Here is a 57671-nt window from a genome sequence, read left to right on the forward strand (position 1 = left end):
CCGCCTACGCCGACCTGCCCGACTGGCACGACAGCGTCCTCTCCGTCGGCGCGCTGCGCGGCGACGGCGAGTTCGGCGCCTGCTTCTCCAACCACGGCGGCTGGGTGAAGGTCTACGCCCCCGGCGAGCGCCTCACCAGCGCGCTGACCGGCTGGGGCACCCCCGTGCCGTACGTCTACCAGCACTCCACCTACGACGCCTGCCGCTACGGCTTCGGCTACGGCTGCACCTGCCAGTTCCCCCGCCACACCGGCGTGCTCAGCGAGGACAGCGCCGAGAGCAAGCCGGACCAGGTGATGTTCCAGGGGCTCGCGCAGTGGAGCGGCACCTCGTTCGCCACCCCCGTGGTCGCCGGGCTGGTCGCCGCCTACATGACGGCGCACAAGGAGCGCGACCCGCGCGCCGCCGCACGCCGACTGCTCGCGACGAACACCGAGTTCGCGGAGGTACGCGGGGCGCATGTACCGGCGCTGATGCCCCCCACCTGGCGCCCCGTCCCGGTCGAAGCGCCGGTCGCCGCGGTATGAGTACCGGAGCAGTCCCCGCCACGGCGTACGATGACGTGCCGTACACGAGGGGTGGGGCCGTGGACCGTGCAGATGTCGGCGCGCTCGTCCAGTCCGCCGTCGACGGCGACGCGGCGGCGTGGAAGGCGCTGGTGGAAGGGCTGAGCCCACTGGTCTGGTCCGTGGTGCGCGCCCACCGGCTCTCCGACGCCGACGCGCACGAGGTCTACCAGACGGTCTGGTTCCGCTTCGCCCAGCACCTCGGGCGGATCCGCGAACCGCACAAGGCCGGATCCTGGCTGGCGACCACCGCGCGCAACGAGTCGCTGAAGGTGATCCGCGGCTGGCAGCGGCTGACGCCGACCGACGACCCGCAACTCCTGGACCGGGTCAGCGAGGACCGCACACCGGAGCAGTCCCTGCTCGACTCCGAGGAGGCCGCCGCGCAGAGCGAGCGGGTCCGGCGGCTGTGGCAGGAGTTCGAGGCGCTGGGGGAGCGGTGCCGGCAGCTGCTGCGGGTGCTGATGGCCTCGCCGCCGCCCAGCTATCAGGAGGTGTCCGCCGCTCTGGGCATCGCCGTCGGCAGCATCGGGCCGCTGCGCCAGCGCTGTCTGCGCCGGCTCCGCGCCCGACTCGACGCACGGGGAGCATCGTGAACGACATGACCAACGGCGCGGACGGCGCCGGCGAGGACTTCGACCACTTCGGCAGCGGCGCGGACCGCGGCCTCGACCGCGGTCTCGACGAGGAAACCGCCCTGGACGACGCCGAGTTCGGTGCCGGACTGCTGGAGGAGGAGCTGCGGCAGGCCGCGACCATCCTCGACCCGGTCCCGCCGGAGCTGCGACGGCTGGCCGTGGACGCGTACGCCCTGCACGACCTCGACGCCCGCCTCGCTGAGCTGACCTTCGACTCCCTGGTGGACGCCATCCCGGTGCGCGGCGCGACCGACGTACCGCGGATGCTGACCTTCCGCACCGGCGAGCTGAGCGTGGACGTCGAGGTGACCGCCCACGGGCTGATCGGGCAGGTGCTGCCGCCGCAGCCCGCCCGGATCGAGGTCCTCGGCGGCCCGCACCCCGCCGTCCCGGACACCCTCACCGCCGACGCCATGGGCCGCTTCACCAGCGACCTGCCGCCCACCGGCCCGTTCGCGCTGCGCCTGCGGACCGGCGGGGAGGTGGTCGTGACGGAGTGGCTGCGGGCCTGACCGGCCGTGGCCCGGGGCCTCAGCGCGCCACGGCGTCGACCAGCGCGGCGAGCGCGCCCGCCAGGCGCTCCAGCCCCGGCCCGGCCGGACCGCCCGGCTCGGTCATGTAGGTGTCCCGGCGGATCTCCACCATCAGCGCGGACACCCGCGGGTCCGTCCCGTAGAACTCCAGCGGCACATACGTCCCGCTGAACGGGCTGTCGAGCCCCACTCCCTCCCCGCCGAAGGCGGCGCGGGCGGCGGCGAGCAGCTCCGGCGGCGTGTGCGAGGCGTCGGTGCCCAGGCACACGGGCGGACGCGGGCCGTCCCCGTGCAGCTCGTACGGCAGCGGCTCGCTCGGGTACGAGTGCACGTCGATGATCACCGCCCGCCCGGTCGCGGCCAGCCGCGCGGCCACGGCGTCCGTCATGGCCCGCGCGTACGGCCGGAAGTACCGTTCGATCAACGGCTCGGGGTCGGTGTCCGCGGGGCGCAGGACCTCGCGGTGCGTGGTCCGGGTGTACACCGCCCCCATGCCCACGGCGAGCATCTCCTCCCGCTCGTCCGGAAACCGCTCCGGATCCACGACCAGCCGCGACAGCCGGTTCACGAACCTCCAGGGCGTGAGCTGCGCGAGCCCGGCCGCCTCGGCGGCGATCCGCTCGGTGTGGGCGTCGACGATGTGGTCCAGCTCCCGCTCCAGCGCCCCGTCGTCCAGCGCGATGCCGGCCCGTACGTCCGCCGGTATCTCCCGCGAGGAGTGCGGCACATGGAGGATCACCGGCGAGTCGTCGTCACCGGGCAGCAGGTCGAAGGACGGACGGGACACGGGCGGCTCCGGAAGGCTCGGGACGCGGGGCGTGGACTCGGGGACGTGGACGCGGGGACGGGTGAGACGGGTCCGCCCCGGTCGGGCAGGGTGCCGACCGGGGCGGTCGCGGAGAACCCCTTGCGGGGCGAGCGTCAGCTCAGGGAGGCCAGGGCCTCGTTCCAGGTGGCGGAGGGGCGCATGACCGCGGCGGCCTTGGCCGGGTCCGGCTGGTAGTAGCCGCCGATCTCGACCGGCTTGCCCTGGACGGCGATCAGCTCGTCGACGATCTTCTGCTCGTTCGCGGCGAGCGTCTCGGCGAGCGGGGCGAAGGCCTTCGCCAGGTCCGCGTCGTCGGTCTGCCTGGCCAGCTCCTGCGCCCAGTACAGGGACAGGTAGAAGTGGCTGCCGCGGTTGTCGATGCCGCCGACGCGACGGGTCGGGGACTTGTCCTCGTTGAGGAAGGTCGCCGTGGCGCGGTCGAGGGTGTCGGCGAGGACCTTGGCCTTGGTGTTGCCGGTGGCCGTCGCGTACTGCTCCAGCGACGGGACCAGGGCGAAGAACTCGCCCAGGGAGTCCCAGCGCAGGTAGTTCTCCTTGACCAGCTGCTGGACGTGCTTCGGCGCGGAGCCGCCGGCGCCCGTCTCGAACAGGCCGCCGCCCGCCATCAGCGGGACGACCGACAGCATCTTGGCGCTGGTGCCCAGCTCCAGGATCGGGAAGAGGTCGGTCAGGTAGTCACGCAGGACGTTGCCGGTGACGGAGATCGTGTTCTCGCCGCGGCGGATGCGCTCCACCGACAGCTTGGTCGCCTCCACCGGGGACAGGATCTTGATGTCCAGGCCCTCGGTGTCGTGCTCCGGCAGGTACTGCTTGACCTTGGCGATCAGGTTGGCGTCGTGGGCGCGGGTCTCGTCCAGCCAGAACACGGCCGGGTCGCCGGTGGCGCGGGCGCGGGTGACGGCGAGCTTGACCCAGTCGCGGATCGCCGCGTCCTTGGTCTGGCAGGCGCGGAAGATGTCGCCCTGGGAGACCGGCTGCTCGATCAGGACGTCGCCGCCCTGGTCGACCAGGCGGACGGTGCCCGCGGCCGGGATCTCGAAGGTCTTGTCGTGGGAGCCGTACTCCTCGGCCTTCTGCGCCATCAGGCCGACGTTCGGCACCGAGCCCATGGTGGCCGGGTCGTAGGCGCCGTTGGCCTTGCAGTCCTCGATGACGGTCTTGTAGACGCCCGCGTACGAGGAGTCCGGGATGACCGCGATGGTGTCGGCCTCCTGGCCGTCCGGGCCCCACATGTGGCCGGAGGTGCGGATCATGGCCGGCATGGAGGCGTCGACGATGACGTCCGACGGCACGTGCAGGTTGGTGATGCCCTTGTCGGAGTCGACCATCGCCAGGGCCGGGCCCTCGGCCAGCTCGGCGTCGAAGGAGGCCTTGATCTCGGCGCCCTCGGGCAGGGACTCCAGGCCCTTGAAGATGCCGCCGAGGCCGTCGTTCGGGGAGAGGCCCGCGGCGGCCAGCGTCGCGCCGTAGCGCTCGAAGGTCTTCGGGAAGAAGGCGCGGACCACGTGGCCGAAGATGATCGGGTCGGAGACCTTCATCATCGTGGCCTTCAGGTGCACGGAGAACAGCACGCCCTCGGCCTTGGCGCGGGCGACCTGGGAGGCCAGGAACTCGCGCAGGTGGGCGACGCGCATCACGGAGGCGTCGACGACCTCACCGGCGACGACCGGTACGGACTCGCGCAGCACGGTGGTGGTGCCGTCCTCGGCGACCAGCTCGATCCGCAGCGTGCCGTCCTCGGCGATGACGACCGACTTCTCGGTGGAGCGGAAGTCGTTCTGGCCCATGGTCGCCACGTCGGTCTTGGACTCGGAGGTCCAGGCGCCCATGCGGTGCGGGTGGGTCTTGGCGTAGTTCTTCACCGAGGCCGGGGCACGGCGGTCGGAGTTGCCCTCGCGCAGGACCGGGTTCACGGCGGAGCCCTTGACCTTGTCGTAGCGGGCCTTGATCTCCCGCTCCTCGTCGGTCTTCGGGTCGTCCGGGTAGTCCGGCAGCGCGTAGCCCTGGCCCTGGAGCTCGGCGACGGCGGCCTTGAGCTGCGGGATGGACGCCGAGATGTTCGGCAGCTTGATGATGTTGGCCGCGGGCGTCTTGGCCAGCTCACCCAGCTCGGCGAGGGCGTCCGGGATGCGCTGGTCCTCGGTCAGGTACTCCGGGAACACGGCGATGATGCGGCCGGCCAGCGAGATGTCCCGCGTCTCCACGGCGACACCCGCCTGCGAGGCGTACGCCTTGACCACCGGCAGGAAGGAATACGTCGCCAGGGCCGGGGCCTCGTCAGTGTGCGTATAGATGATGGTCGAGTCAGTCACCGGGTGCTCCGCTCCACGTCTGCAACATTGCTCGACATCAAGATATCTCGTGATCGTGTGCGGATCGACAGGGGTACGGATCCGATCGCATGGACATGACCGCAGGGGGCAGATGTCGCTCTGCCCGGTCCCAGCCGATCGCGCCCGTGGGGGGCGCCCGTACCCGAAGGACGGACACATGCGACGCACCCGGCTCAGAGCCGTGCTCGGTGCCTTACTCCTGACCCTGCTGGCCCTGCTCGGCGCCGCCCCCGGCGCCACGGCGGCCCCGGCCACCACGACGACCCCGGCGACCACTCTGCCGATCGAGTACCACACCGACACGGCCGTGGACCCGGTGCACCACCGGCTCTACATCGCCGACCGCGTCAGCGGATCGGTCGTCGTCACCGACTTCGACGGCCGGATCGTGCGCACGCTCCCCGGCCTGCCCGGCGCCGCCGACCTGGTGCTGTCCCCGGACGCCCGCACCCTGTACGTGGCGCTCAGCCTCGGCGACGCCATCGTCGCCCTCGACACCGCCACGTACCGGACGAAGGCCCGCTACGCCACCGGCACCGGAGCCCCCACCGGCCCGGTCCGGCTCGCGCTGGTGGACGGCACCCTCTGGTTCAGCTACGGCGAGCAGTGGGAGAGCAACCTCGGCTCGCTCACCCTGGGCCGCCGTCCGGTGGTACGCCTGGCCCACCTGCCGTGGGGCACCTGGGCGGGCCCGCCGATGCTGCTGTCCTCGCCCACGGCGCCCGGCCTGGTGATCGCCGCCGAGCAGTACTCGAGCGCGGGTACCGTCACCGTCTACGACGTGACCTCCGGGGCACCGGTGGTGCGGACCACGCAGGACAACCCGGGCGGGATCTACGACGTCCGCGACCTGGCCCTGTCGCCCGACGGCCGCACGCTCCTCGCGGTGAGCGGGGCGCCGTACCACCACGTGGCCCTGCGCCTCGCCGACCTGTCGGTGGAGCACACCTATCCGACCGGCGCGTACCCGAACGCCGCCGCGGTGGCGCCCGACGGCACCGTCGCCGCGGGCGTCGACCGGTCCTACGGCGAGGACGTCCTGCTCTTCGCGCCCGGCGCCGGCACCCCCTCCCAGGTCATCGACGTGAACCCGGGCAGCGGTGTCTCACTGCGGGGCCACGGGCTGGTCTGGTCCCCGGACGGCACCCGGCTGTTCGCCCTCACCGGCGAGTACCAGGCCCCGCTGGCCCTGCATGTGATCACCCCGTAGCCGCGCGGCCCGGCGGCGGTTCAGTCGAGGCGGGCGGCGGACACCCCGCCCGCCTCCTGCGCGCCGTCGCGCTGCTGCGGGATGGCCACCTGGTTCTGCCGCAGGGTCACGGTGCGGGCCGGGGCCGGGATGCTGATGCCCTCCGCGCGGTAGCGGCGGTGCAGGCGCTTGATGAACTCGTGCTTGATCCGGTACTGGTCGCTGAACTCGCCGACGCCGAGGATCACCGTGAAACCGATCCGCGAGTCGCCGAAGGTGTGGAAGCGGACGGCGGGCTCGTGGTCCGGGACGGCGCCGGTGACGTCGGTCATCACCTCGGTGACCACCTCGCAGGTCACCCGCTCCACGTGCTCCAGGTCGCTGTCGTAACCGACCCCGGCCTGGACCATGATGGTCAGCTCCTGCTCGGGCCGGTTGTAGTTGGTCATGTTCGTCCCCGCGAGCTGGCCGTTGGGGATGATGACCAGGTTGTTGGAGAGGTTGCGGATGGTGGTCTGCCGCCAGTTGATGTCGGTGACGTAGCCCTCCTCGCCGCTGCTCAGCCGGATGTAGTCGCCCGGCTGCACGGTCTTCGAGGCGAGGATGTGGATGCCCGCGAAGAGGTTGGCGAGGGTGTCCTGAAGAGCCAGCGCGACGGCCAGACCGCCCACGCCGAGCGCGGTGAGCAGCGGGGCTATGGAGATGCCCAGGGTCTGGAGCACCACCAGGAAGCCGATCGCCAGCACCATCACGCGGGTGATGTTGACGAAGATCGTGGCCGACGCGGCGACGCCGGAGCGGGACTGGGCCACCGACCGGACCAGGCCGGCCACGACCCGGGCCGCCGCCAGCGTCACCACGAAGATCAGCAGAACGGTCAGGGTCTGGTTGGTGTGGTGCTGCACGGTCCGGGTCAGCGGCAGCACCGCCGCCGCGGCCGCCGCGCCGCCGACGACCGCAGCCCACGGCACCACCGTGCGCAGCGCGTCCACGATGACGTCGTCCCCGCCCCAGCGGGTGCGGTCGGCCTGCCTGCCCAGCCAGCGCAGCATCAGCCGCAGCGCGAACGCCGCCAGCAGCCCCGCCGCCAGCGCGATACCGGCGAGCACGAAGTCGTCCAGGGTCAGCGCGCGGGTCATCGGTCACCTCCGGAGGGACGATCCGCGGCAAACGGGGCCGCCGACGGCCGGATGTGAAGTCTCGTCACGTTGTCACCTGCTCGAATTCCGGGATGTGCGAGCGCTCATCCTGCCGTATCCGGCACGCGCGTTCGCACCCGGTACGCCGCGGTTCAGCCGCCTCCCCGCCCGTCCCCGGGCGGGAACTGACGGGGTTTCCGCCGCCACGGGGTGCGCTGGGGCGGCTGGGGCCGGGCGCGGGGGTGAGCTGGGGCAGGTGTGCTCCGACGGACGCGGCGTCGGCCGGGTCGGCGGGGCCCGGCCGCCGCGGGGGTGGCCGGGAGTTGTCGCCGTGTCACCGGTCGGGGGCTGCCGGTCCCGCGCGCGGCGGGGCTCAGTCGCCCGCAGGGTGGCCTTCGGACCCGCGGACGGGGCTCAGTCGCCGGCCGGGTGGCCGCCTGCCCCGTGGGCGGGGCTGGGTCGCCTGCCGGGTGACCTTCGGACCTGCGGGCGGGCGGGGCGCAGACGCGCGGTCGGGTGGCCGCCGGCCTGTGCGCGGGCGAGGGTCTCAGGCACTCGGCCCCGTGGCCGCCGGCCTGTGCGCGGGCGGGTGCTCAGGCACTTGGCCTCGGTGGCTGCCAACCTGCGGGCGGGCACGGCTCAGAACGCTCGCAGGGAGGCCACCGGCCCCCTGGGCGGGAGTCACCCGCCCGCCGGGTGACCTCCGGACCCGCGGGTGGGCGGGGCGACAGACGCCCGGCCGGGTGGTCGCCGGCCCCTGCGGGCGGGGTGCAGGCACTCGGCCCGGTGGGCCGCCGGTCCTTGGGCGGGCGTGGCTCGGAGCGTCCGCCGGGTGGCCATCGGCTCCGTGGGCGGGGGCCAGAACGCCCGTCGGGTGGCCCATCGGCCCGGGGGCGGGGGCCGCTCAGACGATGCCCTCGGCCAGTTCCGCCTGTTCGTGGTCGGTGCCGTACGCGGCGGTCGTGGGGGTGCCGTAGGAGCGGCGGGCGACGAACCACCACACCGTGGCGAGGACGAGGACGACGGCGAGCGCGACGGACGCGTAGTTCATCGTGTCGACCGTCACCGGCGAGGACTGCGGCAGACAGAACAGCACCGTCACACAGGCCACCCACACCACCGCGATCCAGCCGATCGGCCTGCTCCACCGGCCCAGGTTCCAGGGGCCCGGCGTGAAGCGGTTCCCGGCGCGCAGCCGCAGGAGGACGGGGATGGCGTACGCGGGGGTGATGCCGATGACGTTGATGGCGGTGACCGCGCCGTACGCCGTCGCCGAGTACAGGGACGGCAGGGCCAGGACACAGGCCACCGCCACCGACAGCCAGACGGCGGCGACCGGGGTCTGGGTGCGGGCACTGACCTTGCGCCACAGCTGCGAGCCGGGCAGCGCCCGGTCCCGGCTGAACGCGAACACCATCCGGCTCGCCGCGGCGACCTCGGCGTTGCCGCAGAACAGCTGGGCCACGATCACCACCAGCAGCAGCGCGCTCGCGCCGTCCGTGCCGAGCCCGTCGAGCAGGATCTGCGCGGGCGGCACCCCGGTCTCGCTGGCGCGCGTCGCGTCGTAGTCCTGGATGGCGAAGGTCAGCCCGGCGAGCAGCACGAAACCGGCGATCCACGACACCCAGATGGCCCGCACGATGCCGCGTGCCGCCGCCACCGAGGCGCCCGCCGTCTCCTCGGACAGGTGCGCGGAGGCGTCGTAGCCGGAGAACGTGTACTGGGCGAGCAGCAGGCCGATCGCCGCGACGTAGAGCGGGTTGTCCCAGCCGGTGTCGTTGACGAACTCGGTGAAGACGAACGACGGCGACTGGTGGTGCTCGGGGACGATCGCCAGCGCGCCGACGATGAGCGCGACACCGGCGAGGTGCCACCACACGCTGATCGAGTTGAGCACGCTGACCAGCCGCACCCCGAACAGGTTCAGCACGGCGTGCAGCAGCAGGATCGCCATGAAGATGAGCATCGTCTTCTCGGGCGTCGGCTCGAACCCGAACCGGAGGTTCAGGAACGCCCCGGTGAACAGGGCGGCGCCGTAGTCGATACCGGCGATCGCGCCGAGCAGGCCGAGCAGATTCAGCCAGCCCGTGTACCAGCCCCAGCGCCGGCCGCCGAGCCGGTCGGCCATGTAGTACAGCGCGCCGGAGGTGGGGTACGCGCTGGTGACCTCCGCCAGCGCGAGCCCCACGCACAGCACGAACAGGCCGACGCCCGCCCAGCCCCACAGCATCACCGCGGGACCGCCCGCGCCCATGCCGAAGCCGTACAGGGTCATGCAGCCGGACAGGATCGAGATCACCGAGAAGCTGATCGCGAAGTTGCCGAAGCCGCCCATCCGGCGGGCGAGCACCGGCCGGTAGCCCAGCTCGCGCAGGCGTTGCTCCTCGTCCTGCTGCGGGGCGCCGTGGGGGGTGCGGGGCATGCGGAACCTCCTGGGAGACGAACGGGGACGTGTCAGGGACGGCGGCGCGCCCCCGACCTGCTGCGGGCGCGGGCCAGCAGGAACACCTCCACGGCCTGGGCGTGGTCGCCCGGCGTGGCCGTGCGGTGCGACCAGGGCAGCGGTGTCCAGTACGGGCCGAGCGCGTCGAACACCCGGTCCGCCTCGGCGAACTGGAGCGAGCCCCACAGGGCGTGGGCGAGATGGTTGAGGTCGAGCGGGCCGCGCTCCTCGGGCGTGCTGTGCTCGAACCAGCCGTGGTACGCCCGCCGGGCCTCACGGCAGGCGTCCTCGGCGACCCAGTGCAGATCGAGCGCCGCCTCACGCCCGCCGCCGCGCCGGTAGCGCTCCACCCGGACGTACAGCGGCAGCAGATGCAGCGGTGAGCCCGGCGGTGCCGCGTCGGCCGCCCAGTGCGCGAAACCGGCCGCCTCCGCCAGCCGCCCGGACGCCGAGCGGCCGTAGAGGAACTGGAGCATGCGGTGGTGGGCCTCGCGGTTGTACGGGTCGCGCTTGTCGGCCTCGGCGAGCAGGCCCCAGGGCCCCGGCGGCAGCATCGGCTCCGGGGGCGCCACCCGGTGCTCCGTCCAGCGCTGGTCCTCGTCGAGCCGGGCCAGCGCCAGCAGGCACACCCAGGGGACCGGGTCGTGGGGCGCGGCGCGGGTGAGCGCGTCGCTCGCGAGCCAGGCCTCGTGCCACAGCTCCCGGGTTCTCTCGTGGCGTTCTCGGTGCGCGCGCAGGGCGCGCTCGACGGCCACCCGGGCGTGCATCAGGGCGGCCGGCCCGCTGTGCGGCTCCTCGGCGAGCCAGGCCCGCACCACGTCGGTGCCGGCCGCGGCGGCGGCGAGCACCTGGGTGCGCTGCGTCCACTGCCACCATGAGGCGGTCTCGGCGAGGAGGGTGCGCATCGACATCCAGCGCCCGGCGCGTACCTCCTGGAGGGCGGCGCGCAGCGCGGTGTCGGGTCCGGCGGGATCGTAGGCGGGGCGTGCTCCGTCTTTGGCCATCACCCTCCCGCCCCGGTCAACGGGCGGGTCAGGACGGCGAGGTGGTGTGACAACAGCCCTCCCCCGAGCGGCGGTTGAGGAGATCGTGTTCGGTCGGCCGTCACTATAGAGGCGCCTGATCCGAATGAGACGTCTGTTTCGCCATCCGGGAAAACGCCGCTGTGCCGTGGGGCAGTTGACAGCGGGTCAGCGGCGCTTGACGCCGCGTGGTCGGCGACGGCAGGCTGTCGAACCGTGATCACCACGGCCCGGGAGGCGCGATGACAGGACCGGTACTCACCGTCGACCAGGGCACCTCCGGCACCAAGGCCCTGGTGATCTGCCCCGAACGCGGGGTCCTCGGCACCGGATTCACCGCCGTGCGCCCCCGTTTCCTGTCCGGCGGGCTGGTCGAGGTCGACCCCGCCGAGCTGTACGACTCGGTGGTCGACGCCGGACGCCAGGCGCTCGCCGAGGCCGGGGAGCCGGTGACCGCCCTCGGCCTGGCCAACCAGGGCGAGACGGTCCTGGCCTGGGACCCGGCCACCGGCCGGCCGCTGACCGACGCCCTCGTCTGGCAGGACCGCCGCGCCGAGACCGTCTGCGCGGAACTCGCCGACCACGCCGATGAGTTACGGGAACTGACCGGTCTGCCGCTGGATCCGTACTTCGCGGCACCGAAGATGGCCTGGATACGACGAAACCTGACCACCGAGGGTGTGGTCACCACCAGCGACGCATGGCTGGTCCACCGGCTCACCGGCACCTACGTGACCGACGCCGCCACCGCCGGCCGCACCCAGCTCCTCGACCTGGACCGCGCGGAGTGGTCCCCGCGGGCGCTGGAGCTGTACAAGCTCTCCGGTGAACGGCTCCCGGACGTCGTCGACACCGCCGGCCACTTCGGCACGACCACCGCCTTCGGCGGCCCGGAGATCCCCCTCACCGGCCTCGTCGTCGACCAGCAGGCCGCCCTGCTCGCCCAGCGCGTCACCGCCCCCGGCGGCGCCAAGTGCACCTACGGCACCGGCGCCTTCCTCCTCGCCCACACCGGCGACCGGCCGCGCCGCGGCACCTCCGGACTGGTCAGCTGTGTCGCCTGGCGGCTCGCCGGACACACCAGCTACTGCCTCGACGGCCAGGTCTACACCGCCGCCTCCGCCGTCCGCTGGCTCACCGACCTCGGCGTCATCCAGGGCGCCACCGACCTCGACACCGTCGGCGCCGCCGTGCCCGACAGCGGCGGTGTCACCTTCGTCCCCGCCCTCGCCGGACTCGCCGCCCCCTGGTGGCGCGGCGACCTGCGCGGCTCGCTCACCGGACTCGGCCTCGACACCGGCCCCGGCCACCTGGTGCGCGCCCTGTGCGAAGGCCTGGCCGCCCAGGTCGCCGAACTCGCCGACGCCGCCGCCGACGACCTCGGCACCCCGCTCGACACCCTGCGCGTCGACGGCGGCCTCACCCGCTCCGCCCTCCTCATGCAGACCCAGGCCGACCTCCTGCAACGCCCCGTCGAAGTCTCCGCCCTGCCCGACGCCACCGCCCTCGGCGCGGGCGCCCTGGCCCGGCTCGGCGCCACCCCGGGGCTCGGCCTCGCGGACGCCCTGCCGGACTGGAAGCCGTCCGCCGTCTACGAGCCGCGTGTCTCACCGGAGGAGGCCGCGGAGCGCCGGGCCGGCTTCCGCGCGGCGGTCGCCACGCTGCTGCGGGAGGAGCCGGCGTGACGGTCACCTTCGAAGGACCGCTGCCCGGTGAGCCGTACGACGTGGCCGTGATCGGCGCCGGGGTGGTCGGCGCGGCGATCGCCCGCGCGCTCGCCCGCCACCCCCGGCTCCGGGTCGCGCTGGTGGAGGCGCAGGACGACGTCGGGCAGGGCACCTCCAAGGCCAACACCGCCATCCTGCACACCGGCTTCGACGCCGTGCCCGGCTCCCTGGAGGCCCGGCTGGTCCGCGAGGGCGCCCGGCTGCTCGCCGACTACGCCGCCGAGTCCGGCATCCCCGTCGAACGCGTCGGCGCCCTGCTCGTCGCCTGGGACGAGGACCAGCTCGCCGCCCTGCCCCGGCTCGCCGAGAAGGCCGCCCGCAACGACTGCCACGACACCCGGCTCCTCGACGCCGCCGAACTCTACGCGCGCGAGCCGCACCTCGGCCCCGGCGCGCTCGGCGCCCTGCACATCCCCGGCGAGAGCGTCATCTGCCCCTGGACGACCCCTCTCGCCTACGCCACCCAGGCCGTCCGCCACGGCGTCCACCTGCACCTGAACTGCCGGGTCGAGCAGGTGAGCCGACGGGACGGCCGCCACGAGCTGGGCACCAACCGGGGCACCCTGCGCGCCCACCGCCTCGTCAACGCCGCCGGGCTGCACGCCGACACCCTCGACCGCCTGCTCGGCCACGACGACTTCACCGTCACCCCGCGCCGCGGCCAGCTCCTCGTCTACGACAAGTTCGCCCGCCCCCTCGTCCGGCACATCCTGCTGCCCGTGCCCACCGCGCTCGGCAAGGGGGTCCTGGTCGCCCCCACCGTCCACGGCAACGTCCTGCTCGGCCCCACCGCCGAGGACCTGGACGACAAACACGCCACCGGCTCCACCGCCGACGGGCTCCACGCCCTGCGCGCGCAGGGCCGCCGGATCCTGCCCGCCCTGCTCGACGAGGAGGTCACCGCCGTCTACGCCGGGCTGCGCGCCGCCACCGAGCACGACGACTACCAGGTCCGCGCCCACCCCGGGCAGGGGTACGTCACCGTCGGCGGCATCCGCTCCACCGGACTGACCGCCTCCCTCGCCCTCGCCGAACACGTCCTCGGCCTGCTCACCGAGACCGGGCTCGACCCGGGCCCCGCCCGCGAGCTGGAACCGGTGCGCATGCCCAACCTCGGCGAGGCCTTCCCCCGCCCCTACCAGCGGCCCGACCTCATCGCCGCCGACGCCCGCTACGGCACCCTCGTCTGCCACTGCGAACGCGTCTCCCTCGGCGAGATCCAGGACGCCCTCGCCGGTACGATCCCGCCGCGCTCCCTCGACGGACTGCGCCGCCGCACCCGCGCGCGGGCCGGCCGCTGCCAGGGCTTCCATTGCGGGGCCGCCGTACGCGCGCTGTTCGAGGAGGCCCGCCCATGACGGCCGTACGACAGGTCGACGTGGCCGTACGAGAGGTCGACGTGCTCGTCGTCGGCGCCGGACCCGCCGGGCTCACGGCCGCCGCCACGCTGGCCGCGCGCGGCGTGGGCCGCGTGGAGGTGCTGGAGCGGGAGCCGACGGCCGGGGGAGTGCCCCGGACCTGCGCGCACGGCGGCTTCGGCACCTGGCGCCGCCCGCTGACCGGCCCGCGCTACGCCCGCGACCTGGTGGAGACCGCCGTCCGCGCGGGAGCGGTCCTGCGCACCGGCGTCACCGCCCTCGACTGGGCGGGCCCGCTGGACCTGGCCACGGTCGGCCCGCGGGGGCCGGAGACGATCCGCGCGCGGGCCGTCGTCCTGGCCACCGGCGCCCGCGAACGCCCCCGCGCGGCCCGCCTCGTGCCCGGCACCCGCCCGGCCGGCGTCTACACCACCGGCGAACTCCAGCAGGCCGTACACCTCCACGGGCAGCCGATCGGCACCCGCGCGGTGATCGTCGGCGCGGAGGACGTCTCCTACGCCGCCGCCGACACCGTGCGCCGCGCCGGCGCCGAGGTCGTCGCCCTGGTCACCGACCTGCCCGGCCACCGCACCACACCCGCGCGGGCCCTCGACAGCCGCCTGCGCCGGGGCGTCCCCCTCCTCACCGGTACCACCGTCACCGAACTCCTCGGCCACGGCCGCCTCACCGGCGTCCGCGTCCGCCACCACGACGGCCGTACGGCGGTCCTGCCCTGCGACACCGTCGTGTTCACCGGCGACTTCGTGCCCGACCACGAACTCGCCCGGCGCGGCGCCCTCACCCTCGACCCCCGCACCCGCGGACCCGCCGTCGACGGCGCCCTGCGCACCTCCCGCCCCGGCGTGTTCGCCGCGGGCAATGTGCTGCACGCGGTGGAACGGGCGGCCACGGCGGCCCGGGAGGGGGCGTACCTGGCCGACCCGGTGGGGGAAGCGCTCGCCGCAGCCGCCTGGCCCGCCGGGGTGTCGCTCACCGTGGACCCTCCACTGCGCTGGATCACCCCCAGCCGCGTCACTCCGGCCGACGCCCTGCCGTACACCCTGCGCACGGCGGCACGCCTCACCCGCCCGCTCCTCGAGGTCACCCAGGACGGCCGCGTCCTGCACCGGGAGCGGGTGCGCGGCGCCGCCGCCGGGCGGTCCCTGACGCTGACGGCCCACTGGACCCACCGGGCCGACCCGAAGGGCGGCCCGGTGAGGGTGACGGTCGTCTGACACCCCCGCGTCCAGGGGGCCGTGTGGTCAGGAGCCGCGCTTCGCCGGGAAGGCGTGGGCGCGGGCGGCCACGACGACGAGCACGACCGGGACCAGGAGGATCATGACGCTCCACGGGAAGGACGTGGGGCCGAGGGCGTCGAGGAGGACTCCGCCGGCCACGCCGCCGACGGCCATGAAGCTGTTCCAGATCGTCACCAGCAGGGCTTGGCCGCGGTCGCCGCCGGCGTCGGTGACGGCCGTCTGAAGCAGGGTGGAGAGGCCGCCCCAGCCGAGGCCCCACAGGACCATGGCGCCGTAGACCGCGAACGGGCTGCCGGCGAGCAGGACCAGCAGGACGGAGGCCACGAGGAACAGCACGGCGCTGGCGATGGTGAGCCGGCGCAGCTCGCGGTCGATCAGGGCGCCGGTGACGAAGATGCTGACCATGGAGGCGATGCCGAACACCAGCAGCACGGTGTCGCGGTCGCCGCCCATGTCGTACTCGTCGAGGAAGGTGGCGATGTACGTGTAGAAGGTGTTGTGGGCCAGGACGTACGCGGCCACCACGAACAGGATCGCGGCGACGCCGGGGAGGCGGAAGGCCCGCAGGATCGGCTCCCGGTGACCGGGCTTTCGGCCGGGGTGGTCCGGGACCGACGCGAGGATCCACACCACCAGCAGCAGCGAGACCAGGGCGATCAGACCGAACGTCAGCCGCCAGCCGAACAGCGAACCGAGGAGGGTGCCCGCCGGGATGCCCAGGGACAGGGCGAGCGGAATACCGAACATGGCGATCGCGATCGCCCGGCCCGCGAGGTGAGGCGGCGCCAGCCGGCGGGCGTAGATGACGAGCTCGCCCCACACGGCGGCCGCGGCGACACCTGCGATCAGCCGGAACGTCATGGTGAGGGCGTAGTCGGAGGAGACGGCGGTCACCAGGTTGGCGATGACGAACGTCAGCACGGACACCACCATCAGCCGCTTGCGCTGCCAGGTCGCGGTGGCGGCGGCCAGCGGAACGGCGGCCACACCGGTGGCGATCGCGTAGACGGTCAGGGTCTGCCCCGCGGCGGACTCACTGACCGAGAGGTCACGGGCCATCTCGGGCAGCACACCCGCGGGGAGCGCCTCGGTCAGGACCATCATGAAGGCCGCGGTGGCGAGTGCGAGCAGAGGGGAAAGAGGGAGCTTGCGGTCCTCCGCTGCCGGAACTCGCTCCTCCGGCAGGTGAGTTGAGGTCATGGGCGTTGACATGCCTGTATCCTCAAAGGCTCACATTGATGTGAAGGTCAAGGCGCCGAGTTGTGAGGTGGGTCATATGCGCATCGGGGAGCTGGCGGACCGTACCGGAACCCCTCGCAGGCTGTTGCGCTACTACGAGGAACAGGGGCTGATCGTCCCCAGCCGCTCGCCGAACGGCTACCGCGACTACCACGAGGGCTACGTGGACCGGGTGCTGCAGATCCGGGGCCTGCTCGACGCCGGACTGCCGACCCGGGTCATCAAGCAGCTGCTGCCCTGTCTGAACAGCGAGACCCCGGCGATCCACATACCCGACCCCACACCGGAGACGATCGCCACGCTGGAGCATGAACTCGAGCGGATCACCCAGCGGATCCAGTGCCTGGCCCGCAGCCGCGACGCCATCGCCGACTACCTCGAGACCACCCGCCGCTCCCGGCGACCGGCCGTCGTGGCGGTCGCCGGATCCCGCGCGACTCCGCGCGAGGAGACGGCAGGCGTCTGACCCCTGCGGCAGCCGACGCGCCGGTCGGCCACCGGCGGAGTCCCGGCTCTCGTGGCCGGATTCCAGCCGCCGTCGCCGGGGCGCCGGTCGGCCGAACAGAAGGCGGCCCGTCCTCCTCAGATCACCTTCAACCGCACCAGCGCCCCCAGCGTCACCGCCCCCGGCAGCAGTGGCAGCCAGACCGTGAGGAGGCGGAAGGCCAGTACCACCGCCGTGGCCACCGCGGGCGGGCCGCCCGCCGCCACCAGGGCGACGATCAGTGCGGCCTCCACCGATCCGACTCCGCCCGGTGTCGGGATCAGTGCCACGGCGACGGTCGCCGCCAGGTACGCGACGGCCATGTGCCACGGCGGTACGCCGAGGCCCAGCGCCCGTCCCACCGCCACCAGCACGGTCGCCTGCAGCGCGGGAAAGGCCAGTGCGCCACCCCACAGGGCCAGCGCACGCGTCGGGCGGCTGTGGACCGAGCGGGCCTCGCCCAGCGCGGTGCGCAGGAAGGAGACCACGGCCGTTCGCAGCCGCTGGACGCACAGCAGGGCGACCGCCGCCCCGACGGCCGCCGCGCCGATCACGAGCAGCAGCGGGCCGACGGCCCCCGCGGGCAGGAGGGGGCCGAGTCGCAGCGCGCCCGGGAAGGCGATCAGCAAGGCGGCCAGCAGGCCCACCCGGCCGACGCTCTCCGCGAGGAGGTAGAGCGCCAGCGCGGCGGAGGAGCGGGCGAGCGGCAGCCCGCACACCGTCATGAACCGGAGGTTGACCGCGCTCGCGCCCAGCCCGCTGGGCAGCAGATGGTTCGCCGCGCCCGCCGCGAACTGGGTGGCGAGCAGCCGGCGCGCGGGCAGCCGTTCGACGACCGCGCCCTGCCGCGTGACGGCCGCCGCCACCCAGGTCAGACAGGTCGAGCCCGCGGCGGCCAGCAGCCAGGGCGGGCGGGCCGTCGCCAGATGCCCGAACCCCTCGGCGAGCACGTCCCGGTGGCGCACCGCGGCCACGGCGACCAGGGCGAGCGGGAGCAGGCACAGGACCGTGCGGAGCGGGACGCGGCGGAGCGGGACGCGCCGGGGGAGCCGTATCGCAGTCACACCCGCAGAGGGTCGCCGGGCCGCCTCAACCACGGGTTGCGCACGCGGGGACACCGGCTTACGGACACCCGACCGGCAGACCTTGACCTCAACATTGGTCGAGGTTCTACGGTCGACGGCATGAGCATGGAGACCACGGCCTGGACGCAGCTGCACGGCGTCCTCAACGCCCAAGAGGAACGCCGCCCCCTCGCCCGCGCCACCCTGCGCCGCATCGGCGCCTTCGCCCGCCCGCACCGCCGCCGGATCGCGCTGTTCGTGCTGCTCGGCGTGGCCACCGCCCTGCTCGCCGTGGCCACCCCTCTCCTCGCCGGGCGGGTCGTCGACGCGATCGTGTCCGGCGACGACCGGGGCACCGTCGTACGGCTCGCCCTGCTCATCGCGGTCATCGCCGTCGTCGAGGCCGGTCTCGGCATCCTCGCCCGGCGGCTGTCGGCGACGCTCGGCGAGGGACTGATCCTCGACCTGCGCACGGCCGTCTTCGACCATGTGCAGCGCATGCCGGTCGCGTTCTTCACCCGCACGCGCACCGGAGCGCTCGTCAGCCGGCTCAACAACGACGTCATCGGCGCCCAGCGGGCGTTCAGCAACACCCTGTCCGGCGTGGTCAGCAACCTCGTCACCCTCGTGCTCACCCTCGCCGTGATGCTCACCCTGTCCTGGCAGGTCACCCTGCTCGCGCTGGTGCTGCTGCCGGTGTTCGTGATCCCGGCGCGCCGGATGGGCCGCCGGATGGCCCGGATGCAGCGGGAGGCCGCCACGCTCAACGCGGCGATGGGCACGCGGATGACCGAGCGGTTCTCCGCGCCCGGCGCCACCCTGGTCAAGCTGTTCGGCCGGCCCGAGGAGGAGTCCCGCGAGTTCGCCGAACGGGCCCGCCGGGTCGCCGACATCGGCATCCGCACCGCGACGGCCCAGTCCGCGTTCATCACCGCCCTCACCCTGGTCTCCGCCCTCGCCCTCGCACTCGTCTACGGCCTCGGCGGCGCCCTCGCCCTGCGCGGCACCCTGGAACCCGGCGCCGTCGTCTCCCTCGCGCTCCTGCTCACCCGGCTCTACGCCCCGCTGACCGCGCTCGCGGGTGCCCGGGTGGAGGTGATGAGCGCCCTCGTCAGCTTCGAGCGGGTGTTCGAGGTGCTGGATCTGAAGCCCCTCATCCAGGACCGGCCCGACGCCCGGACGGTGCCCGACGGCCCGGTCGCGGTCGAGTTCGACGACGTCCGCTTCGGCTACCCGGCCGCCGACAAGGTCTCCCTCGCCTCCCTCGAGGAGGTGGCCTCCCTCGACCCCCGGGGCGGCGCCGAGGTCCTGCACGGCGTCTCCTTCCGCGCCGAACCCGGTCAGACCATCGCCCTCGTCGGCTCCTCCGGCGCCGGCAAGTCGACCATCGCCAACCTGCTGCCACGGCTCTACGACGTCGACGCGGGCGCCGTACGCGTCGGCGGCGTCGACGTACGCGACCTGACGGCCGCCTCCCTGCGCGGCACCGTCGGCATGGTCACCCAGGACGGTCACCTCTTCCACGACACGGTCCGCGCCAACCTCCTCCTCGCCCGCCCCGACGCCACCGACGACGACCTGTGGGACGCCCTGCGCCGCGCGCGCCTCGACACCCTCGTCCGCGCCCTGCCCGACGGCCTGGACACCGTCGTAGGCGAACGCGGCTACCGCCTCTCAGGCGGCGAACGCCAGCGGATGACCATCGCCCGGCTGCTGCTGGCCCGCCAGCGGATCGTCGTCCTCGACGAGGCCACCGCCCACCTCGACAACACCTCCGAGGCGGCCGTCCAGGAAGCGCTGAACGAGGCGCTGCGCGACCGCACCGCCCTCGTGATCGCCCACCGGCTGTCCACGGTCCGCGCCGCCGACCGGATCCTCGTCCTGGAGGACGGCCGGATCGTCGAGCACGGCACCCACGAGGAGCTGCTCGCGGCGGACGGCCGGTACGCCGAGCTGTACCGCACCCAGTTCGAGGAGCGCGGCGCCGTCGGGGCGGCCACGGTGTGAGCGGGACCCCGGCGCCGCGGCGCGTCATTCGCCCGGAACACGTGCCGATGCCGGTCCGCGGGCGTAACGTCCCCCTATGGGCGGCACCACCGACGAACCGGCCAAGCAGCACGAACTCGTTACCGCGTTCGCGGAGACGGTCCGCCACATCGGCGCGTCCATCGGCGCGCTTTATCTCCTCCAGCCCGACGAGGAGGTGCTCTCCCTGGAACTGCTCTCCGGGGCGTCGGCCGAGCTGGCCGCCCCCTGGTCGCGGGTCGCGCTCGCCGCACCCGCGCCCGTCGCCGACGCGGTCCGGCGCGACCGCCTGGTGTGGCTGGGCAGCCAGGAGGAGATGACCCGCTCCTACCCGCGCACCGCGATGGCGCTGCCCTACCCCCTCGCCCTCGCCGCCGCCCCGGTCACCGGCGTCCGCCCCTGGGGGTCCCTGCTGCTGATGTGGCCCGCCAACCGGCCCGCGTACATGACCGGACGGGAACGCCGGTACATCCAGTCCAGCTGCCGCCGGCTGGCCCGGCTGCTGGACGAGGGCGCCGCGCGGGGGCTCTCCGCGGGCGACGGCGGACCCCACGTCGTCGTCCCCGCCACCGTGGGCCGCGACTCCGCCGGCCCGCCGATGGCCGCCGCCGACTTCATCGAACGACTGCCCGGCGGCAGCTGCGCCCTCGACCTGGAGGGACGCTTCACCTACCTCAGCTCCGGCGCCTGCGAGCTGCTGGGCCGCAGCGCCGACGAACTGCTCGGCACCCGGCCCTGGCAGTCCCTGCGCTGGCTCGACGACCCCACCTACGAGGACCGCTACCGGGCCGCGGTCCTCAGCCGCGAACCCGTCTCGTTCACCGCCTGCCGCCCGCCCGACACCTGGCTCGAACTGCACCTCTACCCCGACGCCAGCGGCATCAGCATCCGGATCGTGCGCAGCGGCGCGCAGCCCCCGCCGGTCCCCGCGCCCCGCGGCTCCGGCCGTACCGTCACCCCGACCCGCGCCGGCCGGCTCTACCAGCTGATGCACCTGGCCGCCGCCCTCACCGAGGTCGTCGGCGTCCAGGACGTCATCGACCTCATCGCCGACCAGATCATGCCCGCCTTCGGCGCGCAGGGCCTGGTGCTGTCCGCCGCCGACGCCGGCCGGCTGCGCATCACCGGCTACCGCGGCTACACCCCGGAGGCCGTCCGGCAGCTCGACGCCCTGCCCCTCGACACCCGTCTCACCCCCGCCGGGCGAGCCGTCGGCACCGGCATCCCCGCCTTCTTCACCAACCAGGAGGAGATGCGGCGCACCTACCCGAACGCCCCGATGATCAGCGGCAAGAACGCCTGGGCCTTCCTGCCGCTGGTGATCTCCGGCCGGCCCGTCGGCTGCTGGGTCCTGTCGTACGACGAACCGCACCGGTTCACGGCCGAGGAACGCGCCGTCATGACCTCGCTGGCCGGGCTCGTCGCCCACGCCCTCGACCGGGCCCGGCTCTACGACACCAAGCACGAACTCGCCCACGGCCTCCAGCAGGCGCTGCTCCCGCGCACCCTGCCCACGGTGGACGGGCTGCGGGTCGCCGCCCGCTACCTCCCCACCACCCACGGCATGGACATCGGCGGCGACTTCTACGACCTGATCCGCCTCGGCGACAGCACCGCGGCCGCCGTCATCGGGGACGTCCAGGGCCACAACGTCGCCGCCGCCGCCCTCATGGGCCAGGTCCGCACCGCCGTCCACGCCCACGCGGCCGTCGGCACCGCCCCCGACCGGGTCCTGGCCGGGACCAACCGGCTCCTCACCGACCTCGCCCCCGACCTGTTCACCAGCTGCCTCTACGCCCACCTCGACTTCGCCGCCGGCCGCGCCACGCTCGCCAGTGCCGGCCACCCGCCGCCGCTGCTGCGCCTGCCCGACCGCACCACCGGCCCCGTCGACATCACACCCGGACCCCTGCTCGGCATCGATCCCGACACCGTCTACCCGGTGACAGAGATCCCGTTCACCCCCGGCCTGACGCTGCTCTTCTACACCGACGGCCTCATCGAGACCCCCGGCACCGACATCGACGAGGCCATCGCCCGCCTCGGCCGCCACTTCGCCGAGGCCGACGACCGGGACCTGGACGCCCTCATCGACGAACTGCTGCGCCGGGAGGGCACCACCGGCCAGCGCGCCGACGACATCGCCATCCTGGTACTCCGGCACGAGACCGGCTGACCGGTCACGCCCGGGCAGGCGGCGGATCCGAAGGGCGACCCGACCGGCCACCCGCTCACGGACGTGGATTCACCCGCCGCCACCGCGGGCGCGCGTCACCGCCCCGTCGCCCCGCGACGGACGCGCAGCGCGGACAGACCCGCTGTACCCGGTCCGCCGCCCCGCCGGACTCCGGGAAGACGTCCTGCCAGGTGACGTGCGAGAAGCGGGCCAGCCGGGACCGGCTGAGGGACAGCCCGCACACCGTCTCGTTGCGGCCGGGCTCCCAGGCGTGGACCTCCCCGGCGGGCAGCCGGCGGCGGCCCACCTCCTCGTCCGTCCACTCACCGGAGGCGGCGACGGCGTACGACGCGGCGCGTGCCATGACGACGTGGCCCCCTGGTCAGCCGGCCGGGTTGTCGACCCGCAGCCGCACCTGCTCCTCCAGCCGCCGCAGACTGCCGTCCAGGGCGTCGCGCACGGCCTGCTCGCCCGGGTCGTGGCTGTCGTCGAAGAACGACAGGTGCACGGTCACCTCGCTGGCCCCGCTGCCGATCCCGGCGACCTGGAGCCAGCCCGCGTAGCTGCCCCGGTCCCGGGTGCCCCACTCCAGCCGCATCTGCTCCGGCCGCGCACGCAGCAGGGCGGAGGTGTCCTCGTCGGTACGGTCCTCGTGCACCGTCACGGCGGGCAGCTCCTCCGCCCGCACATGCAGCTCCGACGGCAGCCACGTGTCCAGCTGCCCCAGGTTGGCGGCCTGGTCGAACACCTGCTCCGGCTGCGCGGGCATCGTGCGGGAACGTTCGTACTCGGTCATCGGCGGCACCGTCCTCGGATCGGGGTGGTACAGCCCACCGCGTGCCCGGGTTGCCGGGAATCAATCGCGCGGCCGGGGATGGGCGTGGGGCCGCGGGGGCCGAAGGTGCGGAACCGGGGCGGCGGACGCAGCATGGAGGGGACGCAGCCTGGAGGAAGGGCAGCACCCATGTCGCCACGCCCGCGCGGGACGTGACGAACCGTTGAGCCCGCTCGGCAGGGGTGCCGATGGAGCCGTATCTGATACCGGTCGTGTTCCTGGCGGTGGCCGCCGCGTTCACCCTCTCCGCCTCCGCGGGATTCGGGGGCAGCCTGATTCTCGTCCCCACCCTGGCGCTCGTCCTCGGCACCAAGTCCGGGGTGGCGCTCGCGGCGCTGCTGCTCGCCTGCAACAACCTGGTCAAGGTGTTCGCGTACCGGAAGACACTCCCGTACCGGAAGGCGCTGGTCGTCGTCGCCCTGGTCGCCGCGGGCACGTATCTGGGCGCGAGACTGCTCGTGACCGCGCCGGAGCGGACGGTGACCGTGGCCGTCATCGTCGGCTTCGCCGCCGCGTTCCTCGTCGAGTCGCTGGACCTCGCCCGCTGGCGCCGGGTGAGTTCCCCGGTGCTCGCGTTCGCCGCCGGCGCCACCTCGGGCTTCAGCGGCACCTCCGGCCCCCTCAAGGGGCTCGCGGTCCGCGGGCTCGGCCTGGACCGCCTCCACCTCGTCGGCGCCCTCTCCCTCGCCTCACTCGTCGGCGACGCCACCAAGACCGCGGTCTGGACGGACGCCGCACTCCTCACGGGCGGCGACTACCTCGTCGCCCTGGTGTGCGTCCCCCTCATGTTCGCCGCCACATTCCTGGGCCGGAACATCAACCTCGGCATCGGCGAGCGCGGTTACACCGGACTCTTCTGGACCGTGATGGCGGGCTACACGGGACGCCTGGTGGCGGGTCTGTGACGGCGCCGTCGGAGATCGGTGGGGCACCGCCGCGTGTCCCCCCTCACCGCGGGTCCGCGCCCTCCAGCGGGACCGTGGCGGTGACGTCCTTCCCCGTCGCCCGAGGTGTAGCCTCCAGCCCGAGGCTGAGGGTCCGCACCAGGTGCAGTCCGTGTCCGCCGATCCGGGTGGGGTCGCGGGGCCGGAGCCGGGGCAGCCGGGGCGAGGTGTCCCGCACGGTGATCCGCAGCGACCGGCCGTCGGGGGCGACGTCCAGCATGAGGGTGCAGGGGCCGGGGGCGTGCCGGACGGCGTTGGTGACGAGCTCGCTCACGACCAGGCAGGCGTCCTGGACCGACCGGCCGCACGGTGGCCGGTCGAGCCGTTCCAGCAGGTCGATCACGGCACGGCGTGCCTCGGCGATGTCGGGGACCGTGGGATGCCAGGTGCGGGTCAGGCCGGAGCGGAGACGATGGTCCGCCGTCTGGATGTCCCTCGCCTGGTGCTTGAGCGAGTTCTCCATGCAGGGTTCCTCGTGTACGGGTGGTGGCTCGTTCTCTGCGCGGATCGCTGTGCCGTCCTTTCCGCATACCCAGGTCTGCGCGAGGCAGGGGTGCGGCGCCAAGGAATCGCACAAGAGGACGGCTCGAGGATGCCGTAGATCACCCTGTCGATCCAGGCGGCATGTCCCGGGAAGTTGGGGGTAGGCGCCGACAGGACTGCCGGAATGACGGGATGGGCGGACGATGACGACGTCGGTGACGACAGACACGGGTGCGACGACGCTTCCGGAGCTGGACAACCCTGCCCAGGTGGCGCCGGAGGACGCCAGGAACCTCACACGGCTGTTCCTGCGACGGCTGGCCGAGCTGGAGGAAGGCACTCCCGAGTACCAGTACGCGCGCAACACCCTCATCGAGATGAACCTCTCGCTGGTGCGGTTCGCGGCCGGTCGGTTCCGCGGCCGGGCGAAGGACGACATGGAGGACGTCGTCCAGGTCGGCGTCATCGGACTCATCAAGGCCATCGACCGGTTCGAGGTGTCCCGCGAGGTGGAGTTCACCACCTTCGCGATCCCCTACATCGTGGGGGAGATCAAGCGGTTCTTCCGCGACACCACCTGGGCCGTGCACGTGCCCCGCCGCCTCCAGGAGGCCCGGGTGCAACTCGCCCGCGCCACCGAGGAACTCACCGGACGGCTGGGCCGCACCCCCACGGTCCGCGAACTCGCCCAGCTGATGAGCCTGCCCGAGGAGGAGGTCGTCGAGGCGATGCTGGCCTCCAACGGTCACACCTCCGCCTCGCTGGACGCGGCGATAGGGCAGGGCGAGGACGGGGAAGCCGCCCTGGCCGACTTCGTCGGCAGTGAGGACGCGGCCTTCGACCTCGTCGAAGACCTCCACGCACTGGCTCCGCGCATCACCCGACTGGAAGAACGTGAACGTCTCCTGCTGCACCTGCGTTTCGTCGAGGAACGGACGCAGGCGGAGATCGGCGAGCGCCTCGGCGTCTCCCAGATGCATGTCTCACGCCTGCTCAGCAGGCTGCTCGCACGCCTCCGGGCGGACCTGCTGCCGGCGCCGTGAAGACGACGCCCGCCAGGCCCGGACGGCTCGCCTTGCCCGGACGGCCCGCCAGGCCCGGACGGCTCACCGGACCCGGGCGGACGGCCCGGCAAGGACGGCCGGCCTGGTCAGTACGGTCGGCACGGCCAGTACGGTCGCGATGGTCGGCCCGGTCGGGGGGACGGCCCGCCGGCTCCGGCGCGCCGCCGCCGCGCACGGGCGTACGCCGGGAACCCCGCCGTCGGCCCTGTCCGGGCCCGCGACCTCATCGCCTGGGCCCCGGGTGCGTGGGGGCGGGGACACCTCGGGCATCCTGCGGGTGACTGGTGAAGATCCGTACGCCGTCCCGCCCACGGTCGACCGCCGTGGCCCGGTGACGCGCGGACGGCGGACGGCGGATACGGGGCGGGGAAGGTCGAAACGATGGTGACGTCGCAGGCTCGCACTGCCGAGCTGATGAGAGCGGCCCGGGTGGGAGCCGAGGCGGACTGGGAACGGCCGGAGCCGTCCGTCCTCCTCGTGGAGGACGACCCGGCTGACGCGTTGCTCGTCGAGGAACTGGTCGCCGACAGCGCCCTGAAGATACGGCTCCGCTGGGTCCGGTCCCTGACCGAGGCCACCGAGGTGCTCGCCACCGAGACGCCCGACTGCGTCCTGCTCGACCTGCACCTGTCGGACGCCCGCGGCCTGGAGGCCGTCTCCCTGGTCCGGGCCCACGCCGAGCAGGTGGCGGTCGTCGTCCTCACCGGACTCGCCGAGGAGGAGACCGGCCTCGCCGCCGTCGCGGCCGGCGCACAGGACTACCTGGTCAAGGGCCGGGTCGAGCCCGAACTGTTCGGGCGGGCGGTGCGGTACGCCATCCAGCGCAAGCAGGCGGAGCAGGCGGCCGTCGCCCTCCAGGCCAGCCAGATGCAGGCCCAGGAGAACGCCCGCCTGGAACGAGGACTGCTGCCCCGCCCGCTGCTGCGCGGCGAGGGCATCGACGTCGTGGCCCGCTACCGCCCCGGCCGGGCGGCGGCGTTGCTGGGCGGCGACTTCTACGACATCGTCCAGGACGCGGACGGTACCGTCCACGCCCTGGTCGGTGACGTCTCCGGCCACGGACCGGACGAGGCGGCCCTGGGCGTGGCCCTGCGGATCGCCTGGCGCACCCTGGTGCTCAGCGGTATCGCCGGCTCCGAGCAGATGAGCCGGCTGGAGGAACTGCTGGTCGCCGAGCGCGCCCGCGAGGAGGTCTTCGCCACCCTCGTGAGCCTCGCCGCCGTACCGGGCGAGCAACGCGCCCATGTGGTCCGGGCCGGCCACCACGGTCTGCTCCGGCGCGGCCGGGACGACGTGGAGTGGATCGAGGTCCCCGGCGGGCCGGCGCTGGGCATGCTCCCGGGGGGTGCGCGCTGGCCGATCGCGGAACTCCCGGTCCCGAAAGGGGACTCGGTGGTCCTCTTCACCGACGGACTGTTCGAAGGACACGTCAGCAGCGGCCCGCAGCGCCTGGGGGAGGAGGGCCTGCTGGCCCTCGCCCGCACCGCGGCCGGCCTGCCGCCCGAGGCCTTCGTGGACCGTCTGATCGGCAAGGCCGAGGAACTCGCCGAGGAACAGGGCGGCCTCGCCGACGACGTGGCCGTTGTCCATCTGAGCTGGAACTGAACGAGTGGGACGAGTGGGACGAGTGTCGACCTGGAACGCGGTGACGGAGCGGAGAGCCGATGTGTGGAGCGGCCGCAGGCTGACGGTGCAGGGCTGGTTCTACCTGGTGCTCGCCCTCATGGCGCTGCTGGTCGTGGTCGGCACCGTGATCGGCACCAGCCTGCTGGACCGCACCGCCGACGTGTCGGACCGCCTGCTCCAGCGTGTCCAGCCGGCCCAGACCGAGGCCTACCGGCTCCAGGCCGCCCTGGTCGACCAGGAGAGCGGCATCCGCGGCTACGCGATCACCGGCGACAAACAGTTCCTCGTGCCCTACACCGAGGGCAAGCGGGACGAGGCGAACGCCGCCGCCCGGCTGCGCGCGCTCCTCGGCGACCGTCCCGAACTCCTCGCCGACCTGCGCGCCGTGGAGCGGCAGGCGGCCGACTGGCGGCGCGACTACGCCGAACCCCTCGCCGCCTCGGTCAGGCCCGGCGAGCCCGAGCCGATCGACCCGGAGGCGGCCGAACACGGCAAGCAGGAGTTCGACGAGGTGCGCGGCCGGCTGGCCGAGCAGAGCGCCCGGCTGGCCGAGACGGTCCGTGACGGCCGGGCCCGCCTCGCCCACGAGCGGGCGGTGCGCGACTCGGTGCTCGCCGGCATGGTGGCCGTCTTCCTGCTGACCGGAGTGGCGCTCGCCGTCCTGGTGCGGCTCCTGGTGACCCGCCCCCTGGAGGCGCTGCGCACCGCGTCGCGACGCGTGGCGGGCGGCGAGTTCTCGTACGTCATCACCGGCGGCGGCCCCGTCGACCTGACCGCGCTCGCGGGCGACGTGGAGGGCATGCGCCGGCGGATCGTGACCGAACTCGACGCCTCCCGCCAGCAGCAGGAGGTGCTCACCCGGCAGGCCGCCGACCTCAACGCGCAGGCCGTGGAGCTGCGCCGGTCCAACGTCGAACTGGAGCAGTTCGCCTACGTCGCCTCCCACGACCTCCAGGAGCCGCTGCGCAAGATCGCCTCCTTCTGCCAGCTGCTGGAGAAGCGCTACGGGGACGAACTGGACGACCGGGGACGGCAGTACATCGACTTCGCCGTCGACGGGGCGAAGCGGATGCAGGTCCTCATCAACGACCTGCTGACCTTCTCCCGGGTCGGGCGCCTCAACGACGCGCGGGTGCCCGTCTCCCTGGACCGGGCGCTGGACAAGGCCCTGGCGAACCTGGTCGCCACCGTCGAGGAGACCGGTGCCCGGATCGACCGCCCGGAGCGGATGCCCGAGATCGTCGGGGACCCGACCCTGCTGACCATGCTCTGGCAGAACCTGGTGGGCAACGCCCTCAAGTTCCGCCGCCCCGAGGCGGCCCCGCACGTGACCATCACCTGCGACCCGGACCCGGAGGACGAGGAGAGCCTGCGCCTGACCGTCACGGACAACGGCATCGGCATCCCGGAGGAGTTCGCCGACAAGGTCTTCGTCATCTTCCAGCGACTGCACAGCAGGGACGCCTACGGTGGTACGGGCATCGGTCTGGCCCTGTGCAAGAAGATCGCGGAACACCACGGTGGCCGGATCTGGATCGACACCGCCTACACGGGCGGAACCCGTTTCTGCTTGACTTTGCGGGTCACCGCCGACACACCGGTTCCGGCCGGCATGCGCACCGAGGAAAAGGCCCTGACATGACCACCCCCGCCGCCACCCCCATCGACGTCCTCCTCGTGGAGGACGACCCGGGCGACGAACTGATGACCCGCGAGGCGTTCGAGGACAACAAGATCGGCAACACGCTGCACGTGGTCAGGGACGGCGAGGAGGCACTGGACTTCCTCTACCGCCGCGGTGACCACACCGACGCGCCGCGGCCGGACCTGATCCTGCTCGACCTCAACCTGCCGAAGTACGACGGCCGGCAGGTCCTGGAGCGGATCAAGTCCGACCCCGATCTGTCCCTCATCCCGGTGGTCGTCCTCACCACCTCCGCGGCGGAGGAGGACATCCTGCGCAGCTACAAGCTGCACGCCAACGCCTATGTCACCAAGCCGGTGGACCTGGACCAGTTCATCGCCGCGGTCCGTCAGATCGACGACTTCTTCGTCCAGGTCGTCCGCCTGCCCGGCCGCACCGGATAGCCGGCGGCAGGGCGGGGGAGGCGGTGGCCTCAGTCGCCCCCGCCCCTCCGCGGGAGGCCGTGGCCTCAGTCACCCCCGCCCCCTCCGCAGGAGGACCCACCGCCACAGGACGAGCCGCCCCCGCAGGACCAGCCCCCGCCCCCGCCGCCGTCCCCCCAGGACCCCTTCCGCCGTGAGGACCGGCCGCCGCCCCGTGCAGAAGCGGCGACCACCGCGATGAGCACGATGACCAGAATCACCATGAACTCCATGTCGAGCACCCCCGTTGTCGTACGTGTGTGTCGTGTGCGTGAGGGATGCCCCTGGTGATCACCGCGCCAATCTCCGCTTGAGCAACTTCAGAGCTTGAACCACCGCGAGCTGCCCCGCCACCTGCCGCCGCCTCCGACGGCGCCTCGACCTCCGTCGCGTCGATGCGCCCTTCGAGAGCTCGTCCAGGAGCCTCGTGATGCTCCGGACCGCCCGGCAGGCCGGCGTGGTGCTACCATCATGCGTTTGCGTGGTCGTCGCGGTAGGCGATTCTGCCTGTTCGGTTCCGCTTGTGCGCGGGCTGCTGCATCCTGCCGGGCCTTCCTCGGTACGTTCCCCTGCGGAAGGCTGTTCATGAAGCACCCCGATGACTCCGGCATCGCTCACGGCGGTCCCACCGGGGCCACCACCCCGGCGCCGCCCCCGGCCGCCTCCTTCGCCGACTTGGCACTGCCGGCGGAGGTACTGCGGACACTGAGCGGACTCGGGATGCGCGAACCCTTTCCGATCCAGGCCGCCACACTGCCCGATGCCCTCAAGGGGCGCGACGTCCTGGGGCGCGGGCGCACCGGATCGGGAAAGACCCTCGCCTTCGGCCTGCCGCTGCTGACCCGTACGGCCGGGCGGCGCGCCGAACCGAAGCAGCCCCTCGCTCTGGTCCTGGTGCCCACCCGGGAGCTGGCCCAGCAGGTCACCCAGGCGCTGGCACCGTACGCCGAGGCGCTGCGGCTACGGATGGCCACGGTCGTCGGCGGCATGTCGATCGGCCGGCAGGTCGCCGCGCTGCGCATGGGAGCCGAGGTGCTCGTCGCCACCCCCGGACGCCTGCACGACCTGATCGAGCGCAACGCCTGCCGCCTGGCACAGGTGAGGATCACCGTGCTGGACGAGGCCGACCAGATGTGCGACCTGGGATTCCTGCCGCAGGTCGTCGACGTGCTCGACCAGGTACATCCCGACGGTCAGCGGATGCTGTTCTCGGCCACTCTCGACCGCGACGTCGATCAGCTGGTCCGCCGCTACCTCCACGACCCCGTCGTCCACTCGGTCGACCCTTCCGCGGGCACGGTCACGACGATGGAGCACCACGTTCTGGTCGTCCACGGCCCGGACCGCTACGCCGTCACCACTGAGATCGCCGCCCGCGACGGCCGTGTACTGCTGTTCCTCGACACCAAGCACGCCGTCGACCAGCTCACCCGGCATCTGCGGGCCTGCGGGGTGCACGCCGGGGCCCTGCACAGCGGCAAGTCCCAGCCACAGCGCACACGGACCCTGGCGCAGTTCAAGAACGGCCAGATCACCGTTCTGGTGGCGACCAATGTGGCGGCCCGTGGCCTGCACGTCGACGACCTCGACCTCGTGGTCAACGTCGACCCGCCCACCGACCCCAAGGACTATGTGCACCGGGCCGGCCGCACCGCCCGCGCCGGTGAGTCCGGCCGCGTGGTCACGCTCGTGCTCTCGGGCCAGCGCCGCGAGACGAGCCGCGTGATGGCCGAAGCCGGCATCGAGCCGACCGTCACCAAGGTGCGCTCGGGCGAGGCCGAGCTGAGCCGGATCACCGGCGCCAAGGCCCCCTCCGGCACCCCGCTCGACGGCGGGCCCGCCATCCCCCGGCCCAAGAACACCAATGCCCCCTTCCGCGGCCTCGGCACCAGCAAGGACCCCTCCCGCGGCGCCGGCAGCAAGTCCCGGAAGGCCGGCGAGGCCCGCAAGCTCGCCGAGGCCCGCAAGGCCGCCCTCGTGCGCCGCAACGGCTGAAAGCCGTCGCCGTGGCAGCGGGATGATGTGGCCGGCACCCCGCACCGCGCCCGGCATGACAGGCTGTGCTTGCCCACCCCCGAACCCAGGAGGTCACCATGACCGCAGAGCACGTATCCACGGAAGGTTCGGAGCCGGCCGCCCCTGAGACGTCCCCTCTGACGCCGGACAGCGACGGCAACTACGACCTCAAGCGCAAGTTCCGTGAAGCCCTGGCGCGCAAGCGCGGCGCGCAGGCGGACGCGGCCGATGTCGCCGCCAACCCGGATGCGTCGAAGGTACGTGCGGCGCACGGCCCCGCTGCGAGCCAGCGGTCCTTCAGGCGCAAGAGCGGCGGCTGAGTCCATCAGCCCCGGGACGGATCCGGCCGCCCCGTGCGGTGGCCCGCAACGTGCGCATACCTCTGTGCGCGTTGCGGGCGAGGCATGGCCGGGGTTCTCTCCTGTGCTGACCCATGGCGGCGCACGGTCCGGCTCCCGGTCGGCCGCTGAAGTCCCCTGGCCGCTACTCCAGCATGCGTTCCGCGTCCTCCGGAACCCAGGGAAAGGGGACGTCGGGCCATTGCGTGGAGGCCCACGCAGCAAGATCGACGGCGAGAACGGCATCGATGAAGACCTGGGGCGGCCGGTAGCCGTGGGCTGTGATGTAGTGGGTGATCAAGAAGGGAGCGGCATAGGCGACGCCGGGCTCGCCCGGGATCCGTACCTCCCCGTTCCCTTCCGGAGCCTCTTCCTCAGGACACAGGTCACATTTGTGCAGCCCGAGGCAGACGTTCATCCGTTGGACCTCCTGGACGGCCTTCAGCTTCTCCACGAACGCCGTGGACACCGTTCCTGTCGAGTACGGTCTGCCGACTTCCAGCCAACCGATGTTCAGGCGTGTGTACGTCGGGCGGTACCAGAGCGCGTAGAAGCCCGACTCCCTGTCCGTGAACGCATCCTCGTCCCGGTAGTCGTACTCGGTGAGATCTTCGTAGAGCACGGTGGCGCACTTTAGTGATCTTTCCCTCCCCCTTGCCGCCACGGGACGTGACAGGGATCTCGCTGCAGTTCCAGGCGTCGGTCCGTACGCTGGTCGCGCTTGTCGTCTCATGGGTGAAGCGGAAGGTCACGAAGGCTGTCAGTCCTTCACTGGCGACCTCTCGGCCAACTCAGCAACCGGTCAGCGCCAATCCCTCGATGAGTGGCGGGCATCGACCGGAAAGGAAGCCGTTGTAGGCTGAGTGAACAGCCCTTGACCTGCATAAAGCAGGCAGGGAGCCGTCTTCTGGGAGTTGCGAATGCTGCGTACTCTGTTCAAGTCCAAGATCCACCGCGCCACCGTCACCCAGGCCGACCTGCACTACGTGGGATCCGTGACGATCGACGCCGATCTGATGGACGCCGCCGACCTGCTGCCCGGTGAGCTGGTGCACATCGTCGACATCACCAACGGCGCCCGGCTGGAGACGTACGTCATCGAGGGGGAGCGCGGATCGGGGGTCGTCGGGATCAACGGTGCCGCCGCGCATCTCGTGCACCCCGGAGACCTGGTGATCATCATCAGCTACGCTCAGGTCACCGACGCCGAGGCGCGGGCGCTCGAGCCCAGGGTGGTGCACGTGGACCGCGACAACCGGATCGTGGACCTCGGCAGCGACCCCGGGGAGCCGGTGCCGGGCTCGGACCAGCAGCGCAGCCCGCAGGCCGTACGGGCCTGACCGACGGACCAGGAGCGTGCCCGTGAGCGACATCGAGATCCGCGACGACCGGGCGGCGGGCCGCCTGGAAGCCCTCGCGGAGGGCGAGGTCGTCGGGCACATCGAGTACTTCGTCCTCGCATCGCCGGCGCCCGCCCTGGTCCCCGTCCACACGATCGTGGAACCGGCCCACGAGGGAAAGGGCATCGCGGGCTCCCTGGCCCGTGAGCTGTACGCCCTCGCCGCCCGCGAGGACGTCCCCGTCGCCCCGCTCTGCCCGTACGTCGTCAAGTGGGCCGAACGCCACCCCGACGAGGCGCCCCCGGCCGACCCCGACCTGCTGCGCGCGGCGAAGGCGTGGCTGGTGGCGCACCCGGAGCGGTTCTGAGCCGGACCGCGGGCCCGCCCGTGCTCGCCCTGCTGCACACCTCGCCCGTCCACGTGCCCGTCTTCGACGCCCTGCGCGACGCCGACCGCCCGGGGCTCGCGCTGCGCCACCTCGTCCGCGAGGACCTGCTGGAGCGGGCCCGGCGGGACGGCCCCGAGGCGGTCACGGCCGACGTGCGGGCTCTGGTGACGGGTGCCGTCCGGGACGGCACCCGTGCCGTGCTGTGCACCTGCTCGACCATCGGCGGCGTCGCCGAGTCCGCCGCCACCGCGGCCGGGGTGCCCGTGCTGCGCGTCGACCGCCCGATGGCCGCCGCCGCGGTCGCCCTCGGGCCGCGCGTCGTGGTGCTCGCCGCGCTGGAGAGCACCCTGGGCCCCACGGCCGCGCTGATCGAGGAGGAGGCCGCCCGCGCGGGCCGCCCCGTCGAGGTGCGCACCGTGCTCGTCCAGGGCGCCTGGTCCCGCTTCGAGGCCGGTGACACCGAGGGGTACGTACGGCGCGTGGCGGCCGTGGCCGACGCGGTGACCCCCGCCGACGCCGACGCGATCGTCCTCGCCCAGGCCTCCATGGCGCCCGCCGAGCGGCTGACGACGACCGCCGTGCCGGTGCTGTCCAGCCCACGGCCGGGCCTCGCCGCCGCCGCGGACGCGGCAGCCGCCACAGACGCCGGAGCCGCCGCAGACGCGGCAGCCGCCACAGACGCCGGAGCCGCCGCAGACGCGGCAGCCGCCACAGACGCCGGAACCGCCGGAGCCGCCGCGGGCGCGGCGCTCGCCGGGTGAGGCCACCTGGACCGCCGTATTGACGCCCGCGGGTGAGTGCCGGACCGGACGGCGGGTATGCGGGGGAGTAGTCCAGAGCCACCGTTCACCGACTGGCTGGAGGACACCGTGACCAACCCCTACCCGGACCCCGTACAGCCACCACCGACCCCGGGCCCGGACCCCGCGCACCCGGAGCCGCCCCCGAACCCGGTGCCGACGCCGGAGCCCCCGCCGGGCCCCGAGCCGACCCCGCCGCCCCCGCACCCGGGACCTCCCGGCCCCGGCCCCGTTCCGGGCCCCGACCCGTCGCCCATCCCCCCGGGCCCCGAACCGGTCCCGAACCCGGAACCCGGCCCGCCCCTGAGCTGAGCAGGAAGGTGAGCAGGACAGAGGAAAGCGGTGGGCGTGCCCCGAAGGACACGCCCACCGCCTCTGCTCACGGACGCGAGGCTCAGCCGGAGACCTCCGACCGGTCCCCGCCCCACAGCGTGTGGAACGACCCCTCACGGTCCGTCCGCCGGTACGTGTGCGCCCCGAAGAAGTCCCGCTGCCCCTGCGTCAGTGCCGCGGGCAGCCGCTCGGCGCGCAGCGCGTCGTAGTACGCCAGCGCCGCCGCGAACCCCGGCGTCGGCACGCCCTGCCGCACCGCCGCCACCAGCACGTCCCGCCAGTCGTCCTGCGCCGCCGCGATCTCCCGCGCGAACGTCTCGTCGGAGAGCAGGCTCGGCAGGTCGGGGCGGGCGTCGTAGGCGGCGCGGATCCGGTCGAGGAACGCCGCGCGGATGATGCAGCCGCCGCGCCAGATGGACGCGACCCGGCCGAGGTCGATGTCCCAGCCGTACTCCTCGCTGCCCGCGGCGATCTCGTGGAAGCCCTGGGTGTACGACACGATCTTCGAGGCGTACAGCGCCTGCTCCACGCGGTCCGCGAAGGCCGCCGCATCCGTCTCGCCGAGCGGCGACGGCGCCGGGCCCGCCAGGCCGCGCGAGGCCTCGCGCAGCGCGACGTGCCCGGACAGGGACCGCGCGAAGACGGCCTCCGCGATGCCGGAGACGGGGACGCCCAGGTCGAGGGCGATCTGCACGGTCCAGCGGCCGGTGCCCTTCTGCTCCGCCTGGTCCACCACCACGTCCACGAACGGCTTGCCCGTGGCCGCGTCCACGTGGGACAGCACCTCGGCGGTGATCTCGATCAGGTACGAGTCCAGGCGGCCGGTGTTCCACGTCCGGAAGATCTCCGCGATCCGCGCGGGCTCGTACCCGGCGACATCGCGCAGCAGCTGGTACGCCTCGCCGATCAGCTGCATGTCGGCGTACTCGATGCCGTTGTGCACCATCTTCACGAAGTGGCCTGCGCCGTCGGGGCCGACGTGCGTCACGCAGGGCGCCCCGTCCGCCGCCTTCGCGGAGATCTTCTCCAGCATCGGGCCCAGCGACTCGTACGACTCCTTCGAACCGCCCGGCATGATGCTCGGGCCGTTGAGGGCGCCCTCCTCACCGCCGGAGATGCCGGTGCCGACGAAGTGGATGCCCTGTTCGCGCAGTTCGCGCTCGCGGCGCCGGGTGTCGGCGAAGTGCGCGTTGCCGCCGTCGATGATCATGTCGCCCGGCTCCAGCAGCGGGGCGAACTCCTGGATCACGGCGTCGGTCGGCTCACCGGCCTTCACCATGACGACGAGCCGGCGGGGCCGCTCCAGCGCCGCCACGAACTCCTTCGCGGTCTCGGCCGCGACGAACTCGCCCTCGTGTCCGAACTCCTCCACCAGCGCGTGCGTCCGCGCCGCCGTCCGGTTGTGCACCGCGACCGTGTAGCCGTTGCGCGCGAAGTTGCGGGCGAGGTTGCGGCCCATGACCGCGAGTCCCGTGACGCCGATCTGGGCTGACGTGCTCATACGCTGGGCTCCTAGCTGTCCGATATCGGGTGGTGCCGGTTGTGCTCGACGTACTTCCGTGCCTTACGTACTGCCTCGGGCCATCCTGACGTGCCCGTTCCTCGATCGCACACCCGGGTTCCCATGCAGGGGGGTGCCGGCAGATACGCGTGGGGAGGCCGGAGTGCTCAGTCCGGGGGTGCGCCGGGCGTACGCCGACACCCCTGACGGAGCGTCAACCGCCCCTGGGCGCGGGCGGCCAGGCGTGCGCAAGGCGGCCGATAGCTGTCTTGTCATGGCCTGTTACGGGCGCCTACTTTTGGCCCTCCTGACGCTCGTCGAGGGGGCTCTCCATGGCCGTACGCGGCCGGCACCGCCGGTATCAGCCGAACAGGATCAACCGCGCCTCACTCACCGTCACGGCGGGCGGGGCGGGCATGGCCCTTCCGTTCGTCGGTACCGGCGCCGCGCAGGCGGCCGACGTGGAGACCTGGGACAAGGTCGCCGCCTGCGAGTCGAGCAACGACTGGAACATCAACACCGGCAACGGCTACTACGGCGGGCTGCAGTTCAGCCAGTCCACCTGGGAGGCCTACGGCGGCACGGCGTACGCGTCGCGCGCGGATCTGGCCACCAAGGAGCAGCAGATCGCCGTCGCCGAGAAGGTGCTCGACGGGCAGGGCCCCGGCGCCTGGCCGGCCTGCTCGGGGCAGGCCGGGCTGACCCGCGGCGGCGACAGTTCTGGCCCGCGGCCCGACGGCGGCGCCTCGGCACGGCCCGCGAAGCGGCCGGTGGCGGACGTCCGGCCGCAGACCACGCCCCAGTCCCGGGCCGGCCGCGCCGAGATGTACACCGTGGTGCGCGGCGACACGCTCTCCGCGATCGCCGACGAGCAGCGCGTCCAAGGCGGCTGGCAGGGCCTGTATGCGGCGAACCGCACGACCATCGGGGCCGACCCTGACCTCATCCTCCCCGGGCAGCGGCTGAGCCTGCGCACGAAGGCCTCCGGCGCCCCGGCCACGACCGCGCCCCGGCCGAAGGAAGAGGCACGGAAGACGCCGAAGAAGGAGCCCGAGCGGAAGTCCGGACAGCGGTCCGAGGAAGCGTCGCCGGAGAAGAAGACCTCCGGTTCGCGCACCGCCGCCTCCACCGCCGAACGGCACTCCGGCTCCCTCGTCGCCCCCGTCGGCGGCTCCCTCGGCACGCCGTACCGGGCGACGGGCTCCAGCTGGTCGAAGGGCTACCACACGGGCGTCGACTTCCCGGTGCCGACGGGGACGTCGGTGAAGGCCGTCGGGGCGGGCCGGGTGGTGAGCGCGGGCTGGGCCGGCTCCTTCGGCTACGAGGTGGTCATCCGGCACGGCGACGGCCGCTACAGCCAGTACGCGCACCTGTCGGCGATCTCCGTCAAGGCCGGGCAGACGGTGGGCGCCGGGCAGCGCATCGGCCGCGCGGGCTCCACCGGGAACAGCTCGGGCCCGCACCTGCACTTCGAGGTGCGGACCGGACCGGGATTCGGCACGGATGTCGACCCGGTCGCCTATCTCCGGGCCGGCGGGGTCAGGATCTGATCCGCGTGCGCTGCCGGTCGACGAGGACCGGCAGCGGTACGTAGGCCACGCCGCAGAGGGGGTTGTGGTACGGCGCGTACGGAAGCGGGCCGGCGGCGGCCGGGGCCCGGTTCTCGTACCCGGTGTCGGCGCCGGCCTGCGACACGGCCGCCGGTTCCCTTCGGCGTGCGGTGTGCGTTGCCGTGGGCGTGGCGGGCCCGTCGAGGAGACCGGTGTGCCGCTTCGGCGCGGGGACCGAGGCGGGCCGGTCGGACGCGGACCCCGACCCGGAGGCGGAGGCGGCGGCGGACACCGGCGTGGGCAGGACCGTCCGGGCGCCGGACGCGACCGGGGCCGTGGCCGCGACGGGCGCCGCCGTGGCTGGTGCCGCCGTGGCGGCACTCCCGGAGGTGGCAGGGGCCGGTACGGCCGTCCTGGAGGGCACCGCCGGGGCCGCCGGTGCAGTGCCACCCGCCGTGGGCAGCGGCTCCGTGCGGTCCCCGTCGTGCGCGATGCGCTCGGTGGTCAGCAGGATCAGGCCGCCCGCCGCGACCACCGCGCAGCCCAGCGCGAGGACGGTGCCCGCGGTGCCGTAGCGGAAGGTCTCGCCGAACATCGTGATGCCGACGGCCGCCGCCACCACCGGGTTCACCACCGTCAGCGTGGCCAGCGGGGCGGCGAGCCCGGCGCCCCGGTAGGAGGCCTGGGAGAGCAGCAGACCGGCCGTGGCGAGCACGCCGATCGCGGCGAGGGGCGGCAGGTCGGCAGCCGACACCCCGCCGGACCAGTCGACCGCGACCGTCTTGGTGAAGACCGAGGACATGCCGAACGCGATACCGGACGCGGTCGCCAGCACCATCGCGCGCACCGCCGGATGCCCGTGCGCGGCACGGCCCGCGATCATCAGGGCCACCACCGCACCGGCCGTCGCCAGGAAGACGCCGAGCTGCTGCGGCCCGCCCAGCGACTGGGTGTCGGCCGCGCCGACCAGGGACAGCAGTCCGGCCAGACCCACGGTCGCCATGACGGCGCCCCGCCAGGCGGTCGCCCCGGCCTTGCGGCGCACGAACAGCGCCGCCATGGGCAGCGCGAAGACGATGGTGAGGGCACCGAGCGGCTGTACGACGCTCAGCGGGCCGTAGGCCAGCGCGACCACGTGCAGCAGCCCGCCCAGGCCGTTCAGCGCCACCGCCGCCCACCAGCCCGGCCGGCGCAGCGGCGCGTACTGCCGGCCGCCGGGCGAGGACACCGCGACGCGCTCCTGCACGATCGCGCCGCCGGCGTAGGCGACGGCGGACACGAGCGACAGGAGGACGGACAACGCGAGGGCGCTCATCGGCTGCTCCTCTGCGTGAGGCGGGGGCGCGCGGCCCGGCGCGGCAAGCGGTCGGCTTCCATGCCAACACGATCCCGCGCCGACCTGTTCCCCGTCGTCGTCCTTGAGCACACAATGCGTCCTACTGCCGATGGAGTACGGCAGGGGCGCGGTCATCCCCAGGGCGGGCGCCGACCGGCGGGGCCCCTGAGAGCCGTCCCCTAGGGGGCTTGGTACTACTGCTCCTCGTGGACCTCGACCCCGGACTCGCCGCGCTCCGCCCGCTCGGCGGCTTCTTCCTCCTGCGCACGGGCGTACCGCCGCGCGGCCCCCTGCCGACTCTCGCACAGGTGTACGCCGGGCAGGCCTCGGAGGCGTACGGCGGCGACGCCCTGGATGTCCGTGTCCGCAAGGTCACGGACGCCCTGCGCGCCCCCGAGCCCCGGATCGCCGCCTCCGTCGCCCACCTGGGCCTCGCCGCCCGCCTGTGGTCCGCCGCCCTGGGCTGCGCCGCGCTGTACGGCCGCGTCCCCGACCTCGACCCGGGGCTGCTGCGCTGGGACCCCGACGGCGGCGCCCCGGACGACCTGTGGCTGACCGAGGTGCGCCCGCCGGGCCGGGACGGCGACGCCCGGGCCCTGGCCGACGCCGTGCTGCACGGCCATCTCGTCCCGCTGGCCGACGCCCTGCGCGCCCGGCACCGGCTCGCGCCCGGTCTGCTGCGCGGCAACGCCGCCTCCGCGCTGGCCGGCGCCGCGCGCACCCTGGACACCTGGGCGCGCGAGCACGGCCGTACGGACGTCGCCGCCCGGGCCCGCGCCCTGGCCGCCGGCCTGTTCGCCCACCCGCTCCTCGCGGACACCGGCACCCTCACCGGCACCGCCTTCCGGCGCCGCAGCTGCTGCCTCTACTACCGGGTGCCCGGCGGGGGAGTGTGCGGCGACTGCTGCTTCACCCGGCCCCCGCGGTCTTCCCCGCGCGCCGCATCCGGGGGACCATGAGGAAACCAGTCGCCGAGACAGGGAGCCGCGGGTGCGCGTGGGACTGCTGACCCGGGAGTACCCGCCGGACGTGTACGGCGGCGCGGGCGTCCATGTGGAGTTCCTGGCCAGGGAGTTGCGCTCCCTGGTCGACCTCCGGGTGCACTGCTGGGGCGAGGTGTCCTCGGCCGAGCGGGCCGCGGGCGTCGTACGCCACCGGCCCTGGTCCGCCCTGGACGGCTCCAACGACGCGCTGCGCACCTTCTCCGTGGACCTCGCCATGGCCGCCGCCCTGGAGGGCAGCGACCTCGTCCACTCCCACACCTGGTACGCCAACCTGGCCGGCCACCTCGCCAAGCTGCTCCACGGCGTCCCGCACGTGCTCACCGCGCACTCCCTGGAGCCGCTGCGGCCCTGGAAGGCCGAGCAACTCGGCGGCGGATACGCCCTGTCGGGCTGGGCCGAGCGCACCGCCGTGGAGGCCGCCGACGCGGTGATCGCCGTCTCCGGCGCCATGCGCGAGGACATCCTCGCCTGCTACCCCGCGCTCGACCCGGCCCGCGTGCACGTCGTCCACAACGGCATCGACACCGAGCTGTACCGGCCCGACCCGGCCACCGACGTCCTGCACCGCCTCGGCGTCGACCCGGACCGCCCCTACGTCCTCTTCGTCGGCCGCATCACCCGCCAGAAGGGCGTGCCCCACCTGCTGCGCGCGGCCCGCGCCATCGACCCGGCCGCCCAGGTCGTGCTGTGCGCGGGCGCGCCCGACACCCCCGAGATCGACCGGGAGTTCCGCGAGCTGTACCAGGAGCTGAGCCGGGTGCGCGAGGGTGTGCACTGGATCCCGCGGATGCTGCCGCGCCCCGAGGTGGTCCAACTCCTCACGCACGCCGCCGTGTTCGTCTGCCCGTCGGTGTACGAGCCGCTCGGCATCGTCAATCTGGAGGCGATGGCCTGCGGCACGCCCGTCGTCGCCTCGCGGGTCGGCGGCATCCCCGAGGTCGTGGCGGACGGCAAGACGGGCCTCCTGGTGCCCCTGGACGACGACTTCGAGACGGGCCTCGCCCAGGCACTGGACGCGGTGCTCGGCGATCCGGAGGGCGCCCGGCGGATGGGCGAGGCGGGGCGGGAACGGGCGGTCGGCGAGTTCGGCTGGGACACGGTCGCCCGGCGGACGGTCCGGCTGTACGAACGCGTCGCCAAGGGGACGTAGCGCACCGACGCGACACACCGGCGCGGCACACCGACGCGCGAAAACCGGCCGTGGCACACCGACTCGACGCTCGAACAGGATTGTTCCGCCGGTGCCCGGGCAGGTTCTTCGGCAACCAGCGTGAGGGGAGCGGCCATGCGTCGTGGGGGTCCTTCGGTGCTCGGAATCGTCCTGGCGGGCGGCGAGGGCAAGCGCCTGATGCCCCTGACCGCGGACCGCGCGAAACCCGCGGTCACCTTCGGCGGCACCTACCGCCTCGTCGACTTCGTCCTGTCCAACCTGGTCAACGCCGACATCCTGCGCATCTGCGTGCTGACCCAGTACAAGTCGCACTCCCTGGACCGGCACATCACGACCACCTGGCGGATGTCCAGCCTGCTCGGCAACTACGTCACCCCCGTCCCGGCCCAGCAGCGCCTCGGCCCGCGCTGGTACCTGGGCAGCGCGGACGCCATCCTGCAGTCCCTGAACCTGATCTACGACGAACGGCCCGAGTACGTCGCGGTGTTCGGCGCCGACCACGTGTACCGCATGGACCCGCGGCAGATGCTCGCCGAGCACATCGAGTCCGGGGCCGGGGTGACCGTCGCCGGGATCCGCGTCCCGCGCACCGAGTCGTCGTCCTTCGGCGTGATCACCCCCGGCTCGGACGGCCGGACGGTGGAGCGGTTCCTGGAGAAGCCCGCCGACCCTCCCGGGCTGCCGGACCGGCCCGACTGCGTCTTCGCCTCCATGGGCAACTACATCTTCACCACCAAGGCCCTCATCGAGGCCCTGCACCGGGACGCCGAGGACGAGAACTCCGCGCACGACATGGGCGGTTCGATCCTGCCCCAGCTCACCGAGCGCGGCGAGGCGCGGCTGTACGACTTCGGCGACAACCACGTCCCCGGCGAGACCAGCCGCGACCAGGGGTACTGGCGGGACGTCGGCACCCTCGACGCGTACTACGACGCCCACATGGACCTCATCGCCGAGCGCCCCGCCTTCAACCTCTACAACCGCAGCTGGCCCATCTACACCCACTCGGGCCAGCTCTCCCCGGCCCGCTTCAACGCGGGCGGCATCGCCGGGGAGTCGATCATCAGCGCCGGCTGCCTGATCCGGGGGCAGGTCACGCGGTCCGTGCTCTCGCCGGGCGTGGTGGTCGACCCCGGCGCGGTGGTGCAGGGGTCGGTGCTGCACGACAACGTGCACATCGGCCGGGGCGCGGTGGTGCGCGGCGCCGTACTGGACAAGAACGTCGAGGTGCCGCCGGGTGCCACGATCGGCGTCAACCCGGAGCGGGACACCGAGCTGTACACCGTCTCCAAGAACGGGGTGATCGCGCTGGGGAAGGGGCAGCGGGTGTCGTAGGCCTCTGACCGGGGCCGGAAGATCAGGTCTTCATGCGATGTTAACTGAGTGTAGCCTCGCCATCCTTGACCGTAATCGGTCACGGGGGATTGACTGCTGATCCACCCGTCGTCGACGCGAGGCAAGCAAGTGACTTCTGACGACCTGCTCGCACCCCTCGACCTGGCGTTCTGGAACATCGAGTCCGAACGGCACCCCATGCACCTCGGCGCCCTCGGCGTCTTCACCGCCCACTCGCCCACCGCGGGCGCTCACGCCGCCGAACTGCTCGCCGCCCGGGCCGCGGCCGTGCCCGGACTGCGGATGCGGATCCGCGACGTGTGGCGGCCCCTCGCCCCGGGCCGGTCCTTCCCGTTCGGCCCGGGCGCGTCCCTCGCCTTCGGCGGCGCCGCCCGCGAGCCCGACCCCGGCTTCGACCCCCTGGACCACGTCCGGCTGCACGCCCCCACCGCCGACTTCCAGGCCGCGGCGGGCCGGCTCATGGAGCGGCCCCTGGAGCGCGGCCGGCCGCCGTGGGAGGCGCATGTGCTGCCCGGCGAGGACGGGACCTCGTTCGCCGTGCTGTTCAAGTTCCACCACGCCCTCGCCGACGGACTGCGCGCGCTGACCCTGGCCGCGGCTGTCCTCGACCCGGTCGACGTGTCGCCGCCCTCGCCGTCCCGGCCCCGCCGTCCCGAGCCGCCGCGCGGCCCGCTGCCGGACGTGAGCGCGCTCCCCGCGCTGCTGCGCGGTGCCCTGTCCGACGCGCGCCGGGCCGTCGGCATCGGTGCCTCCGTCGCCCGCTCCGGCCTGGACGTCCGCTCCTCCCCGGCCCTGACCTCGGAGCCCTCCGGGACCCGCCGCACCGCCGGAGCGGTCCTCGACCTCGACGACGTCCACCGCGTCCGCAAGGCCGTCGGCGGCACCGTCAACGACGTGCTGATCGCGCTCGTCGCGGGCGCCCTGCGGCGCTGGCTCGACGAGCGCGGCGACAGCAGCGAGGGCGTGGCGCCCCGCGCCCTGATCCCCGTCTCCACCCGCCGCCCGCGCACCGCGCACCCGCAGGGCAACCGGCTCTCCGGCTATCTGATACGGCTCCCCGTCGGCGAGCACGACCCGCTGCGCCGGCTCGGCGCGGTCCGTACCGCCATGGACCGCAACAAGGACGCCGGACCGCACCGCGGCGCGGGCGCCGTCGCCCTGCTCGCCGACCACGTGCCGGCCCTCGGCCACCGGCTCGGCGGCCCGCTCGCCGCGCAGGCCGCCCGGCTCTGGTTCGACATCCTGGTCACCAGCGTGCCCCTGCCCTCCCTGGGGCTGACGCTCGGCGGCGCCCCGCTCGCCGAGGTCTACCCCTACGCCCCGCTGGCCCACGGCCACTCCCTCGCGATCGCCGTCTCCACCTACCGCGGCGCCGTCCACTACGGCCTCGTCGCCGACGCCGAGGCCGTCCCCGACCTCGACCGGCTCGCCCACGCCCTCACCGACGAGACGCGGACGTTGATCAAGGCCTGTACGCCCTGATCGAGACGGGTTTGGCGAGGCGGCCCGGCGCTCCGTAAAATCCGACGTTCGAATGCGGGCGCGAGTCGGAGCGCCGCCAGGGCAGAAGCAGGGAACGCAGCGGCGATGACGGTCACAGAAGACGGCACCCAGACCACGGACGAGGTGGTCTACGGGCCCGGCATCGACCCCGAGCGCCTGGCGATCTGCCTCAGCGTGCTCGAAGAGCTCGACAAGCTGGAGGTCGACCACCCCGACGCGATCAAGGTGCGCCGGGCCACCTCGCACATCTACCGGACGGTGAAGCAGCGCCGCCGCCAGGAGCGCCGGGCCGCCAAGACCGCCCACGACCGCGCGGTCACCGAGGCCACCGCGACCGGCTCCGCCGAGCGCATCGACGACGAGACCGAGGGCATCCTGCCCTCCTCCAAGATCGAGCCGGGCCGGATCGCCGGGATACTCCAGCGCCCCCGCTCGTGCTACGTCTGCAAGGCGCGGTACGTCGAGGTCGACTACTTCTACCACCAGCTCTGCCAGAAGTGCGCCGCCGAGAACCGGGCCAAGCGCGACGCCCGCGCCGACCTCACCGGCAAGCGCGCGCTGCTCACCGGCGGCCGGGCCAAGATCGGCATGTACATCGCGCTGCGGCTGCTGCGCGACGGCGCGCACACCACGATCACCACCCGGTTCCCCAAGGACGCCATCCGCCGCTTCAAGGCGATGGAGGACTCCGCGGACTGGATCCACCGCCTGGAGGTCGTCGGCATCGACCTGCGCGACCCCGCCCAGGCCGTGGCCCTCGCCGACCAGGTCGCCGAGGCGGGACCGCTCGACATCCTCATCAACAACGCGACGCAGACCGTGCGCCGACTGCCCTCCGCCTACGCCGCCCTGGTCGAGGGCGAGAGCGCCCCGCTGCCCGCCGGTGAGCTGCCCGCCCACCACGTCATCGGCGCCTTCAACTCCGGCGCGGTCGACGGGCTCGCCGCGCTGCCCGTCGGGACCAGCGGCCTCGACGCGCAGAAGGTCGCCGACCTCGCCCTGGTGGCCGGCAACGCCAGCATCGCCCGCCACCTCGACGGCACCGCCATCGACGCGGGCGGCCTGGTGCCGGACGTCGTCGACACCAACACCTGGGTGCAGACCATCGAACAGATCTCCCCGGTGGAGCTGCTCGAGACCCAGCTGTGCAACTACACCGCGCCGTTCATCCTGATCAGCAAGTTGCGCGCCGTGATGGCCGAGGCCGCCCGGAAGGCGCCCAGCGGACGCTCCTACGTCGTCAACGTCTCCGCGATGGAGGGCGTCTTCAGCCGCGGCTACAAGGGCGCGGGGCACCCGAACACCAACGCCGCGAAGGCCGCGATGAACATGGTGACGCGGACCAGCGCCCAGGAGATGTTCGACACCGACCGCATCCTCATGACCTCGGTCGACACGGGCTGGATCACCGACGAGCGCCCGCACTTCGACAAGCTGCGCCTCGCCGAGGAGGGCTTCCACGCCCCGCTCGACCTGGTCGACGGCGCGGCGCGGGTCTACGACCCGATCGTGCGCGGCGAGGCCGGCGAGGACCTGTACGGCGTCTTCCTGAAGGACTACGCGCCGGGCAAGTGGTAGCCGACGGAATCTGACGGCGCGTCAGCCCGCCCCGATCCGGGGTGCCTGGCGCGCCGTCGCCCGTTCCGGTGCGGTGCCCCCGCCCGGCCCCGGGCTGCCGGGCTGCCGGGCCGCCGGGCTGCCGGGCCGCCAGGCTGCGGACGGAGGCTGTACGGCCGGAGTACACCCGCGGGTCCCGCGGCGGTGCCGCGCCGCCGCCCGGCAGGGCTTGAACCGCGCGGTCCGCACCCCGCGGCCGTGCCTGCATCCGTTCGGCCGGGTAGGCCGAGCGGGTGAAGCGTGAACGGCGCATCGTGGAGCAAACGGGTGCAAGGGGTAGTGCGGTATATGCGGGGCGACTTGGCCGAGTCCCCCTGATCTCCCCCTAGTTTTGAGCGCCATCGAGCGCGGGCCCGCTCATTTGGTTAATCTGGAGCCGACGGACAGCAGCACGGGTCCCTACCCACACCCACCGTCCGTCCCGGGATCAGCCGGTGCACAACGGTCTGCCCTCCCGTGAGTTGTCGACGCCACCGCGTCCGGACGGATTCGACCCTGACCCGAGTGTGCGTCGCGCCCGCGGACCGCGGACCGGCCGGCGAGCCCGAGGGTGACCCGACACATAAGGAGTGCGCGGTGACACCGGAGAAGAAGAATCGCGATCAGCGGCCCAAGGAACGCACCGAGCGCGCGGGCCGCCGACCCGGAGAGATCGGCAGCCTCGACGTGTGGGCCCGTTCGGCCCCGATCCGCCTCGCGGGCTACGAGGACGACCTCGCCGAGCCGCACATCCTGCCCAGCGTGGACTGAACCCCCGGGCAGGAGTCGCGATCACCGGTCAGCTGGGCGTGCGAGACTCACGCCCATGCTGATCAGAGAAGCCTCCGCCGCCGACTGGCCGCGCATCTGGCCCTTCTGGCACCGCATCGTCGCCGCCGGCGAGACCTACGCCTGGGATCCCGACACCGACGAGGAAGCGGCCCGCGCCCTCTGGATGAACCCGGCCAAACGCGTCTACGTCGCCGAGGACGCCCCCGGAGCCGTCGTCGGGTCCGCCTACCTCACGCCCAACTACGGCGGCCCCGCCGCGGGCATCGCCAACGCCGGGTTCATGGTCGACCCCGACCAGGGCGGGCGCGGCATCGGCCGCGCCCTCGCCGAGCACGTCCTCACCGAGGCCGAGGCACACGGCTACCGGGGCATGGTGTTCAACGCGGTCGTCGAGACCAACCCGGCGGTCAAGCTGTGGACGTCCCTCGGCTTCACCATCCTCGGCACGGTGCCGGAGGCCTTCGACCACCCCCGGCACGGGCTCGTCGGCCTGCACATCATGCACAAGGCCCTCCGGCCCGCCGAGCGGACACGCCAGGGGAACGAGCAGGCCTCCTAACCGAGCGGCGCGGTCCGCTCCCACGGCCGCATCCGCTCCAACTGCCCGGCCAGATCCAGCAGTTGCGCCTCCGTGCCCGGCCGGCCCACCAGCTGTACGGCGCACGGGGCGCCCGAGGGCAGCGTGCCGAGGGGCACCGCCATCGCGGGCCAGCCGGTGAGATTCCACGGCGGAGTCATCGGCGAGTACGACGAGTTGGCCGCGATGTTGCGCAGCCAGCCCCGCTCGTGCCACGGCACCGCCCGCGGGGAGCGGCGGGCGAGCGCCGGGGTGAGCAGCACGTCGTACTCGTCGAAGAACGGCTCCAGCCGCCGGCGCAGCGCCTCCCGGGCCGACCCGGTACGCACCCGCCCCACGAACCGCCGTCCGAGGGCCGCGTGGACGCGGGTGCGCCGGGTCAGCAGCCGCGGATCGAGACCCCGGGCGTCGACCGACGTGCCGGCCGTCCAGTGCGCCAGCGCGGTGAGCCCCAGCGACTGCGGATACGGCGGGTCCGCGCGCCGCACCTGGTGCCCCGCCTTCATCAGCAGCCCGGCCGCCTCCCGCGCGGCGGAGACGTACGGCTTGGTCACGACGGCCCCGGCGATCGGGCTGCGCAGCGACAGCGCGATCCTGCGGGTGGCCGACGTGGCCGACGTGGCCGACGTGGCCGACGTACCCGACGTACCCGACGTGGCCGGTGTCGCCGAGTCGTCCTGCCCGTCCGGTCGTACGCCGTCGAAGCCGCCGTCCGCGAGGACGGACAGCATCAGGCGCGCGTCCGCGACGGTCGTGGCGAGCGGGCCGTTCTCCGCCATGCCGAACCAGTCGCCCTCGCCGATGCCCGCCGGGACCACCCCGTGGCCCGGCTTGACGGTGACCAGGCCGCAGTTGGCCGCCGGTATGCGCAGCGAGCCCATGCCGTCGTTGCCGAGCGCGATCGGCACCATCCCGGCGGCCACGGCGGCGGCGCTGCCACCCGACGAGCCACCCGCGGTGCGGGACAGGTCCCACGGGTTGCGGGAAGTGCCGTGCACCCCTTCCGTCGTACCGAAGACGCACAGCTCCGGCACGTTCGTCAGCCCCACGACCACCGCGCCCGCCGCCCGCAGCCGGGCCACGGTGACATGGTCGTGCTCGGCGGGCGCGTCCGGGGTCGCGGCCGAGCCGTTCCGGGTGGACTCACCGCGCACCGCCAGATTGTCCTTGACGGCCACGGGCACCCCGGCGAGCGGCAGCTCGGCCAGATCCCCGCGCGCCCCCACCTCGTCGGCCTCCCGCAGCGCCGCCTGTGTCCGCACCGTCCGGAAGGCGCCGACCCGCCCGTCCAGCCGCTCGATCCGCGCCAGATGCTCCGCCACCACCTCCCGGGGTGTGACCTGCTTGTCCCGCACGGCGGCGGCGATCTCGACGGCGGTCCGTCCGACCCAGTTGGTCACGGGCGCTCCTCGGCGATGAGTGGGCTACTGGCGAGTACGGGAGCACTCTGCCCCGGCCCGCCGCGCCCTGTCGAGAGTGCGCGGCAGGCCGGAGCGCACCCGGAGACGCGCCCGGTCAGGCCCGGGGGTCCTCGATGGCCGCCGTCGCCAGTTCGATGCCCAGCAGGCCCGCCGTGCGCCCCGGTTCGGGGGCCTGGCGCAGCTCCATCGCCAGGATGTCGAGCTGCCGGATCGCCGCGCGCCGGTCCCCGGCCTCGGCCGTGCGCCGGGCCCGCAGCAGCCGCGCGTTGACGGTGCGCAGGTCGTACGGGCCGTGGACCCGGGCGCTCTCCTCGGCCACCGCCCGCAGCCAGTCGGCACCCGCCTGGGGCGGCATCGTCCGCGCCACCGCCTCGACGGCCGCCATCTCCTCGGACTGCGACGCCCCCTCGGCGCGGTGCCGACGAGCCGCGAGCGGAGGTGAGCCGGTCGTGCAGCACCTGCGCCCCCACCAGGTCCGGGTCGCCGGGCGGCAGCACCCGGCGGGCCGCCTCCATCACCCCCCGGTACCTGCCCAGCGCCACCTCCGGGTCCCCGCCGACCGCCAGCCAGTGGAACACCGCCAGCCGCCAGCGGGTGACCAGTTCGTGGTCCTCGCCGAGCAGTTGCCGCGCCGCCAGGACCAGCGCCTCGTACCGGCGCACCGCCCGCTCCGGGTCACCGTTGCGCGCGGTCCAGTGCGCCGCCTGCGAGCGGGCCAGGAGGGAGTGCGGGGAGAGACCGCCGTCGCGCCGCTCCCGGCGCCGGGAGAGCTGTGCGAAGCGGACGATCGCCTCGCCGGCGCGGCCCGACTCGCCCGCCCAGTGCGCCAGTCGGTGGTGCAGGTCGAGGGTGGCGGGGGCGTCGGCTCCGGCCACCTCCTCCACCTCGTCGATTACCGCCAGCAATCCCTGGTAGGCCGCTTCGGCGTCCCCCGCGCGGCCCGCCCGCTCCGCTCGCTCGATCCTGGACCGCAGCTCGGCGACGGACGCCGGGAGACCGGCGGGCAACGGCCCGGCGAACACCTCGGCCGGGGGGGGGCGGGGAGGGGTGCGGTCGGCGGTGGTGGTGTGGGGGTGGTCGCGGGCGTCGGTGGGGGCGTGGGGGCCGGCGGTGACAGCGTGGCAGCCGTAGGCGTCGGTGTGGTGGCCGGCGACGGCGGCGCCGCAGGCCGGGCCGGGCGCTCGCCCGCCGCGGCCGACCAGCGGCGGCGGCTCGCCAGCGCGCTGAGGGTCCGCGGATGGTCCGCGCCCAGCGCCGCGGCGCAGTCGTCGACGAGTTCCGCGTACAGCTCGGCGGCAGCCGGGGCGTCACCGGCGAGGGCCGTCCAGTGGGCCAGCCCGTCGCGCGTCACCAGCGTCAGCTCGTCGTCGGTGCCGCGCAGCCGCGCGCAGTCCCCGGCCAGCCGGGCGTACAGGTCGCGGGCGCGCGCCCGGGCTCCGGCGTTGCCCGACGCGTACGCCTCGCCCTCGCGGGAGGCCAGCGTCAGGTCGTGCGCCGGGCCCAGGGCGCGGACGCAGTCCGCGGCCACGGCGGCGAAGAGACGGGCGCTCTCGGACGGCCGTACCGAGTGCAGCCAGTGCGCCTCCCAGTACCGGTCGTCCAGCACGCCGGGGTGGTCGGCGCCCAGCGTCCGCGCCGCGTCGGCGGCGGCCTCGCCGTAGGCCCTCGACGCGTCGGCGTACCGCCGCAGGAGGACAGCAGCCGGGCGCGCAGCCGCCGGGCGGCGAGCGTGGCCGGCGCGTCCGCGCCCAGGACCTCGGTGCAGCGCGCCACGACGTCCTCGGCGTCCAGCAGCCCCCTGGCGGCGTCCCCGCTCCTCGCGGTCCACTCGGCCAGGTGCCGGCGGTACCCGAGGACGGCCGGTGCGTTCTCGCCGAAGAGCCGGGAGGCGCGCTCCACCAGCCGCCCGAGCAGATGTGCCGCGCGCGCCGGGTCGCCCGCGGCGCCGACGAGCCGGGCCTCGACGGCCCGTGCCCCGCAGACGTCGGGATGGTCCTCGCCGAGCAGCGCGGCGGCCCGCTCGGCGGTGGCGGCGCACCGGTCGCGGGCCGCCGCCGGGTCGGCACCGCCGTCCGCCTCGCGCTCCAGGAGTGCCAGGTCGGCGTGGAGCGCGTCCAGTTCGGCCCGGTGGGCGTGCACGGCGTGGGTGCGCCGCGGCCGGTCGGCGGGCGGCAGGGTGTGATCGAGGACGACGGTGCGGGCCTCCTCCGGCAGCCACCCCGCCCCCTGCGCGGCGGGCGCGACCGCCTCCAGCCGCGCGATCAGCTCCGCCGGAGCCGGGCGCTCGGCGGGATCGCGGCGCAGGCACGCCGTCACGACGTCCCGCAACTCCGCCGGGAGGCCTGTCAGGTCGGGCTCGCCCGAGGTGATGCGGTGGAGCACCGCGTACGCCTCCCCGCCGTCCCAGGGGGCGCGGCCCGTCGCCGCGTACGCCAGGACGGAACCGAAGGAGAACACGTCGCTCGCGGGGCCCACCGTGCCCGGGGCCTCGATCTGCTCCGGCGACATGTAGGCGGGGGTGCCGGACAGGGCGTCCTGGGTGAGCGTCTGGTCCTCGGCGCGCGCGATCCCGAAGTCGATGACGCGCGGCCCGTCGTGCGCGACCAGCACGTTCCCCGGCTTCACGTCCCGGTGCACCAGGCCCGCCGCGTGGATGGCGACCAGGGCACGCGCCACGCCCGCCCCGATCCGGCGCACCCCGGCGAGCGGCAGCGCGCCCGCCCGGGACACCAGCGAGGACAGCGACGGAGCCGGGATGTACGCCGTCGCCATCCACGGCACGTCACCGTCCGGATCCGCGTCCAGGACCGGCACCGCGTACGTCCCGCCCACGCTGCGCGCCGCCCGCACCTCACGCGCGAAGCGTCTGCGGAACGCGGCGTCCCGCGCCGGCTCGGCGTGCAGGGTCTTCACCGCCACCAGCAGCCCGGCGGCGTCCCGGCACAGATGGACGCGCCCCATGCCGCCGGCGCCGATCACGTCGATGACCTCGTACGGCCCGATCCACTCGGACCGCCCCCGGTCCCGCTGCCGCTCCGCGTCCCCCACCATCCGCCGCTCCACGCCCCCCACCGTCCGCCGCTCGTGCCACTGGTGTCCCGATCGGTGGACGACGGCGCGCCGGGGGAAAGTTCCACCGGTACGGACGCGGGCGCCGGGATTCGGCCGGGGCGCCCGGAGGAAGGCTGTAGTTCTCGTCGGACTCGTGCGGCGGCGCGTCCGCCGTCGCCGGTCCGCCGGTGCCGTGACAGCAGGGGAGACCCCATGCATGACGACCGCAGCCTCGTCGAAGGGCGGCTGAGGCGTGTCCTGGACGAACGCATCCGGCCCGCCGTGTACCCCGAGGCCGTGCCGCTGGAGGTGACGGTGTGGCACGCCCCCGACGAGCCCGTGCCGGTCGCCGAGGGGCTCGCCGCGCGCGGGGAGCCGATCGGGGCGGGGGAGCGGTGGGGCGCACCCTGGGGGACCAGCTGGTTCCGGGTCTCCGGGGCCGTACCGCAGGAGTGGGCCGGGCGGACCGTCGAGGCCCTGCTCGATCTCGGCTTCGAGGCGCAGATGCCCGGATTCCAGTGCGAGGGTCTGGTCTACCGGCCCGACGGCACCCCGGTGAAGGGCCTGCACCCGCAGAACCAGTGGGTGCGCATCGGCACGCCCGTGACCGGCGGGGAGGAGGTGCGGCTGCACATCGAGGCCGCCTCCAACCCGGTCGTCCTCGGCTATCCGCCGTTCCGGCCGACCCCGCTCGGCGACAAGGAAACGGCCGGGCGCGAGCCTCAGTACACCCTCGGGCGGATGGAGCTGGCCGTCTTCGACGAGCCGGTGTGGCAGCTGGTGCTCGACCTGGAGGTGCTGGGCGAGCTGATGGCCGAGCTGCCGGTGGAGTCGGCGCGCCGCTGGGAGATCCTGCGGGCCGTGGAGCGGGCCCTGGACACCGTCGACCTCCAGGACGTGGGCGGTACGGCGCGGCGGGCGCGAGCCTGCCTCACGGACGTACTCGCCGCGCCCGCCACCCCCTCCGCGCACCGGATCAGCGCGGTCGGGCACGCCCACATCGACTCGGCGTGGCTGTGGCCGCTGCGCGAGACGGTGCGCAAGGTGGCCCGTACGGCCGCCAACATGACCGCGCTGATCGACGACGAGCCGGACTTCGTCTTCGCCATGTCCCAGGCCCAGCAGTGGGCGTGGGTGAAGGAGCACCGGCCCGAGGTGTGGGCCCGGGTGAAGAAGGCCGTCGCCGGCGGGCGGTTTGTGCCGGCGGGCGGCATGTGGGTGGAGGCGGACACCAACATGCCGGGCTCGGAGGCGATGGCCCGCCAGTTCGTCCACGGCAAACGCTTCTTCCTGGACGAGTTCGGCGTCGACAACGAGGAGGTCTGGCTGCCGGACACCTTCGGCTTCGCCGCCGGACTGCCGCAGATCATCCGGGCGGCGGGCGCCAGGTACCTGCTGACGCAGAAGATCTCCTGGTCCCGCACGAACAAGTTCCCCCACCACACCTTCCGGTGGGAGGGCATCGACGGCACCCGCGTCTTCACCCACTTCCCGCCCGTCGACACCTACAACTGCGCGATGCGCGGCGCCGAACTCGCCCACGCCGCACGCAACTTCCGCGAGAAGGGCCGCGCCCGGCACTCCCTCGCCCCCACCGGCTTCGGCGACGGGGGCGGCGGCACCACCCGCGAGATGGTCGCCCGCGCCGCCCGGCTGCGCGACCTCGAAGGCTCACCGGCGGTGACATGGGAGACCCCGGCGGCGTTCTTCGCCCGCGCCGAGGCCGAGTACCCCGACCCGCCCGTCTGGGCCGGCGAGCTGTACCTCGAACTCCACCGCGCGACGCTCACCAGCCAGGCCGGCACCAAACGCGGCAACCGGCGCTGCGAACACCTGCTGCGCGAGGCCGAACTGTGGGCCGCGACGGCCGCCGTACGCACCGGATTCCCCTACCCGTACGAGGAGTTGGACCGCCTGTGGAAGACGGTGCTGCTGCACCAGTTCCACGACATCCTCCCCGGGTCCTCCATCGCCTGGGTGCACCGGGAGGCACGGCAGACGTACGCGCGGGTGGCGCGGGAGCTGGAGGAGATCATCGGCGCGGCGCAGCGCGCGCCGGCCGGGGAGGGGACGCGGGAGCTGGTCTTCAACTCCGCGCCGCACAGCCGGAACGGGATCCCGGCGGGCGGCGCGGGCACCGTGCGGCCCGCCGGGCGGCCGGCCGAACCGTCACCGCGCCCCGGCGGCGGATTCGTCCTGGACAACGGCCTGCTCCGGGTCGAGATCGACGCCCGCGGCCTCGTCGTCTCCGCCCACGACCTCGCTGCCGACCGGGAGACCATCGCACCCGGCCGGGCCGCGAACCTCCTCCAACTGCACCCCGACTTCCCGAACATGTGGGACGCCTGGGACGTCGACGAGTTCTACCGCAACACCGTCACCGACCTCACCGACGCCGACGAGGTCACCGTCGCCGACGACGGCGTCTCGGTCCGCGTGGTCCGCTCCTTCGGCGCCTCCCGCGTCACCCAGCTGCTGACGCTCGCACCGGGGGAGCGGCGGCTGGTGATCGACACGGAGGCCGACTGGCACGAGACCGAGAAGTTCCTCAAACTCGCCTTCCCGCTCGACCTGCACACCGAGCGGTACGCCTCGGAGACCCAGTTCGGCCACTTCTTCCGCCCCACGCACGCCAACACCTCCTGGGACGCCGCCAAGTTCGAAGCCTGCAACCACCGCTTCGTCCACCTGGCGGAGCCCGGCTGGGGCGTCGCCCTCGTCAACGACTCGACGTACGGCCACGACGTGACCCGCACCGTCCGCACCTGCCCCGACGCCGGTACGACGACCACGGTCCGCGTCTCCCTGCTGCGCGCCCCGCGCTTCCCCGACCCCGGGACCGACCAGGGCGTCCACCGCTTCCGGCACGCTCTGGTGCCGGGCGCGGACATCGGCGACGCGGTGCGCGAGGGGTGGCGGCTGAACCTCCCCGAGCGGCGGCTGACCGGCGGCCGGCAGGTTGCCCCGCTGGTCACGGTCGATCAGGACGCGGTGGTGGTGACGGCGGTGAAACTGGCCGACGACGGCAGTGGCGACGTCGTCGTCCGCTTCCACGAGGCCCACGGCGGCCGGGCCCGGGCAACCCTGACGGCCGGTTTCCCGGTCTCCGCGGTCACCGCCACCGACCTGCTGGAACGCCCGCTCGCCGACACGGCCGCGCCCCGGCTGGAGGGCGACCGGATCACCGTACGACTGCGGCCGTTCCAGCTGATGACGCTCCGGCTGCGACGGGCCTGACGGCGGGCCTTGGCCGGGCGGGTGCCGTCACGCCGGGGTGGTGGCGCGTCCGTCCCAGTGCCGCTCCCACCAGCGCAGCAGCTGGGGGTACACGACGAGATACCGGAACGGCTTGATCGCGGCCATGTAGGCGCTGCCCCAGCGGCCGTTGGGCCGGACCAGGACGGCCATCTGCCCGCGGTACCCGCCGTGGCCGTCGGGCACCCAGGCGAGGTGCAGGATGCCGTGCACCGTCCGGTTGGCCATCTCGGCGGCCCACTCGTTCTCCCGCCTGTACAGCGTCGAGAAGGGCGGGCCCGCCTCCGGCACCGTGGGAAGGTCCCGCGCCTCGGCGGGGAGCCGGTCGCGCAGGGTCCGCACCCGGGTGCCCAGACCGTCCTTGTCCTTGTCCCAGCCGAGCAGCGCGCCCAGCTTCCAGCGCGCCGCCCACAGGAACCGCGTGGGGAGGTTGGCCTGGCTGACGAAGTCCCGCTCGGAGAAGGTCGACAGCAGGCGCGGGAAGTCGTCGGGGCCGCCCGGTGTGGGCAGGGCCCATACGTCTTCCAGCCGGAAGTCGTGGGTGATGTCGTGGAGGAGCCAGTCCTGGGCGGTGTGTGCGGTCCGGGGCAGCTTCATGAGGAAGGCCTCGCTTCCATACGCTGGTGTATGGATGACAGCGTAGCCCCTTCCATACGGCGGCGTATAGAAAATCCATACGGTCGCGTATGGACGATGCGGAACAGAAGGAGACCGACCGTGGCCCAGGCCCGCACCCCGCGCGGCAAGTGGATCGAGGAGGGGCTGCGCGCACTCGCGGCCGGCGGCCCGGACGCGGTCCGCGTCGAACCGCTCGCCCAGTCGCTCGGCGTCAGCAAGGGCGGCTTCTACTGGCACTTCGGGGACCGGGAGACCCTGCTCGGCGAACTCCTCGACACCTGGGAGCGCGACGTCACCGAGCAGGTGATCGAGCGGGTCGAGAGCGAGGGCGGGGACGCCCGGGAGCGGCTGCGGAGGCTGCCGGAGGCCATCGTGCCCAAGGTGACCACCGACATCCGCACCGACCTCGCGATCCGCGAGTGGGCGCGGCGCGACGAGCGGGTCGCCGAACGGCTGCGGCGGGTGGACACCCGGCGCATGGACTATCTGCGGTCGCTGTTCGCCGCGTTCTGCGAGGACGACGACGAGGCCGAGGCCCGCGCGATGCTCGCATTCTCGGTGTGGCTGGGCAGCCATCTCATCGCCGCCGACCACCACGGCCGCGACCCGGAGGAGGTACGGGAACTGGTGTGGCGGCGGCTGCTCCGGTGAGAGCCGGCTACCGCCCGAGCCGCCCCCGCAGCCACTGCTCGACTTCGCTCACATGGGCGGCCGCCGCCGCGCGGGCCGCCTCCGGGTCGCGGGCGGCCAGGGCGCGGTGGATGGCGGCGTGTTCGCGGCGGGTGCGGGCGATCGCGCCCTCCTCCTGGTAGCCGCGCCAGACGCGGGCGCGGAAGGTGCGCGTCGACAGGCCCTCGAGGATGGCGGCCATCGTCTCGTTGCCGGCCGCCACGGCGATGGCCCGGTGGAAGGCCAGGTCGTGGGCGAGGATCCGGTCGGGGTCGTCGGTGGCGTCCATCGCCGCCAGATGCTCCTCGACCTCCGCCAGGTGCTCCGGGGTGATCCGGGCCGCGGCCAGCGCCGTCGCCGTCGCCTCCAGCACCCGGCGCACCTCGAGGAGTTCGACCAGCCGCTCGCCCTGGGACAGGTCGGCCACCACACCGAACGTCTCCAGCAGGTCGGCCGCCCGGAGCCCGGTGACGTAGATGCCGGAGCCGTGCCGCGCCTCCAGCACGCCGAGCACGGTCAGCGCGCGGATCGCCTCGCGCATCGAGCTGCGGGAGATACCGAGGCTCGCGGCGAGTTCCCGCTCGGTCGGCAGCCGCCGGCCCGGCTCCAGGGACCCCTCGGCGATCATCGCCTTGATCCGCTCGATGGCGCGCTGCGTCACCGTGCCCTTCGGGCCGGCCGGACCCCCGCCCGACGGCGCCTCGTCGGCTGCTGCCCCCACGTCGTCCCTCCCTCTCACCGGTGCGCGGCAGTCTAGCCGCGTCGACGAGGTGGTCCGACCACTTGAGGGTCAAGATGCGCAAACCCGTGGACAAGGGGTGTCGGGAGGGCCAAGTGGTCTGATAAGTATGCGACATGGCGTCCTCGACCCCCGCTCGCGTCACCGCCGTCGACACCTACGACATCCGCTTCCCCACCTCGCGCGAGCTGGACGGCTCCGACGCGATGAACCCCGACCCCGACTACTCGGCCGCCTACGTCGTACTGCGCACCGACGCCGCCGACGGCCACGAGGGCCACGGCTTCGCCTTCACCATCGGACGGGGCAACGACGTCCAGGTCGCGGCGATCGAAGCCCTGCGCGCCCACGTGCTCGGGCGGCCCGTCGACGCGCTGTGCGCCGACCCCGGCGCGCTCAGCCGCGACCTGACCGGCGACAGCCAACTGCGCTGGCTGGGCCCGGAGAAGGGCGTGATGCACATGGCGATCGGCGCCGTCGTCAACGCCGTGTGGGACCTCGCCGCGCGGCGCGCCGGAAAGCCGCTGTGGCGGCTGCTCGCCGACGCCGACCCCGAGTGGCTGGTCGGCCAGATCGACTTCCGGTACCTCACCGACGCCCTCACCCCCGACGACGCGCTCACCCTGCTCCGGCGCGCACGCGAGGGCGCCGAGGAGCGGCGGGCCCGGCTGCTGGAACGCGGCTACCCCGCCTACACCACCTCGCCCGGCTGGCTCGGCTACGACGACGAGAAACTGACCCGGCTCGCCCGCCGGGCCGTCGCCGACGGCTTCACCCAGATCAAACTGAAGGTCGGCGCCGACCTCGACGACGACATCCGCCGCTGCCGCACCGCCCGCGCCGCCGTCGGCCCGGACATCCGCCTGGCCGTCGACGCCAACCAGCGCTGGGACGTGGCCGAGGCGATCCGCTGGACGAAGGCGCTGGCCCCGTTCGACCCGTACTGGATCGAGGAGCCCACCAGCCCCGACGACATCCTCGGCCACGCCGCGATCCGCCGGGCCGTCGCCCCGGTCAGGGTCGCCACCGGCGAGCACGCCCAGAACCGGATCGTCGTCAAACAGCTCCTCCAGGCCGGCGCCGTCGACGTCCTCCAGCTCGACGCGGCCCGCGTCGGCGGCATCAACGAGAACCTGGCGATCCTGCTGCTCGCCGCCCGCTTCGGCGTCCCCGTCTGCCCGCACGCGGGCGGCGTCGGACTGTGCGAACTCGTCCAGCACCTGGCGATGTTCGAC

Annotated in this window: 50 protein-coding genes (2 of these 50 only partly in view); 31 read left to right on the forward strand and 19 right to left on the reverse strand. The window is 73.7% G+C overall.

What is annotated here, in order from left to right; all coding sequences use genetic code 11:
- The 3 genes in view from ACIG0D_RS10740 to ACIG0D_RS10750 are tightly spaced (at most 59 nt apart) and all read left to right on the forward strand, a layout consistent with a single transcriptional unit that may run on beyond the window.
- On the forward strand, positions 1-527 hold the 3' portion of the coding sequence (locus tag ACIG0D_RS10740) for a S8/S53 family peptidase (protein WP_399798347.1). It extends 904 nt beyond the left edge of the window; the window shows 527 of its 1431 coding nt (coding positions 905-1431); its start codon lies off the left edge, out of view; the stop codon is at positions 525-527.
- A 59-nt stretch (positions 528-586) separates the two neighbouring features.
- Positions 587-1162: an RNA polymerase sigma factor gene (locus ACIG0D_RS10745; RefSeq protein ID WP_166003630.1), complete on the forward strand. Its 576-nt coding sequence runs from the start codon at positions 587-589 to the stop codon at positions 1160-1162.
- 5 nt (positions 1163-1167) lie between these two features.
- Positions 1168-1716 carry a hypothetical protein gene (locus ACIG0D_RS10750; protein WP_399799250.1) on the forward strand — a complete coding sequence of 183 codons (549 nt, stop codon included), beginning with the start codon at positions 1168-1170 and terminating at the stop codon, positions 1714-1716.
- Between the two features lie 19 nt (positions 1717-1735).
- On the opposite strand, the gene ACIG0D_RS10755 is transcribed toward ACIG0D_RS10750, so the two are convergent.
- Both ACIG0D_RS10755 and ACIG0D_RS10760 read right to left on the reverse strand, forming a co-directional pair.
- Complete coding sequence (locus ACIG0D_RS10755; protein ID WP_399798351.1) at positions 1736-2524, reverse strand: N-formylglutamate amidohydrolase; 789 nt, start codon at positions 2522-2524, stop codon at positions 1736-1738.
- 134 nt (positions 2525-2658) lie between these two features.
- Entirely contained in the window at positions 2659-4878 is a 2220-nt protein-coding gene (locus ACIG0D_RS10760; RefSeq protein WP_399798354.1) for an NADP-dependent isocitrate dehydrogenase, read from the reverse strand.
- A 178-nt stretch (positions 4879-5056) separates the two neighbouring features.
- On the opposite strand from ACIG0D_RS10760, the gene ACIG0D_RS10765 reads away from it, so the two are divergent.
- Positions 5057-6109 (forward strand): hypothetical protein, encoded by a 1053-nt coding sequence (locus tag ACIG0D_RS10765; protein ID WP_399798357.1) that lies wholly within the window; start codon positions 5057-5059, stop codon positions 6107-6109.
- Between the two features lie 20 nt (positions 6110-6129).
- On the opposite strand, the gene ACIG0D_RS10770 is transcribed toward ACIG0D_RS10765, so the two are convergent.
- The 3 genes from ACIG0D_RS10770 to ACIG0D_RS10780 form a co-directional block, all read right to left on the reverse strand.
- A complete protein-coding gene (locus ACIG0D_RS10770) occupies positions 6130-7227 on the reverse strand; it encodes a mechanosensitive ion channel family protein (RefSeq protein ID WP_399798359.1) in 1098 nt (365 codons plus the stop codon).
- 904 nt (positions 7228-8131) lie between these two features.
- Entirely contained in the window at positions 8132-9649 is a 1518-nt protein-coding gene (locus ACIG0D_RS10775) for an amino acid permease (RefSeq protein WP_399798361.1), read from the reverse strand.
- Between the two features lie 32 nt (positions 9650-9681).
- On the reverse strand, positions 9682-10674 hold the full coding sequence (locus ACIG0D_RS10780) for a hypothetical protein (protein WP_365766023.1): 993 nt from the start codon (positions 10672-10674) through the stop codon (positions 9682-9684).
- A 260-nt stretch (positions 10675-10934) separates the two neighbouring features.
- Between ACIG0D_RS10780 and ACIG0D_RS10785 the strand changes: the two genes are divergently transcribed.
- From ACIG0D_RS10785 to ACIG0D_RS10795, 3 genes are read left to right on the forward strand one after another with little or no spacing between them, the layout of a single operon-like run.
- Positions 10935-12377, forward strand: coding sequence for an FGGY family carbohydrate kinase (locus tag ACIG0D_RS10785; protein WP_399798364.1), 1443 nt, complete (start codon positions 10935-10937; stop codon positions 12375-12377).
- The gene (locus ACIG0D_RS10790; protein WP_399798367.1) at positions 12374-13777 is read left to right on the forward strand and encodes an FAD-dependent oxidoreductase; all 1404 of its coding nucleotides are present in this window, start codon (positions 12374-12376) and stop codon (positions 13775-13777) included. The genes ACIG0D_RS10785 and ACIG0D_RS10790 overlap by 4 nt, the downstream gene beginning before the upstream one ends.
- A complete protein-coding gene (locus tag ACIG0D_RS10795) occupies positions 13774-15012 on the forward strand; it encodes an NAD(P)/FAD-dependent oxidoreductase (RefSeq protein WP_399798370.1) in 1239 nt (412 codons plus the stop codon). The genes ACIG0D_RS10790 and ACIG0D_RS10795 overlap by 4 nt, the downstream gene beginning before the upstream one ends.
- Positions 15013-15039: 27 nt before the next feature.
- Here ACIG0D_RS10795 and ACIG0D_RS10800 read toward each other — a convergent pair whose 3' ends face one another.
- Positions 15040-16236, reverse strand: a complete 1197-nt coding sequence (locus ACIG0D_RS10800) for an MFS transporter (RefSeq protein WP_399798373.1) — start codon at positions 16234-16236, stop codon at positions 15040-15042.
- Positions 16237-16312: 76 nt separating this feature from the next.
- Here ACIG0D_RS10800 and ACIG0D_RS10805 point away from each other — a divergent pair, with 76 nt between their 5' ends.
- The gene (locus tag ACIG0D_RS10805) at positions 16313-16741 is read left to right on the forward strand and encodes a MerR family transcriptional regulator (RefSeq protein WP_399798375.1); all 429 of its coding nucleotides are present in this window, start codon (positions 16313-16315) and stop codon (positions 16739-16741) included.
- A 116-nt stretch (positions 16742-16857) separates the two neighbouring features.
- Here ACIG0D_RS10805 and ACIG0D_RS10810 read toward each other — a convergent pair whose 3' ends face one another.
- Complete coding sequence (locus ACIG0D_RS10810; RefSeq protein WP_399798378.1) at positions 16858-17823, reverse strand: YbhN family protein; 966 nt, start codon at positions 17821-17823, stop codon at positions 16858-16860.
- A 120-nt stretch (positions 17824-17943) separates the two neighbouring features.
- Here ACIG0D_RS10810 and ACIG0D_RS10815 point away from each other — a divergent pair, with 120 nt between their 5' ends.
- Together ACIG0D_RS10815 and ACIG0D_RS10820 are read left to right on the forward strand one after the other, a co-directional pair.
- Positions 17944-19830 (forward strand): ABC transporter ATP-binding protein, encoded by a 1887-nt coding sequence (locus ACIG0D_RS10815; protein WP_399798380.1) that lies wholly within the window; start codon positions 17944-17946, stop codon positions 19828-19830.
- Positions 19831-19906: 76 nt separating this feature from the next.
- Positions 19907-22024 carry a SpoIIE family protein phosphatase gene (locus tag ACIG0D_RS10820; protein WP_399798382.1) on the forward strand — a complete coding sequence of 706 codons (2118 nt, stop codon included), beginning with the start codon at positions 19907-19909 and terminating at the stop codon, positions 22022-22024.
- A 55-nt stretch (positions 22025-22079) separates the two neighbouring features.
- Here ACIG0D_RS10820 and ACIG0D_RS10825 read toward each other — a convergent pair whose 3' ends face one another.
- Positions 22080-22388 carry a hypothetical protein gene (locus ACIG0D_RS10825; RefSeq protein WP_365765801.1) on the reverse strand — a complete coding sequence of 103 codons (309 nt, stop codon included), beginning with the start codon at positions 22386-22388 and terminating at the stop codon, positions 22080-22082.
- Positions 22389-22406: 18 nt separating this feature from the next.
- A complete protein-coding gene (locus ACIG0D_RS10830) occupies positions 22407-22820 on the reverse strand; it encodes an SRPBCC family protein (protein WP_399798385.1) in 414 nt (137 codons plus the stop codon).
- Between the two features lie 227 nt (positions 22821-23047).
- Between ACIG0D_RS10830 and ACIG0D_RS10835 the strand changes: the two genes are divergently transcribed.
- Positions 23048-23764, forward strand: coding sequence for a TSUP family transporter (locus ACIG0D_RS10835; RefSeq protein WP_399798387.1), 717 nt, complete (start codon positions 23048-23050; stop codon positions 23762-23764).
- Between the two features lie 43 nt (positions 23765-23807).
- On the opposite strand, the gene ACIG0D_RS10840 is transcribed toward ACIG0D_RS10835, so the two are convergent.
- Positions 23808-24266, reverse strand: coding sequence for an ATP-binding protein (locus tag ACIG0D_RS10840; protein WP_399798389.1), 459 nt, complete (start codon positions 24264-24266; stop codon positions 23808-23810).
- 223 nt (positions 24267-24489) lie between these two features.
- On the opposite strand from ACIG0D_RS10840, the gene ACIG0D_RS10845 reads away from it, so the two are divergent.
- From ACIG0D_RS10845 to ACIG0D_RS10870, 6 genes are all read left to right on the forward strand, one after another.
- Complete coding sequence (locus ACIG0D_RS10845) at positions 24490-25329, forward strand: SigB/SigF/SigG family RNA polymerase sigma factor (RefSeq protein WP_399798391.1); 840 nt, start codon at positions 24490-24492, stop codon at positions 25327-25329.
- 435 nt (positions 25330-25764) lie between these two features.
- A complete protein-coding gene (locus ACIG0D_RS10850) occupies positions 25765-26955 on the forward strand; it encodes a PP2C family protein-serine/threonine phosphatase (RefSeq protein ID WP_399799253.1) in 1191 nt (396 codons plus the stop codon).
- A gap of 118 nt (positions 26956-27073) precedes the next feature.
- Positions 27074-28618 (forward strand): CHASE3 domain-containing protein, encoded by a 1545-nt coding sequence (locus tag ACIG0D_RS10855; protein WP_399799256.1) that lies wholly within the window; start codon positions 27074-27076, stop codon positions 28616-28618.
- Positions 28615-29064 carry a response regulator gene (locus ACIG0D_RS10860; protein WP_365765807.1) on the forward strand — a complete coding sequence of 150 codons (450 nt, stop codon included), beginning with the start codon at positions 28615-28617 and terminating at the stop codon, positions 29062-29064. Before ACIG0D_RS10855 ends, ACIG0D_RS10860 begins: the two co-directional genes overlap by 4 nt.
- 603 nt (positions 29065-29667) lie before the next feature.
- A complete protein-coding gene (locus tag ACIG0D_RS10865; protein WP_399798394.1) occupies positions 29668-31077 on the forward strand; it encodes a DEAD/DEAH box helicase in 1410 nt (469 codons plus the stop codon).
- Between the two features lie 98 nt (positions 31078-31175).
- The gene (locus tag ACIG0D_RS10870; RefSeq protein ID WP_399798396.1) at positions 31176-31418 is read left to right on the forward strand and encodes a DUF5302 domain-containing protein; all 243 of its coding nucleotides are present in this window, start codon (positions 31176-31178) and stop codon (positions 31416-31418) included.
- A gap of 163 nt (positions 31419-31581) precedes the next feature.
- Here ACIG0D_RS10870 and ACIG0D_RS10875 read toward each other — a convergent pair whose 3' ends face one another.
- Positions 31582-32058, reverse strand: coding sequence for a hypothetical protein (locus ACIG0D_RS10875; RefSeq protein WP_399798398.1), 477 nt, complete (start codon positions 32056-32058; stop codon positions 31582-31584).
- A 298-nt stretch (positions 32059-32356) separates the two neighbouring features.
- Between ACIG0D_RS10875 and panD the strand changes: the two genes are divergently transcribed.
- Genes panD through ACIG0D_RS10890 form a run of 3 tightly spaced genes read left to right on the forward strand, consistent with a single transcriptional unit; the run spans position 32357 to position 33925 of the window.
- On the forward strand, positions 32357-32776 hold the full coding sequence (gene panD / locus ACIG0D_RS10880; protein ID WP_399798401.1) for an aspartate 1-decarboxylase: 420 nt from the start codon (positions 32357-32359) through the stop codon (positions 32774-32776).
- A 22-nt stretch (positions 32777-32798) separates the two neighbouring features.
- Positions 32799-33143 carry a GNAT family N-acetyltransferase gene (locus ACIG0D_RS10885; RefSeq protein WP_399798403.1) on the forward strand — a complete coding sequence of 115 codons (345 nt, stop codon included), beginning with the start codon at positions 32799-32801 and terminating at the stop codon, positions 33141-33143.
- Positions 33144-33163: 20 nt separating this feature from the next.
- Complete coding sequence (locus ACIG0D_RS10890) at positions 33164-33925, forward strand: aspartate/glutamate racemase family protein (protein WP_399798406.1); 762 nt, start codon at positions 33164-33166, stop codon at positions 33923-33925.
- A gap of 433 nt (positions 33926-34358) precedes the next feature.
- Here ACIG0D_RS10890 and gndA read toward each other — a convergent pair whose 3' ends face one another.
- Entirely contained in the window at positions 34359-35798 is a 1440-nt protein-coding gene (gene gndA / locus ACIG0D_RS10895) for an NADP-dependent phosphogluconate dehydrogenase (protein WP_399798409.1), read from the reverse strand.
- A gap of 332 nt (positions 35799-36130) precedes the next feature.
- Here gndA and ACIG0D_RS10900 point away from each other — a divergent pair, with 332 nt between their 5' ends.
- Entirely contained in the window at positions 36131-37348 is a 1218-nt protein-coding gene (locus ACIG0D_RS10900) for a transglycosylase family protein (protein ID WP_399798411.1), read from the forward strand.
- On the opposite strand, the gene ACIG0D_RS10905 is transcribed toward ACIG0D_RS10900, so the two are convergent.
- Positions 37338-38663, reverse strand: coding sequence for a DMT family transporter (locus tag ACIG0D_RS10905; protein WP_399798413.1), 1326 nt, complete (start codon positions 38661-38663; stop codon positions 37338-37340). The genes ACIG0D_RS10900 and ACIG0D_RS10905 overlap by 11 nt on opposite strands.
- A 209-nt stretch (positions 38664-38872) precedes the next feature.
- Here ACIG0D_RS10905 and ACIG0D_RS10910 point away from each other — a divergent pair, with 209 nt between their 5' ends.
- The 7 genes from ACIG0D_RS10910 to ACIG0D_RS10940 all read left to right on the forward strand — a co-directional run bounded on the left by ACIG0D_RS10910 (position 38873) and on the right by ACIG0D_RS10940 (position 46665).
- On the forward strand, positions 38873-39643 hold the full coding sequence (locus ACIG0D_RS10910) for a (2Fe-2S)-binding protein (protein ID WP_399798414.1): 771 nt from the start codon (positions 38873-38875) through the stop codon (positions 39641-39643).
- Positions 39644-39674: 31 nt separating this feature from the next.
- On the forward strand, positions 39675-40838 hold the full coding sequence (glgA, locus tag ACIG0D_RS10915) for a glycogen synthase (RefSeq protein WP_399798417.1): 1164 nt from the start codon (positions 39675-39677) through the stop codon (positions 40836-40838).
- A 135-nt stretch (positions 40839-40973) separates the two neighbouring features.
- The gene (gene glgC / locus ACIG0D_RS10920) at positions 40974-42194 is read left to right on the forward strand and encodes a glucose-1-phosphate adenylyltransferase (protein ID WP_399798420.1); all 1221 of its coding nucleotides are present in this window, start codon (positions 40974-40976) and stop codon (positions 42192-42194) included.
- Positions 42195-42323: 129 nt separating this feature from the next.
- Positions 42324-43697 (forward strand): wax ester/triacylglycerol synthase family O-acyltransferase, encoded by a 1374-nt coding sequence (locus ACIG0D_RS10925; protein ID WP_399798422.1) that lies wholly within the window; start codon positions 42324-42326, stop codon positions 43695-43697.
- 105 nt (positions 43698-43802) lie between these two features.
- Positions 43803-45296: an SDR family NAD(P)-dependent oxidoreductase gene (locus ACIG0D_RS10930; RefSeq protein WP_399798425.1), complete on the forward strand. Its 1494-nt coding sequence runs from the start codon at positions 43803-43805 to the stop codon at positions 45294-45296.
- Between the two features lie 615 nt (positions 45297-45911).
- Positions 45912-46085: a hypothetical protein gene (locus ACIG0D_RS10935; protein ID WP_365768350.1), complete on the forward strand. Its 174-nt coding sequence runs from the start codon at positions 45912-45914 to the stop codon at positions 46083-46085.
- 55 nt (positions 46086-46140) lie between these two features.
- Entirely contained in the window at positions 46141-46665 is a 525-nt protein-coding gene (locus ACIG0D_RS10940; RefSeq protein ID WP_399798427.1) for a GNAT family N-acetyltransferase, read from the forward strand.
- Here the strand turns inward: ACIG0D_RS10940 and ACIG0D_RS10945 are convergent.
- From ACIG0D_RS10945 to ACIG0D_RS10960, 4 genes are all read right to left on the reverse strand, one after another.
- Positions 46662-48083 (reverse strand): amidase, encoded by a 1422-nt coding sequence (locus ACIG0D_RS10945; RefSeq protein ID WP_399798429.1) that lies wholly within the window; start codon positions 48081-48083, stop codon positions 46662-46664. The genes ACIG0D_RS10940 and ACIG0D_RS10945 overlap by 4 nt on opposite strands.
- Positions 48084-48198: 115 nt before the next feature.
- A complete protein-coding gene (locus tag ACIG0D_RS10950; protein WP_399798432.1) occupies positions 48199-48489 on the reverse strand; it encodes a hypothetical protein in 291 nt (96 codons plus the stop codon).
- A 507-nt stretch (positions 48490-48996) separates the two neighbouring features.
- Positions 48997-49632: a hypothetical protein gene (locus ACIG0D_RS10955; protein ID WP_399798434.1), complete on the reverse strand. Its 636-nt coding sequence runs from the start codon at positions 49630-49632 to the stop codon at positions 48997-48999.
- Positions 49587-51155, reverse strand: coding sequence for a protein kinase (locus ACIG0D_RS10960; RefSeq protein WP_399798437.1), 1569 nt, complete (start codon positions 51153-51155; stop codon positions 49587-49589). The genes ACIG0D_RS10955 and ACIG0D_RS10960 overlap by 46 nt, the downstream gene beginning before the upstream one ends.
- 213 nt (positions 51156-51368) lie before the next feature.
- Here ACIG0D_RS10960 and ACIG0D_RS10965 point away from each other — a divergent pair, with 213 nt between their 5' ends.
- A complete protein-coding gene (locus ACIG0D_RS10965) occupies positions 51369-54392 on the forward strand; it encodes an alpha-mannosidase (protein ID WP_399798439.1) in 3024 nt (1007 codons plus the stop codon).
- Between the two features lie 27 nt (positions 54393-54419).
- On the opposite strand, the gene ACIG0D_RS10970 is transcribed toward ACIG0D_RS10965, so the two are convergent.
- Positions 54420-55007, reverse strand: coding sequence for a DUF2867 domain-containing protein (locus ACIG0D_RS10970; RefSeq protein ID WP_365765767.1), 588 nt, complete (start codon positions 55005-55007; stop codon positions 54420-54422).
- Positions 55008-55127: 120 nt separating this feature from the next.
- Here ACIG0D_RS10970 and ACIG0D_RS10975 point away from each other — a divergent pair, with 120 nt between their 5' ends.
- Positions 55128-55679 carry a TetR/AcrR family transcriptional regulator gene (locus ACIG0D_RS10975; RefSeq protein ID WP_365765766.1) on the forward strand — a complete coding sequence of 184 codons (552 nt, stop codon included), beginning with the start codon at positions 55128-55130 and terminating at the stop codon, positions 55677-55679.
- 7 nt (positions 55680-55686) lie between these two features.
- On the opposite strand, the gene ACIG0D_RS10980 is transcribed toward ACIG0D_RS10975, so the two are convergent.
- On the reverse strand, positions 55687-56418 hold the full coding sequence (locus ACIG0D_RS10980; RefSeq protein WP_399798443.1) for a FadR/GntR family transcriptional regulator: 732 nt from the start codon (positions 56416-56418) through the stop codon (positions 55687-55689).
- Between the two features lie 134 nt (positions 56419-56552).
- On the opposite strand from ACIG0D_RS10980, the gene ACIG0D_RS10985 reads away from it, so the two are divergent.
- Positions 56553-57671, forward strand: the 5' portion of a protein-coding gene (locus tag ACIG0D_RS10985) for an L-fuconate dehydratase (protein ID WP_399798445.1). It continues 231 nt past the right edge of the window; the window shows 1119 of its 1350 coding nt (coding positions 1-1119); the start codon lies at positions 56553-56555; the stop codon falls past the right edge of the window.

This window comes from Streptomyces sp. NPDC052773, assembly GCF_044547145.1.
In the GTDB taxonomy this organism is placed as follows: Bacteria; Actinomycetota; Actinomycetes; order Streptomycetales; family Streptomycetaceae; genus Streptomyces.

Coding starts and splice junctions, on each gene's coding strand:
- ACIG0D_RS10775 (WP_399798361.1), bottom strand. CDS start 9,649: ATGCCCCGCACCCCCCACGGCGCCCCGCAGCAGGACGAGGAGCAACGC.
- ACIG0D_RS10855 (WP_399799256.1), top strand. CDS start 27,074: ATGGCGCTGCTGGTCGTGGTCGGCACCGTGATCGGCACCAGCCTGCTG.
- ACIG0D_RS10815 (WP_399798380.1), top strand. CDS start 17,944: ATGAGCATGGAGACCACGGCCTGGACGCAGCTGCACGGCGTCCTCAAC.
- ACIG0D_RS10835 (WP_399798387.1), top strand. CDS start 23,048: ATGGAGCCGTATCTGATACCGGTCGTGTTCCTGGCGGTGGCCGCCGCG.
- ACIG0D_RS10860 (WP_365765807.1), top strand. CDS start 28,615: ATGACCACCCCCGCCGCCACCCCCATCGACGTCCTCCTCGTGGAGGAC.
- ACIG0D_RS10905 (WP_399798413.1), bottom strand. CDS start 38,663: ATGAGCGCCCTCGCGTTGTCCGTCCTCCTGTCGCTCGTGTCCGCCGTC.
- ACIG0D_RS10870 (WP_399798396.1), top strand. CDS start 31,176: ATGACCGCAGAGCACGTATCCACGGAAGGTTCGGAGCCGGCCGCCCCT.
- ACIG0D_RS10765 (WP_399798357.1), top strand. CDS start 5,057: ATGCGACGCACCCGGCTCAGAGCCGTGCTCGGTGCCTTACTCCTGACC.
- ACIG0D_RS10825 (WP_365765801.1), bottom strand. CDS start 22,388: ATGGCACGCGCCGCGTCGTACGCCGTCGCCGCCTCCGGTGAGTGGACG.
- ACIG0D_RS10795 (WP_399798370.1), top strand. CDS start 13,774: ATGACGGCCGTACGACAGGTCGACGTGGCCGTACGAGAGGTCGACGTG.
- ACIG0D_RS10930 (WP_399798425.1), top strand. CDS start 43,803: ATGACGGTCACAGAAGACGGCACCCAGACCACGGACGAGGTGGTCTAC.
- ACIG0D_RS10830 (WP_399798385.1), bottom strand. CDS start 22,820: ATGACCGAGTACGAACGTTCCCGCACGATGCCCGCGCAGCCGGAGCAG.
- ACIG0D_RS10950 (WP_399798432.1), bottom strand. CDS start 48,489: ATGGCGGCCGTCGAGGCGGTGGCGCGGACGATGCCGCCCCAGGCGGGT.
- ACIG0D_RS10840 (WP_399798389.1), bottom strand. CDS start 24,266: ATGGAGAACTCGCTCAAGCACCAGGCGAGGGACATCCAGACGGCGGAC.
- glgC (WP_399798420.1), top strand. CDS start 40,974: ATGCGTCGTGGGGGTCCTTCGGTGCTCGGAATCGTCCTGGCGGGCGGC.
- ACIG0D_RS10845 (WP_399798391.1), top strand. CDS start 24,490: ATGACGACGTCGGTGACGACAGACACGGGTGCGACGACGCTTCCGGAG.
- ACIG0D_RS10780 (WP_365766023.1), bottom strand. CDS start 10,674: ATGGCCAAAGACGGAGCACGCCCCGCCTACGATCCCGCCGGACCCGAC.
- gndA (WP_399798409.1), bottom strand. CDS start 35,798: ATGAGCACGTCAGCCCAGATCGGCGTCACGGGACTCGCGGTCATGGGC.
- ACIG0D_RS10820 (WP_399798382.1), top strand. CDS start 19,907: ATGGGCGGCACCACCGACGAACCGGCCAAGCAGCACGAACTCGTTACC.
- ACIG0D_RS10750 (WP_399799250.1), top strand. CDS start 1,168: ATGACCAACGGCGCGGACGGCGCCGGCGAGGACTTCGACCACTTCGGC.
- panD (WP_399798401.1), top strand. CDS start 32,357: ATGCTGCGTACTCTGTTCAAGTCCAAGATCCACCGCGCCACCGTCACC.
- ACIG0D_RS10970 (WP_365765767.1), bottom strand. CDS start 55,007: ATGAAGCTGCCCCGGACCGCACACACCGCCCAGGACTGGCTCCTCCAC.
- ACIG0D_RS10805 (WP_399798375.1), top strand. CDS start 16,313: ATGCGCATCGGGGAGCTGGCGGACCGTACCGGAACCCCTCGCAGGCTG.
- ACIG0D_RS10965 (WP_399798439.1), top strand. CDS start 51,369: ATGCATGACGACCGCAGCCTCGTCGAAGGGCGGCTGAGGCGTGTCCTG.
- ACIG0D_RS10850 (WP_399799253.1), top strand. CDS start 25,765: ATGAGAGCGGCCCGGGTGGGAGCCGAGGCGGACTGGGAACGGCCGGAG.
- ACIG0D_RS10900 (WP_399798411.1), top strand. CDS start 36,131: ATGGCCGTACGCGGCCGGCACCGCCGGTATCAGCCGAACAGGATCAAC.
- ACIG0D_RS10785 (WP_399798364.1), top strand. CDS start 10,935: ATGACAGGACCGGTACTCACCGTCGACCAGGGCACCTCCGGCACCAAG.
- ACIG0D_RS10800 (WP_399798373.1), bottom strand. CDS start 16,236: ATGACCTCAACTCACCTGCCGGAGGAGCGAGTTCCGGCAGCGGAGGAC.
- ACIG0D_RS10865 (WP_399798394.1), top strand. CDS start 29,668: ATGAAGCACCCCGATGACTCCGGCATCGCTCACGGCGGTCCCACCGGG.
- ACIG0D_RS10770 (WP_399798359.1), bottom strand. CDS start 7,227: ATGACCCGCGCGCTGACCCTGGACGACTTCGTGCTCGCCGGTATCGCG.
- ACIG0D_RS10960 (WP_399798437.1), bottom strand. CDS start 51,155: ATGGTGGGGGACGCGGAGCGGCAGCGGGACCGGGGGCGGTCCGAGTGG.
- ACIG0D_RS10940 (WP_399798427.1), top strand. CDS start 46,141: ATGCTGATCAGAGAAGCCTCCGCCGCCGACTGGCCGCGCATCTGGCCC.